The organism is Maribacter arenosus, assembly GCF_014610845.1.
Lineage (GTDB): Bacteria > Bacteroidota > Bacteroidia > Flavobacteriales > Flavobacteriaceae > Maribacter_A > Maribacter_A arenosus.
In genome coordinates this window covers 1-57,671 of the sequence record NZ_JABTCG010000003.1, presented here as the reverse complement: position 1 = coordinate 57,671, position 57,671 = coordinate 1, and the positions used below count along the sequence as shown (strand labels likewise).

Sequence of the window (57,671 nt, the reverse complement as noted above, 5' to 3'; positions counted from 1 at the left end):
ACGACAATAGGGTACCCTGAAGCCCGTATTATTCTAAGCCAATGTGCTATATATCTTGCCACTTCAGCAAAAAGCAATGCCAGCTATATGGCTATCGGCAAGGCCCAACAGGCCGTAAGGCAGACTGGGGATTTATCGGTTCCCTTACCCTTAAGAAATGCACCTACCAAGTTGATGAAGGACCTCGGCTATGGCAAGGATTATAAATATGCCCATGACTATACAGACAACTTCATCGATGAGGAATTTTTACCGGAAGAACTCAGTGGGACCAGTTTTTACAAACCTGGTAAAAACCAGCGTGAAAATGCTATTAGCGAGTTTTTAAAAAAACGTTGGAAAGGTAAATATGAACTTTAGAATTTAATATTCAATTCTTCCGTCACTAATTGCCCCCCAAAATAATATTCCAAATACCATTTTCCGTCTTTCTTGAACACCACCCCATTATCCTTTTCATATTTAACCGTAAAAACATCGGGCATTGAAGTACGATAGAGCTTTAGTTTAATTCTAGGGGTACTGTCCACCAATTGATATCCATCAGGTATTTCTTGGGCGTAAAGTATGTTCCCATCTTTTTGTATACCAGCCGACGTTTCTTTTACCACCGGCTCTGATTTTTTAATTTCGGAGGCAACAGGTTCAACACTCTTATACAATTGCTTTTCTGGAGTTGCTTCCTGTTTCACCACGGCCCGATCCGGTTTGTTCTTGGGATGCTTATTTTCTTCCATGGGTGCTATATTTTCTGTTATCGCGACTTGCCCCTTTTCAGGTGGGGAATACTGATAACCCAAAGCCTTTATTGTGGTAAAAGCCTCGGTCAATGCCTCTCTATACGCACTTTCATACCCTTTTTCCTTACTGCTTCCCATAATCGTGGTCAACACTTTTTTTGAAAAGCAATCCTTTAATTCGAGTGCTGTTTTTGTCGTAAACATCGACGACTCGTCTATCACTGAAACCAAAACCCCCAAGCATCGGTTATTCTCCAAATCCTCGGGTAAGGCATCATCATACACCGCATTAAACCCGTTCTTGGTGAACAAAAATTTAACCAAGGTACTGGTCTTATATTGATTCTCTTTTTTAAAGGCATCGAATTTCTTTGGTACGATTACATACTTATATGCATTGAGGTTTTGTTGTGAATACCCTTTGACCAAACTAAACAGAAGCAGAAATACTAAAAGTTTTTTTATTATCACGATATATCAATTCTTTCCCCAAGATATGATATTTAATCCAAATTGAAAAGACGCATACTTACTGGCTGCCAGGTTGCTATAACCGAGTAGATTATCGGCCATTAGATAGAAATTAACGGGCCCAGCTTGAAAACTTGCCCCCAGTCCAATATTGGTCAGCGTAAATTTATCGGCGGTATAAGTGGCCTTTATAGCCATGAAATTCCCGAACCTTCTCTGATAAAATGCCGTAATTGCACTTTGCGGACCTCTTGGCCTATTGATTACATAAAGCTGACCCCCAACACTATTTCGATATTTGACCACACTATGACTCGTACCCGCATTACTATAATCGCAGTCACATAGGGCGGGTCCCTGATGGGGTTCCCCAAAATTATAACGCAAAGATCCGTATAATTTTGTTGGCCTAAAGGTGATATAGCTCTTTGTAGTTTCTTCAAATGGGATAAATGACTCTATGTCATCAACCAGGTTTTGCCAAAAATCCTGGTTAGGATCCGATAAGGCATCCGGTAAGATAATTTCCATACCCTCTATCGTGGCATTGCCTTGTAACGCAAAGTTTTCGATGTCGTTTGCATGATATATGAAACCTAAATCCAATAAACTACCGGTCAAAACCGTCTGGGAATTTAGATAATACGTGAAGCCCAAATCAACACCCAGCCCCAAATTACCACCAAAAAGACCCCGCTTGATCAGTGTTCCGGGAATGGTTTCATCATCGATGGCTTTTTCAATAGCATTTCCACCAGAGGTCCTCACTAGTAAATCCGCATCAAGGGTACTGGCAAGAAGGTTGTTTTGACCTTCAGTAGTGACAAAAAAGCCCTTGTTTTGGGTCGAATTGAAATCGAATATGCTGGAATATATCTTACCCCTTGCCCCAAGGATCAAATCGCTGTTCATTTTCTTGTTTATCCCGAAATGGAAAACATTGAGCATTTCGCCCCGGGTCTTCAAATGACTCAAATCAAAACGCTCATTAAGTCTGTCTGCATTCCCTTCATAGGCCAAAATTGCGTAATCCCGGAACCAATAGCCAATAGCATCACCTTCATTATATAATCCAAAAGAATAGAAAATGCTTGGGTCCTTACCTCTAAAACCCCCATTGATCAATTCCACTTGGTAGGTTCCACTTAATTCATCCCTTATAGTCATCCCATTAATGGACCTATCACGAACCTTGTCATTAATATCAAGTCCATCATTTGCGAAAATATCATTGACCGAAATACCGCTAGACCCAGCTTGGAACGATATCCCTGATAGTGCCGGAATCCCTGCATACCAACTAAAATCGGTCTCCATACCGGGATTGACCATTAAAGCCTGGGGTATCTCACTGAAATCGTATAATAGCTGTTTGTTCTGGGCATGCATAGATAGGCCAGCCCATAAAATGGTTGCAACTATAATCTTTCTTGCTATCATTTTATGCGGACCATGAATTTACCACTACTCTTTAGGGTGACCATGGGATCGGATTGGGATGAAGTACTGGTATTATCCCCGTTATTTGTAGCAGTCACTGAAATACTTGAGGTATTTTTGATGATATTTATATTGCGGCCAGCAGGGCCATAGGCGATTTCCCTAACTATAATGCCCGTAGGTTCAGGATCAAGTTGAAACTGCTCGGTATCTAAAACCGTTCCCCCTTCATCTAAAAATTGAATTTCGATATCAAGCGGTTTGCTTGTTGTGTTTTCAACCTCATACTTCAGGACGCCTTCTAACACCCTATCGGCAAAAACGTCCTCGCTAAATGCATCAAAATTAAAATTTTGGGAATAGGTGTTCGGTCCCGTTATTTCATTGATCGTATATTCAGGAACCTCTACATACAAAACGCTTGCCTCATAGATTGGGGTTACGCTAAGATCATCGTATTGATTGAAATCTTGTTCCTCAATACAGGAAAAAAGGAATAGGGACGTAATTGAAGTCAACAGATATAGGCCTAACTTTTTCATTGCATATAACCTTATAATCGACAAAAGGATCTCATGTTATACTATGTATAACTCTACAAAAAGCTTTTTATTTCACTTAAATCGTGAATCATATGACAAAATTCGTGGTCGGGATCGTTATGAACATTAAAGTGCAGGGTCTGGAAGCCCACAGCCTTGGCCCCAAGAATATCGGCTTCTAAACTATCACCGATCATAATTGCTCTATCCGAAGTGATATTCGCCCTATGCAGGGCCAATTCGAAAATAAGAGGGTTCGGTTTTTTGACCCCGGCCATTTCAGAATTGACGATATGATCAAAATAATAACGAATATTGGCGTTCAACAGTTTCTTTTCCTGTACTTCCTGAAAACCATTGGTGATGATATGTAGTTTATATTTTGGTTTTAGGTAATCCAATACCTCTACGGCATTCGGAAATAGATGGTTATACGAGGATAGGTACTTGATGTAATCGATAGAGAGTTGATTGATCATCTCGTCGGAAACTCGATATTTCAATTCATCGAAGACGATTCTCAAACGCTGGTATCGCAATTCTGTTTTGGTGATTTTGTCTTCGCGATACATTTTCCAGAAAGCCAGATTAATGGGAATATAGATTTCAAGAAAGTCATCTAGATCCACTTCAATCCGATGCACTTTCAATATTCTTTCAAAAGTAAGCGCGGAGTTCTTTTCAAAATCCCATAGAGTATGGTCCAAATCAAAGAAAACGTCTGAAATCCTCTCGCTATACATGGTAATTCTTTATGATTGCTTCATAAGTTTCTTTCCAATCCAAAGGATGGTCGGTACCCAAAAGTTCGTTCGAAAAAACGGATATAAACTCCCCATTTACTTTTTTCACCTCTTGGTATAATGATCTTACTTTCCCTAAAATAGCATCCAAGGAGGTTTCTTCATGCAACGCATAGTCGTGAAAGGCAAAAGAATGGACCCGTATGGGCTGTTGCAGTTCCATATTGATATCGTACAAATAAAATGGAAATGACGTGCCTGCCCTAAATCCTATTTCATGGGTATAGCCCATGGTAAAATCATCGGTAAACTCCGCATCGACCAAATTTCGATAGGTTTGGGGAACATCGACCCTATTGTATCGCATTCTAGAGTATTCCACTTGCCTATTGATCACATCCGCCAAATTCTTTTTCTCTTTTCTCAATAATTCAACATCATTGAACGAACTATAAGACGCTGCCAAGGAGACTTTGCAGTAATCCGCAATCGTTTTTATCAAAAAACGGAAATTGTTATTGTTTGGGGATAAATTTTTATCATAGGTGGAATAAGAGGCTAACTGAAAAAAGAATATGCAGTTTAAATTATATTCCTTCCTTTTTTGAATTAAAAATTCGAAATTGTCATAGGGGTCCTTACTGGGATTGAACCATACCACAACCCGTTCGAACAATCGTTTTATCCTAAACTTGACCAAATCTAGCAGAAAACCGGCTAAACTACGTGTAAACCCTCGATGTGCATAACAATGCGATGAGGTCACATCTATTATTGAAATGTAACTGTAGACCGGTTTTTTTACTTTCATATCCGGGAAACGTTCCAGTAGCCTATCCAATAATTTGTTGGCCCAAATATCGACCACAGGCAGTGCCAGGAAATTATTCTGGTAGGCAATACTGTCCTTTGGGGAAAACCTACCGTGTATGTCCTTTACATGCGGAAGATATTCCTCATATCTTGAAAGCAAATAAAAACTGGCTGAGAAAATATCGTAAGGTAAGGCACTATTCTCGCTCGTCGTAAAAAAACAGGGTACCCCCTCCCAATCCATTATATTGATTTGAATATCATTTATACCAGACTCAAAAAGCAGATCATTGCTTCGCACGAAAAACTCATTTTGCAAGGGTTGTTTCGTATAGGTTATCTTCGCGCCCGAGTGTTTAATAAAGTCCTCGACTTTGGTGGTGAATGACACTTCTATTCCTAAGATCCTGGTAAATACTTGTCGCATAATGTAACTAAACCGTGGTGTTATTTTATGCGTGTATATCAGTAACATCTTTGCGTTGAAAAGTGGGTTTATAAAATAGATCGATCAGCAAAACTAAAGTAATCCTTTTGGGTAATGATCAAATGATCCAATATTTTTATATCCAAAGCAATACCAGCCTTCTGAAGTTTTTGGGTAAGCTGTTTATCGGCACTGCTGGGTTTTAACCCCCCAGAAGGATGGTTGTGCGCCAATATGAGGGCAACGGCCCCCAACTCCAGGGCTTGTTTCATGACCAAACGAACATCGACCAAGGTACCGGTAATACCCCCTTTGCTTAACTGGGAAGTATGCATAACGTTGTTCGAATTGTTCAAATATACAATCCAAAATTCCTCATGGGGCAATTCGCCCATTTTGGGCTGTAATAACTCAAAAGCATCCTTGCTACTTCCTATCTTGGTTATTTTTTGTGCCTCTTCACCCCTCCTTCTCCGACCTATTTCCAGGGCTGCGGCAATGGTTACCGCCTTGGCCTCACCAATACCTTTAAACTGCATCAATTGTTTTATAGAGAGCTTACCTAGTTCATTCAGATTATTGTTCACTGATGCCAAAATTCGCTTTGATAGTTCAACCGCACTTTCATTTCTGCTTCCAGAACCAATTAAAATGGCGATCAACTCGGCATCCGATAATATCGATTTACCCTTGCGGACCATTTTTTCCCTCGGCTTGTCATCATCTGACCAATGTTTTATGGAAAATGAGGGTGTTTTTTCTTGCATGCAATAAAGATAATCAACAATTATTTTTATTGTAAAGAACAAATCATTTTTATGATCAAAGGCAATCTTCTTATGATAAGAATTTCAAAGGATATCGGTCAGATTACATGAATGACAGCACCAGTATACTAAATGCCTGCCCTATTTTGCCTCGATCAAACCTTTTACCGCCTGTAGATCAAGCCCGCCGTAATTTCCAGAGCTCATAAGTAGCAACACTGAATTACCATAATCCTGGTCGAAAACAAAATCCTTGAATTCACTAGCTTTGGTAAATACCTTTAGATCTGTGCGTTCAAAAGCCTCCATAATCTGCTCAGGGCTTACCTCTTTTAGTTTTTTAATCTTAACAGATTCAGGCAAATAGAATACAACGGCCTCATCGGCTGCATCCAATGCCCCCTTGTATCCTTTTAAAAAATCCGCATTGAAACTGCTATAGGTATGCAATTCCAAACAGGCGAGTACCTTTCTATCCGGATATTGCTCTTTTACAGCATTGGTCGTAGCCGACACCTTACTGGGCGAATGCGCAAAATCCTTATATACAACGGCCGACTTGGTCTCCGCAATTTTCTCTAAACGTTTTGAGGCACCGGAAAAGGTAGCAATAGCCTCATAAAAATCATCTTCGTCAACACCCATATTCTGGCATATCCATTTGGCGCCCGCCAAATTACTTAGATTATGCTGTCCGAAAATGGAAATGGGCATAGGCCCTTCAGGGGTTTCCAAAAGCGTTTGCCCATCTACTACTTTATATTCCGGGGTGGTATATGGAAATTTACGAATGGTATTTTGAGAGGCTTCAACCACCTTCTTGACTTCATCATCCTCAATATTATAGGTAATGCTTCCACCTTTGACGATACTATCCACAAAAATGCGGAATTGTTCAACATAGTTGTCATACGTTGGAAAGACATTGATATGGTCCCACGCAATGCCACTCAACAATGCGATATTAGGTTTATACAAATGGAATTTCGGTCTACGATCTATAGGTGAGGAAAGATACTCATCCCCCTCAAGTACGATAAAATCATTCTCCTCGGTCAAATGAACCATTCGCTCAAATCCTTCCAATTGGGCCCCAACCATAAAATCGACGGATTTATTATGATACTTGAGAATATGAAGGATCATCGAGGTTATCGTGGTTTTGCCGTGACTGCCACCGATAACCACACGTGTTTTGTTCTTGGATTGTTCGTATAAGAACTCTGGATAGGAATATATGGTAACGCCCAGCTCTTGTGCTTTTAAAAGTTCGGGATTATCCGGCTTCGCATGCATCCCAAGGATGACGGCATCCAAACCTGTATTTATTTTCTCGGGATCCCAACCAAAAGTCTCTGGCAGAAGTCCTTTTGCGGCCAACCGGCCTTTTGAAGGTTCAAAGATAATATCGTCACTACCTGTGATGTGATATCCTTTGTGATGAAGCGCTAGGGCAAGATTGTGCATGGCACTGCCCCCAATAGCGATAAAATGTATGCGCATGAAGATTGAATTATAGGGCAAAGATAAGGATAGGAAAGTGCTCTACAAACTATTCCAAAAACCCATACTTTATTTTTATCTTAGCTTAATAAACATACGTATGGATTTTAAACTCTCCACCATTCCGCCAAAAGAGATCATGCCAGGCTACCATGGAAAGTTGGTGCATTCAGAAAATATGTCTATCGCTTTTTGGGAAGTTGAAAAAGGGGCCGCAGTTCCTGAACATTCCCATAAAAACGAACAGATTATGCAGGTGTTGGAAGGACGGTTTGAGTTTACCCTGGAAGGTAAAACGAAAATATACCAACCTGGAGATCTTGTAGTAATTGGGCCCCATAAAAAGCATAGCGGTAAGGCAATAACGCCTTGTAAATTAATGGATGTTTTTAGTCCGGCTAGGAAAGAATACAAATAAAAATGAACATTTCACTCAAAGGAAAGAATGTCCTTATAGGAGGTAGTAGCCGTGGCATCGGAAGGGCCATAGCCCAACAAATGGCCGAAAGTGGGGCCAATGTGACCCTCATGGCGCGGAACGAAGCCAAACTCAAGTCCATCTTACAGCAGATGCCAGCTCAAGATGGGCAAAAACACCGTTATCTTTTGGTCGATTTCAATGATTTTGAAGTCTATACCAACACGATTACGGCATTTTTCAAGAACCAGCATATCGATATTTTGGTGAACAATACGCAAGGCCCCAAGGCCGGTGGGGCTATGGACATGAGGATTTCAGATTATCAGGAGGCCTTCGATGTTCTTTTTAAAAGTGTGGTACTCACCACACAATTGGCATTGGAATATATGGTGAAAAATCAATGGGGCAGAATCATTAATGTCGCCTCCATTTCGGTAAAGGAACCGCTATCCTATTTGGCCCTTTCCAATTCAATCCGTGCGGCTTTGGTCACTTGGGCCAAAACTTTGGCCACGGATGTTGCATCAGATCATATAACCGTGAATAGCATACTAACAGGATATTTTGACACGGAACGCATCAAAGACCTCAATGCCACAAAAGCCCAACAATTGGGTATCCCCATTGAGGAGGTCAGAAGCAATATGGAGCAACAGGTACCCATGAATAGAATTGGCAACCCCAAGGAATATGCTTTTTTGGCCACCTTCTTGGCTTCGGAACAAGCTTCCTACATCACAGGAACCCAAATTCCTATTGATGGCGGATTGTTGAAGTCGTTATAGTATGTTATTATTCCCTTGAAATAATGGGTTAATCCGATAATTAAAACTTACGTTCAATACGTACAGTCGTACGGATAAATACAGAACCCCAGGGATAACTCATTCAACCAGCCCATTCCCTCATTTATTATTGCCATTGGTATAGGATTTGCACACTTTTGTTTATTAATTTTATGTATATGAAGAATCTCTTTCTCCTGATAACCGTAATCCTATTTTCCCAAATGGCACATTCCCAAAAAAATGATGAATCGTATGAAGTGTTATGGAAAAGTGTGCAGCAATTTGAAAAAGAAGCCCTCACGAAATCTGCGATGGCTGTGGTAGAAAAAATATCCAAACAAGCGAAAAAGGAAAACAATTCCGGTCAAATTGTAAAGTCGCTCCTTTATATTTCAAAGTATGCCATGACTTTGGAAGAGGATGCCCAATTGCAGATTATCAATGAATTCAAAGAAGAGATAGGGAAGGCTAAATCACCAACAAAAAATGTATTGGAGGGTTATTTGGCGAATCTATATTGGCAATATTTCCAGCAAAACCGGTATCAATTTTACAATAGGACCAAAACGGAGACGAAAATCGATTCGGTAGACTTTCGTACTTGGGACTTGACCACACTCTTTGAGGAAATCAACGTACACTTTGAAAATTCGTTGGCAAATCCGAAAGCGTTACAACAAATTAAGGTCGATACGTTCAAGGAAATTCTGGTTGACCAAAAAGGTTCTGAAAAGTACCGTCCCACCCTATTCGATATTTTGGCGCATTCGGCATTGGATTTTTATAAAACCCAAGAAACGAACATAACACGGCCAGCCGAAAAATTTGAAATCGATAATCCCGAATTATTGTGCGAATCCCATGGTTTCATAAAACAAAAGGTAGACACCACGGACAAAACCTCATTACAATCCAAAGCCTTACTGGTATACCAGGAATTATTACGTTTACACACTAGCAACGACAATCCCGAGGCCATGGTAGCTGTTGATATGGAAAGACTGGGATTTATATATGAAAATGCCATTTTTCCCAACAAGGGTCAACTTTATTTAGAAGTGTTACAAAATTCAGTAGCAAGCACGGCGCCACACGAAACGTCGGCTCTATACCGCTATGAAATCGCTTCGTTATTCCACCAATGGGGTAACGGATTTAACCCTAAAACCAACACAGAACACCAATGGAAACATAAAGAAGCCGTCGCACTTTGCGATTCGATAGTCCAAGAATACCCCAAAAGCAAGGCCGCTGATAAAAGTAGGGATCTTAAAGCTACCATTTTGGCAAAAGACCTTCAACTCACGGCAGAACGGTTCATTCCCATTAATCGACTGTCACGTCTCCTGGTAAATTATAAAAACCACAACGATCTGCTGCTCTCAGCATATAATATTACCCACCAGGATTTAGAAAAATTGAACAAACTTTATCCAGAACCTAAGAAGCTCGCTTACATCAAGAATTTGAGTGTATCCAAATCTTGGGAGGCTACCTTAAAGAATGAAGGTGATTACCAAAGTCACAGTACTGAAATCCTATTGCCTGAATTGGATAACGGCTTGTATCTCGTTTTGGCCACTCCGAAAGAGAAAAGCAGTTCATTCGCCTATACCGATATACAAGTCACCAATTTAGCCCTTGTAGAAACCCGTTCGTCATCGGAGCATGTTTTTCAGGTTATCGACAGAAATAATGGGCAGCCCAAGAAAGGGGCAAAACTGGTATTATCGTACCAGGAAAATTATGACCGTGCTTTCTTGACAAAGATGTTTACTACGGATGATTTGGGCCAAGTTAAAATCCCATTACCCAGCAAACGATGGACGAGTGTCAAGACTACAGTTACGGCCGGTGATGATACAGCCTATTTCGGTGATTACTATATCAACCAAAAAGCGAATTCAAGAATACTACACGAAGTTAATTACAATGCATTCTTATTCACGGACCGTAGCATATACCGACCTGGACAACCCCTGTATTTCAAGGGTATCGCCATTGGCCGGCAAAATGGCATTTCAAGTGTACAAGCAAATACCAAAATTACCGTCACCCTTCGTGATGCCAATTATCAGGAAGTGACCCAACAGGATTTTCTAACGAATGAATTTGGTTCCTTTACCGGGGAATTTATTATACCCAATAATGGCCTTACCGGAAATTATGCCTTACAGGTAAGTTCAAGTGAAATACAGATCAATGGAAATGCCGATTTCTCGGTAGAGGAATACAAGCGCCCTAAATTTAAAACCTCGTTTGACCCTATAACGGAGACCTATCAAGTCAATGATAGAATAACAGTTTATGGAAAGGCCACGGCCTATGCCGGAAGCACGATCAGCGATGCCAAAGTTACCTACCGTGTACAACGAATAGTGAATTACCCAATATGGTATTATTGGTACCGTCCCATTTTTAATTCAACTCCACAAGAAATAATCCATGGTGAGACAATTACAGATGCTTCGGGCGCCTATAAAATCTATTTTAAGGCCATTCCCGATAAAACTGCTGACAGGGAGGGGTTACCTATTTTCAATTATGAGGTAACCGCCGATGTTACAGACATCAATGGGGAAACCCACAGCACAAGTACGATGGTGCGCGTTGGTTACCATGCCATGACGGCCAATATTGTGGTCAATGAAACCCTGGATAAAGACAAGAAAGAAAATAGCATTACCATCAATACCCAAAACCTAAATGGGCAATTTGTACCTGCCTTGGGAACGTTGAAAATTTATAAATTAATCGCCCCCGTCAATGTTTTAAGAAGTCGCCCTTGGGAAGCCCCAGACTATTCCGGATTTACGAAAGAAGAATTCCAAAAACTGTTTCCACATGATGCGTTTAGCAATGAACATGACCGTAGACAATGGAAAAACGGAACATTGGTTTTAGAAAAGCCTTTTGATACGGGTACCTCTACGAAAATAACGCTAGGCAATAGTCAAAAATGGGCTTCGGGAACCTATCGTGTAGAGCTGGAATCCAAGGACAAATTTGGGCAAGTTGTTTCAGATGTGGCCTTTACCACGTTTTACAGTGAAAATGACAAAACCCTTGCCGATAACCAGCTATTCAGCGTCAAAACCGACAAGGAGCATTATTCTATTGGTGATACAGCGGAAATCACACTGTTTTCAAATGCCAAAAATCTGGGTGTGACCATCACTATTGAAAAAGATCGGAAAATCTTGGATGCACAATTGATTCACTTGAACAAGGATTCCAAAACCATAACGGTCCCTATTACCACGGATGACCTTGGTGGATTTTCAATCAACTACAGTTTTGCGGCCTATAATTCCTTTGTTTCAAATGCGTTACCCATCGTGGTCCCTTATCCGAAAACGGATTTGGATATTGAAACCTTGACCTTTCGGGACAAACTGAAACCCGGTACCGATGAAACTTGGAGCTTTAAAATCAAAGGGCCAAAAGGTGAAAAAGTAACTGCTGAAATATTGGCCAGTATGTACGATGCATCCTTGGATGCTTTTAGAGGACATTATTGGAACTTTCACCCCATTTATAATCCAACCTATTATTCCAGCTACCAGAGTAATGCCCATCAAAGTTTTGGGAATACCACCTTCATGGTATACAATGAAAATACGTATCAGAACCATTATAAGCCCCAGTACTATGATAGCTTCAATTGGTTCGGCTTGCATTTTGGATATGGCTACGGTCTTTACCGGGAAAGAAGAATGATGAAAACTGCAGCTTCTATGCCCGTCATGGCAATTATGGAGGACAGTGCCAGTATGGATGGAGCAGTCGAAGCAGAATATGATGTGGTCGGAAATGCCTCGGGTATTGAAATAGCGGATGAATCCAAACAAGAAAATAAGGAAGAGGATCTGGGTGATGTCCAAATTCGCAAAAACCTTCAGGAAACCGCTTTTTTCTTCCCACAATTACAAACGGATAAAGAGGGGAATGTCTCCTTTAGTTTTACAACCCCGGAAGCCCTGACCCAGTGGAAATTGCAACTCTTGGCGCATACCAAAACCTTACAATATGCCATAAGCACCATGGAGACAGTGACCCAAAAAGAATTGATGGTCATTCCCAATGTACCAAGATTTTTGCGTGAAGGAGACGAAATTATGATAAGCACCAAAATCGCCAATCTTACCGATGCGGCGCTTTCAGGAATTGCACAAATAGAATTGACCGAAGTATTTACCGGAAAATCGATGACCGATTATTTAATAGTCCATGATAAGAAAGAACAACAAGATCGCAAAACAACATCTATTCAACAAGCTTTCAAAGTTGACTCCCTTGGCAATACCCAAGTCACTTGGCGGTTGAAAATCCCTTCCGAGGTGCAAGCCCTCCAATATAAAATTATAGCCAAGGCAGGGGACCATAGCGATGGGGAACAAAATGTATTGCCCGTCTTGACCAATCGTATGTTGGTCACCGAAACCTTACCTATGTGGGTTCTTGGCAATGAAACCAAGACCTTTGTTTTAGACAAGCTGAAGGATAATACCTCCGGGACTCTAAAGCATCATAAGCTTTCTTTGGAGATTACTTCGAATCCGGCATGGTATGCTGTACAAGCCTTACCCTATCTCATGGAATATCCCTATGATTGTAATGAGCAACTATTTTCAAGGTATTATGCCAACTCCTTAGCAAGTTATATTGCCAATAGCACGCCTAAAATCCGGGAAGTATTTGACCAATGGGCGAATTCAGATGCTTTATTGAGCAATTTGGAAAAGAACCAGGAATTGAAATCGCTTTTGATCCAAGAAACCCCATGGCTTCGTGACGCGCAATCCGAATCCGCACAGAAAAAACGGATCGCCCTATTGTTCGACCTTAATAAAATGAGGAATGAACAGGCCAATGCGCTGCACAAACTCGAACAAAACCAAATGTCAACCGGGGCTTGGGCCTGGTTTAAGGGAGGTAGGGAAAACCGGTTCATTACCCAACATATCATTATCGGACTTGGGCATTTGAAGAAACTTTCTGTTACCCCGAACATAGACGATAAGTCTAGCGATATGATTACAAAGGCTGTTCATTATTTAGACCGTGAATTTGTGAAGGAGTATGAGCAAATGAAAAAGTATGCGGCCAACATCAATGATGACCATCTAAGCTATACGCAGTTGCACTATTTGTATATGCGTAGTTTCTTTGATGACATCAAAACCACGAAGGAGGTCGATAAAATTAGGGAGTATTACCAGGGGCAGGCCAAAAAATATTGGACAAAAAGAAGTCTGTACGCCAAAGGACTGTTAGCCCTGGTTTTATATCGAATGGATGACGCTGTAAGCGCTAATAAAGTTTTGCGTTCCCTGAAGGAAAACAGCATCAATTCCGAGGAATTGGGCATGTATTGGAAAGAGAATACCCCTTCTTGGCATTGGCACCAAGCGCCTATTGAAACCCAGGCCTTATTGATAGAAGCCTTCTCTGAAATCGGGAATGACCTTAAGGCCATTGACAATATGAAGATTTGGTTGTTAAAAAACAAACAGACCAATCAGTGGAAAACCACCAAATCCACTACCGAGGCGGTATATGCATTATTGTTACAAGGTGGCGATTGGCTTTCAGTCACAGAAGCCGTGGACGTTATGGTAGGTGGTGAAAATATTGCGTCCTCTAAAATGGACAATGTGAAGGTGGAAGCAGGTACCGGCTACTACAAAACATCTTGGAACCCAAAGGAAATCGTTCCCAAAATGGCCGAAGTAAAACTTACCAAGAAGGGGGATGGTATTTCTTGGGGTTCTATGTATTGGCAGTATTTTGAGGATTTGGATAAAATCACCTCCGCGGAAACCCCACTGCAACTAAAGAAAAAGTTATTCTTGAGACGGTATACCCCAACGGGGGAGGAAATCACGGTCATTTCCGATACCACCCAAGTAAAGGTGGGTGATTTGGTCCGTGTCCGTATTGAGCTCAAGGCAGATCGCGCCATGGAGTTTGTGCATATGAAAGATATGCGGGCCGCTGGTCTTGAACCTATAAATGTACTATCGCAGTACAAATGGCAAGATGGTTTGGGCTATTATGAGAGTACCAAGGATGCCAGTACCAATTTCTTTTTCGATTATTTGCCTAAAGGTGTGTTTGTATTTGAATATGACCTTCGCGTAAATAATGCTGGGGATTTCAGCAATGGCATTACTACGATCCAAAGCATGTATGCCCCAGAATTCAGTAGCCATAGCGAGGGTGTTCGATTGAGTGTGGAATAAGAAATATCTCTATAAGAACTGAAATTAATATAATTCCAATTGACCTAAGAAGCCTATTTTTTATGTTAAGGTAGCAACCACCAAACCAATGTGTTATGTAGGTAAAAGTCTTTATGGTTTTACGGATACTTATTAGCCTATTCATCTTGGTCTTTGGGGTCAATAAAATTTTTTCATTTTGTTCCCATGGACAATAAATAGCACATTGCGTTAAGCCGCCATCGGCTATATGGTAAGATTGGGTAATACTAAAACGGACTCTTTGATGGGCCTAGTCGAGGTTTTGGGAGGATTATTTTTCCTATTCAACAAAAATGTTATGCGTTGACGGCCATGATTTTGAAGGGTGTCTTGATCAACAAGTTCCTTTTTCATGCGACCTTGGAACCTGCAACTATACCGGGTTTGAATCCACTAGTCTTAAAATAGTGATGTTAATTGGCGACAAGAACAAGTACAAGGATTTGCTTAAGGGATAAATTGAAGAATCTGTTTTTCGACGCGGTTTCAACTATTAATGGAGCTGTATTCTTTATTTTCTCGTTTTAGGCGGATATTTTGACAATACCTTCGCTACAATCTCTTGTAGCTTCCTTTCCCGTTCTACGGGGGTTGCCTTTTCATTGAAACTGCTTTTACTCGTGGCCTGCCAAAACAATTGCTCTTTCTGGCTGTCTACAAAATCAAAGATAATTTCCCGTTGTACTTTGGCTTGTCCCACCGGAATTCCGACAGAGACTCCCCCACCGACATTTCTTCCGGCACCCCCTACCCCAAGACCGACCGTATTGTTCCTTGGCGTTTCATAAAATCGACTCTGTATGTTGATAAGAAAATCAGGCTCTTCAGAAAGCCTTAATCCCTTACTTTGCATTGCTATATCCAACACATTGAAAAATCGTTTTTCTTCCAATTCACTCATACCGGTTTCCATATCGTTATAGTAGTTATAAGTAGCGTAATTGGAAAAATCGGTTTCCTTCTCATAATCGGTATGCACACGAACAACATGACATGAGGTAAAAAATAGAATAATAACGAAGTAGCCAATATATTTCATGGCATAGTTTTATATAAATTTAAAGAAAAAATGGCCTTATAATGGAGAAAAACCTTATTATTCGATTAACTGTTCAGCATGTCCCAAAGCCTATCTTTAAGTTCTTGGATACCCAATTGGGAAACCGAGGATATGAACATATATGGTACATCTGAAAAATCCTTGTCCAATTCAATTTTCATTTCATCCATCAATTCCTTATCGAGCATATCGCTTTTTGAGATGGCAACCAAGCGAGCCTTGTCTAAAAGTTCTGGATTGTAACGGCGAAGCTCATCCAAAAGAATTTCATATTCCTTACTAATGTCATTACTGTCTGCAGGAATTAAGAATAAAAGCATGGCATTGCGCTCAATATGTCTCAGGAAATAATGCCCAAGGCCTTTCCCTTCTGCGGCACCTTCAATAATCCCTGGGATATCTGCCATGACAAAACTCTGAAAATCACGTTGTTTCACGATACCCAAGTTGGGTTTTAACGTGGTAAACTCATAATCAGCTATTTTGGGCTTTGCTGACGTAATAGCGGCCAATAAGGTAGATTTACCTGCATTGGGAAACCCCACCAAACCAACATCGGCCAAGACCTTCAACTCTAAAATAACATCGATTTCTTGGCCTTTAACCCCGGGCTGGGCATAACGGGGAGTTCGGTTGGTTGCGGTTTTAAAATGCCAATTGCCCCGACCTCCCATGCCGCCTTCCAATAATATTTTCTCTTCACCATCTTCGGTGATCTCGAAGAGGACCTCATTGGTTTCACTATTTTTGAAAACGGTGCCCAAAGGCACATCCATATAAACATCTTCGCCATCGGCACCTGAACTTCTGTTCTTGCTTCCATGACCTGCGTGGCCAGCTTTAAAATGCCTTTTAAACTTAAAGCCAACCAAGGTCCATAGGTTTTTGTTGCCACGAACAATAACATGTCCACCACGGCCACCATCCCCTCCATCAGGACCCCCTTTGGTAATATATTTTTCCCGATGCAAATGTGCGGAACCCTTACCCCCATTACCAGAGCTGGCATGGATTTTAACATAATCAACAAAGTTGCCTTCGGTCATTTTTTAATCAATTAATCATTACAACAATATGTGCTGAAGACGTTTCGGTAAGGTAAATAGCCCCACTTATGAAATTCAAAAGTCCTTGGCTATATGAAGAAACATTTATGGTGTTTTCTATAACTCCTCGATAACCTTGGCCAAACGACGGGTAATGTCCTCTATGGCCCCAATACCGTTGACACTATGGTATTTGCCCTGGGCCTCGTAATAGGCTTGTAAGGGAGCCGTTTTTTGGTTGTATTCCTCAAAACGATTCCTGATTTTGGATTCATCCTGATCATCTGTCCTTCCGCTAACTTTTCCACGCTCCAACAGACGTTGGATTAAAACCTCGTCATTGGCATCAAGTGCTAGCGTCGCATTGATTCTCATTTCCTTGGTCTTCAAAAATTCATCCAATGCCTTGGCTTGTGCCACTGTCCTGGGGAATCCATCAAAAATAAATCCACTGGCTTCCGGATGATTTTCGACCTCATCTTGAAGCATTTTAATTGTCACCTCATCAGGAACTAGATCGCCCTTATCCATATATGATTTGGCCAAATTTCCCAATTCCGTACCGTTTTTTATGTTGTAGCGAAAAACATCCCCGGTTGAAATATGCTTTAAATTATATTGGTCTTTAAGAAACTCGGCTTGGGTACCTTTTCCGGCACCTGGTTTGCCGAAAAGAACTAGATTGATCATATGCTTTTGATTTAATTGGTATACTTCCCTGAGGTTACGACCCAACTCATTATAATCAAGTCCGTATCCGACAATAAATCTATCTGGGATTTCTATACCAATATAGTCTATGGTATATTCTCCATTATATACTTCGGATTTGTAAAACAAACTTGCAATTTTATACTCCTTAACATTGGTCTTGTTGAAGATATGTACCAATTCCTTGAGTGTACGGCCAGAATCAATGATATCCTCAAGAATGATCACACTTCTGCCCTCGATATTATCAGGTGGATCCAATAAGGTCTCCACAATTCCCGTTGAGGTCAAGCCCTGGTACGAACTCAATTTTATAAAAGACACCTCACAAGGATAGGGATATGCCTTTAAAAAATCGGCGACGAACATGAATGCCCCGTTTAGAACACCGACGAAAATAGGGGTCTTGTCCTTATAATCAATCGCAATTCTTTCTGCTAACGATTTGACAGCAGTAAGAATCCGCTCCTCACTGAGATAGGGTTTAAAATATTTATCGTGAAGTTTTATCAATGGACATTTACTTTATAAGATGGCAAAGATACCATTTTGATTTCTCTTTTTGAATCACAACCCTTGAGTTTTAAGAATTCGATGTATTTTTGTTTCTGTTATCCGTAAAACATTAACCCAAACCACATCAATTGAACCATGGATTATTTTTCTTCTGACTTTACATTGGGGATTTTAGGTGGTGGTCAATTGGGCAAGATGATGTTGTATGAAACCCGAAAATTCGATATTCATACCAAGGTTATGGACGCCTCCAAGGATGCGCCTTGCAAAATTGGCTGTGACGAATTTGTAATCGGTGACCTATTGGATTTTGATGCCGTTTACAATTTCGGGAAAAAAGTGGATGTACTCACCATTGAGATCGAGAATGTAAACATCGTTGCCCTCGAGAAGCTGGAAGATGAAGGAATCAAGGTTTATCCACCGACTGCTGCGTTGCGGATCATTCAAAACAAGGCGAAACAGAAATTGTTTTATGTCGACCATAATATCCCTACTGCCCCATTTTCACGCTTTGCCTATGCTAGTGAGATTAAGGAAAGTATTGAGCATGGGAGTTTGGATTTTCCGTTTGTTTGGAAAATCGCACAGTTCGGATATGATGGCCAGGGAGTGAAAATAATCCGGAATATGAAGGATTTGCAAGGATTACCTCCTGGGGAATGTATCACTGAGAAATTGATTCCGTTTAAAAATGAACTCGCCGTTATCGTCGCCCGAAATGTAAAGGGTGAGATTACTACCTATCCGGTGGTGGAGATGGAGTTCCATCCTGAAGCGAACCAAGTGGAATATGTCATTTGTCCTGCCCGTATTGAGGATAAAGTTGCGAACAAAGCCCGGGAAATTGCCTTAGAAGTCTCAAAGCAAATAAAACATGTGGGTTTATTGGCTGTCGAAATGTTCCAGACAAAAGAAAACGAAATCCTGGTCAATGAAGTGGCTCCAAGACCCCATAATAGTGGTCATTACAGTATTGAAGCAAGCTATACCAATCAGTTTGAACAGCACATTCGGGCCATATTGGATTTACCTTTGGGAAATACCAATAGTAAAGTTGCCGGGATTATGGTCAATTTAGTGGGAGCAGAGGGGCATACAGGGGATGTAGTCTACAAAAACATCGAGGAAATATTTAAGATGGATGGTGTAACTCCACATATTTATGGAAAAAGACAAACAAGACCTTTTCGTAAAATGGGCCATGTAACCATTGTGAACGAAGATATTAATGAAGCCAGGAGGATTGCCCAACAAGTAAAGGAGACCATCAAGGTAATAAGTAAATAAAAGCATATGAGCAAAGTAGCCGTAGTCATGGGAAGCACAAGCGACCTACCCGTAATGCAAGAGGCGATTGATATTTTAAAGGGTTTTGACATTGAGGTTGAAGTCGACATTGTATCTGCCCACCGTACCCCTGAAAAGCTTTTTGATTTTAGTAAAAATGCCCATAAGAATGGTATAACGGTCATTATCGCAGGAGCAGGTGGGGCGGCCCATCTTCCTGGCATGGTAGCCTCAATGTCTCCCTTGCCAGTCATTGGTGTTCCTGTGAAAAGCAGCAATTCTATCGATGGATGGGATTCCGTCTTATCGATACTTCAAATGCCAGGAGGTGTACCCGTCGCCACTGTAGCCCTAAACGGTGCTAAAAACGCAGGTATTCTGGCGGCCCAGATTATCGGAAGTTCAGATACGTGTGTTCTGGACAAAATAATCCTTTATAAGGAAGGCCTTAAGCAAAAAGTCATTGAAGGAGCAAAAAAATTAGAAAAAAGTGATGGGTTATGAAGCCGGGGATATCTACTATTTTATAACTTAAAATACTGAATCCTTATGTTGAATCCCATACTTTCCATTGATTTAAACCAGTAAGATTTTTATGAACAACCCTCTTTTAACCCCATTCGATACCGCTCCCTTTTCAAAAATAAAGAACGAACATTTTAAGCCTGCCTTTCTAAAGGCTATTGAAGATGCTCGTTCAGAAATTGAGGCGATATCAAAAAATACAGCTGCACCGACCTTTGAAAATACGATTGAGGCCTTAGAATTCGCAGGACAGCAATTAGATCGGATTTCAAGTGTATTTTTTAATTTGAATTCCGCTGAAACCAACGAGGAAATACAGAAAATAGCCCAGGAAATCTCTCCCCTACTTTCAGAATTCAGTAACGACATTACCCTGAACGAAGACCTTTTCAAAAGAATAAAGGCCGTTTATGAACAGAGAGGGCAGCTCGAATTAACCATAGAGCAAGACACTTTATTAGATAAAAAATACAAAAGTTTCAGTAGAAATGGCGCCAATTTGCCCGAGGACAAAAAGAAACGATTACGCGAGATCGATACTGAACTCTCAAAACTTAAATTAAAATTTGGGGAAAACGTTTTGGCAGAGACCAATGCCTTTGAAATGCCCATCGACGATGAAGAACAGTTAGCGGGTCTTCCGGAAGGGGAAAAGGAGGCAGCCGCGCAATTGGCCAAATCAAAAGGCAAGGAAGGTTGGATGGTTACCTTGGACTATCCCAGCTATATTCCGTTTATGAAATATGCCAAGAATAGGGAATTGCGAAAAAAACTTTCGTTGGCCTTTGGCCGTAAGGGGTTTCATAATGATAAATTCGATAATCAGGAAAACGTACTGAAAATTGCCAACCTAAGGCATGAAAGAGCAGTGCTATTGGGATACAAAACCCATGCCCATTTTGTATTGGAAGAGCGCATGGCGGAAACCCCTGAAAAGGTACATGCCTTTTTGAACGAACTCCTTGAAAAAGCCAAGCCTGCGGCTGAAAGGGAATTTAAACAGTTGGAGGATTTCGCCAAGGATTTGGATGATATAGATCAACTACAGAAATGGGACGCCTCTTACTATTCCGAAAAGTTGAAACAAAAGCTTTACGATCTTGATGATGAAAAGCTAAAACCCTATTTTAAATTGGAGAATGTCATATCAGGGGTTTTCAAGGTAGCTGAAAAATTGTTCGGACTCCGATTTGAGGAGGTCTTTGATATCGATACCTACCACGAAGAAGTGAAGACCTATCATGTAACCGACGATAAGGGCAATTATATTTCCCTTTTTTATGCCGATTTCCATCCCAGGGAAGGTAAACGCGGTGGCGCTTGGATGACGTCATATAAACCCCAGTATGTGAAGAATGGTGTGCCTGTACGCCCACATATCTCCAACGTGTGTAATTTTACCCGTTCAACACCTTCAAAACCTTCCTTATTGACCTTTAATGAGGTTACCACCCTTTTCCATGAATTTGGGCACGGACTGCATGGTATGCTTGCGAATACCACTTATCCCAGCCTTTCGGGCACCTCGGTCTATTGGGACTTTGTTGAACTCCCAAGTCAGATTATGGAAAATTGGTGTTATGAGAAAGAGGCCCTGGAACTTTTTGCCACACATTACAAAACTGGGGAAATCATTCCAATGGAGCTGGTACATAAAATAAAAGATTCAGCCACCTTCCAAGAAGGTATGGCCACCTTACGCCAATTGAGTTTCGGCCTTTTAGACATGGCATGGCATGGAGCCGACCCATCCAGTATCAAAGATGTCAAGAGCCATGAAACCAAAGCGTTTAAAGGCACGCAACTATTTCCGGATACTGCTGAAACTTGTATGAGTACGGCCTTTTCCCATATCTTTCAAGGTGGGTATTCGTCGGGTTATTACAGTTATAAGTGGGCAGAAGTGTTGGATGCCGATGCCTTTGCCTATTTCAAGGTAAAAGGGATTTTCAACAAGGAGGTCGCCAACAAATTCAAACAGCATATACTCTCAAAAGGAGGTACTGAAAAACCCATGGTCTTATACAAGCGTTTCAGGGGTGCGGAACCTAAAATTGAGGCGCTTTTGGAACGGGCCGGACTGCTATAATTTCTTTTTTTGTTGCGCTAGATTTTAGAGTGAACATTTTGCATTGGATTGAAAAGGGAGCATTGAAGCATCGGTTTTCCCCTATTCCTTAGCTGACATATACGCAATATAACCGCCTCTTAGGTTATACACATTCTTATACCCCAATGAATCTAAATACCTGGTCGCATCGCTACTGCGCTTACCACTCCGGCAATACACATAAATGGTTTTATCCTTATCTATTTTTTGAATGTCGGACTTAAAACTATCCCCCAACCAGTTAATATTCAAGGAATTTTCCAAGTGACCGGCATTGTATTCCTTTGGGGTTCTAACATCTACCAATACAACCGTATCCAACTCAGCTTTGGAAACTTCCGTAATATGCCTTTCCTTTATTTGCGAACAGCCCAAGTTAATCAATAACGTTACTGCCATCAGTACCACTAGTCTCATAATAGGATCTCTTTATTCAAAAATAAGCATAATCGTTAAATTTAAATTACTTTTGATAGGAGTATAAAATACATGGCAGAACACCAATTACATCCCGAAACCTGGGTAGATCAATATGCAGATTATCTTTTCAACTATGCAGTTGCCCGTATCAGCGATGCTGAAATCGCGAAAGATCTTGTGCAGGAAACCTTTTTCGCAGGATTAAAATCCGCTGCTAATTATAAAGGCACCGCCGCGGAACGCACATGGCTTATCGCTATTCTTAAACGAAAAGTAATTGACCACTATAGAAAAATCAATTCGAATAAAGGCAAGGCCGAGGTTCGTATGAACTATAGTAGCCATACCGACGCCGATGGTGATTGGCTCGAAGAGCAGATTGCCGATCCACTAAGTACACATGAAAATAGTAGTATAGAAAATGAGGAATTAGGACTGGCGATACAGGAATGTATTTCGAAATTACCAAAGAAACAATCCTTGGTCTTTAAAATGAAAACCATTCAAGGGATGGAAACAGAGGATATTTGTAAAGAACTTGGAATTAACCCGTCTAATCTTTGGGTAATGATCCATAGGGCCAGAACCGCTTTGATGGATTGCCTGAACAAAAATTGGTTTTAACTATGATTTCGTGCGAAAAAGCAGCCATAATCTGCAATAAGAAACAATACAATGAGGCCACTTTCTACGAAAAGTTACAACTGATTTTTCATCTTCTCATTTGTAAGACCTGTGCCAAATTTTCAAAAGAGAACGCTAAACTTACTTCCCTCTGCAAAAAGGCTCCCTTATGCTGCTTACCTGAAAAAGAAAAAGTGGAAATGAAAAAGGAATTACAGGAAAAGATTTAAAATCCGAAAGTCATTAACCAAATCAACACTCCCCACACAATAGGAATGGCCTCTACCCAAAAAGAGGAGAAATACTTCGTTTGATTACGTCTGGTAACGAACATAAGTCCGCCCAAGACCAAACAAAGAATTCCTTTGGCAACAAGTTCCAATTCGGTAAGGTCATCTTTAAGGAAAGTGAGAAGGAAGAATAAAAGGACCAAAAAAGCGCCCAATAACTTGGTTCGCATTACCCCAATACGCTGTGGAATGGTCTTTAAGTCGGGCTTGTCATAGACTAGGTCCCGAATCTCAAATGGGACCATCAATACCAATACTACCAGAATACGCTGTACAACTTCAATCCAAATGTCCCAAACGAAAACACGTTCCGCTTCAACTAATGGCAAAACAACCGTTACCCCGGACCAAACCAAGGCCACAAAAAAGATCTTAAGCAAACCGAGACTTCTTAAATTCCTGGCCTGTGGTAAAACCGGAAAGGCATAGAAACCCGTTAACACCATTAAAATGAAAAGAATCAGCCAAGTATCGAAACTTAAAAACCAAGCATGATAGCACGTTAGGACAAAACAAATAAAACTAAAAAGTTGGATGCTCTTATGATATTTGTTGCTGACCAAAATATATTTCCCGGCCTCAACACCATATTTAATGAAGTTATAATTGATAATAGTCCCAAAAAAAACAAAATATGCGAGGTGGTTGCCTAATTCAATATCAAAAAAAATCGCTGTACTAATTAAGAAGGATACCACCGCCAACGCCACATGTATACTGGCATCCAAGTAAAAATTGAACAGGCGCTTCATGGAGTTCATCCGTTAAAAATAACCAAACTGTTTATAACCATAGGTTTTCGTTAAAAACTTTAATCATCAACCGCAGGAAACTGGTCTATTTTAAGCGATTAAATTCCTAAGTTTGCCCATCAAAAGATTGTAGATATGAGAACGGATTTGTTTGCCTTACGCCATATTGGTATCCACGAAGATGACCTTCAACATATGCTCAAAACCGTCAAGGCCGAGAGTCTAGATCAGATCATCGCAGAAACCATTCCTTCGGACATACGATTGGCACATCCCCTTCAATTATCAAAGGCCCTGAGCGAACATGAATTTCTATCGCATCTTAAAACGCTCTCCAGAAAAAACAAGCTTTTTAAGACCTATATCGGTTTAGGATATCACGATTGTATTACCCCTTCGGTCATCCAAAGGAATATTTTGGAAAATCCGGGGTGGTACACGGCATATACCCCATACCAAGCAGAAATCGCACAAGGTCGTCTAGAAGCCCTTCTAAACTTTCAGACCGTAATTTCAGACTTAACTGGTATGGAGTTGGCAAATGCCTCTTTATTGGATGAAAGTACAGCCGCCGCGGAAGCGATGTCCATGCTTTTTGACGTTCGAACCAGATCCCAAAAGAATAATAGTGCGATAAAATTCTTTGTATCCCAAGAAGTATTGCCACAAACCTTGTCTTTATTACAAACCCGATCTAAACCTCTTGGGATTGAATTGGTGGTTGGTGATCATGAAGAATTTGGGTTCGATGAAGATTTTTATGGCGCTTTACTTCAATATCCTGGAAAATACGGTCAGGTTTATGACTATACCTCTTTCGTTACCAAGGCCAAGGAGCATGAAATCAAGGTCGCTGTTGCTGCCGACCTTTTAAGCTTGGTACTATTGACCCCTCCTGGTGAATTCGGTGTCGATGTCGTCGTGGGCACCAGTCAGCGATTTGGAATCCCCTTAGGGTATGGCGGGCCCCATGCGGCCTTTTTTGCTACGAAAGAGGAGTTCAAAAGAAATATACCCGGACGAATTATCGGGGTGACCAGGGATGCCGACGGACAACCTGCTTTACGGATGGCATTACAGACCCGGGAACAACATATAAAACGTGATAAAGCTACCTCCAACATCTGTACCGCTCAGGTACTTTTGGCCGTTATGGCGGGCATGTACGCCGTTTATCATGGCCCGAAAGGATTAAAGTATATTGCCGAAAAAATTCATCATAAAGCAAGAATCGTAAGCCAGCGTATTAAAAGGCTAGGGTTTGAACAATTGAACACATCTTTTTTCGATACCCTAAAAATCAATGTTCCCGACACGGATAGGCTGCGGGAAATATCAGAACAGCATGGCATAAATTTTAATTATATAGACAAGAATACCTTATCCATATCAATAAACGAGGCTACCCATGATGAGGATATCAAACCTATACTCTCTTGCTTCCTGCAGTTGAAGGCCCAAAAGGAGGAGAACCTTCTTTCGGAACCGATCAAAGATGTCATCCCTAAGACACTTTTACGAAAAACCCCTTTTCTTGAATATGAAGTATTCAATTCATACCGTTCAGAGACAGAATTGATGCGCTACATCAAGAAATTAGAACGAAAGGATCTCTCCTTGAACCATTCCATGATATCTTTGGGTTCCTGCACCATGAAATTAAATGCCGCCAGTGAGATGTTACCCCTTAGTTGGGCAGAATGGGGCAATTTGCATCCATTCGTACCCTTAGACCAAGCCGAAGGTTACCAGGAAGTCCTTCGAGAATTGGAAAAGGACCTGACAACGATTACGGGCTTTGCCGGTACTTCGCTCCAACCCAATTCCGGGGCCCAAGGGGAATATGCTGGACTTATGGTCATTCGGGCCTATCATGAATCACGAAACGAGGGACATCGAAACATTTGTCTTATCCCATCTTCGGCCCATGGCACAAATCCGGCCTCAGCCGTAATGGCAGGCATGAAAGTGGTAGTCACCAAAACCGATGATAAAGGCAATATCGACCTGGCCGATCTAGAGGAAAAAGCCAAATTGCATTCCGGGAACTTGGCTGCTCTGATGGTTACCTATCCTTCTACCCATGGTGTATTTGAATCATCCATAAAATATATCACCAAGTTGATCCATGACCATGGAGGACAAGTGTATATGGATGGCGCTAATATGAACGCACAGGTAGGCTTAACAAACCCCGCTACCATCGGGGCAGACGTTTGCCATCTAAACTTACATAAAACCTTTGCCATACCTCATGGTGGTGGCGGTCCTGGTGTTGGCCCCATATGTGTTGCAGAACAATTGTTGCCCTTCCTGCCTGGAAACCCATTGATAAAAACAGGGGGTAGCCATGCTATATCCGCTATTTCGGCGGCACCTTGGGGCAGTTCACTAGTTTGTTTGATCTCGTATGGGTATATTAAAATGCTTGGGGAACAAGGGTTGGTCAACAGTACAAAAGTGGCCATACTTAATGCCAATTATATCAAAGAACGCTTAAGTGGAAAGTACGAAGTGTTGTATACAGGTGAATATGGCCGTGCGGCACATGAGATGATCATCGACTGCCGTCCGTTCAAACAAAATGGTATCGAGGTTACCGACATTGCCAAACGCCTTATGGACTATGGGTTTCATGCCCCAACGGTTTCATTTCCAGTAGCTGGAACAGTAATGATAGAACCTACAGAAAGTGAAAGTCTAGCCGAACTGGACCGTTTTTGTGACGCCATGAATGCTATTCGTGATGAAATTGCGAAGGCGGCCGAAAATCCGATCAACAATCCACTTAAAAACGCACCCCATACCCTGAAAATGCTTACCAATGACGAATGGGATTTTCCCTATAGTAGACAGCAGGCAGCTTTTCCTTTACCGTTTGTATCGGACAATAAATTTTGGCCAACGGTAAGAAGGGTCGATGATGCCTATGGAGATCGTAATCTTATCTGTAGTTGCGCCCCTATGGAAGCCTATCTTGAATCGGAATAACTTTATAATCCCCTATAAACAAAAGCCTTTTAGATATTCTAATAGGCTTTTGTAATTGCATTCGAGAGGTATAAATATTCTTGGACATCGTATTGTTATCCGTTTAATTGACACAAAATATTCTTGGATGTCTTAATTTTGCAAAAATATTTACCACAAATGAGTATAGCTATTACCGGAACGGGGTCATTTCGACCTTCCATTATCATTGAAAATTCCTATTTTAATAAAAACACTTTCTTGAATAGTGATGGAACTCCAATCGATGCACCCAATGAAACTATAATAGAAAAATTCAAATCGATAACCGGAATAAGTGAAAGGCGCTACGCCAAAAAAGAGTTCAACACTTCTGATTTGGGGTACCTTGCGGCGGTAAAAGCTATTGAAAATGCCGGTATTGACAAAGAAACATTGGATTATATCATATTTGCCCATAATTTCGGTGATGTATCACAAGGGAAAATACAAGGTGACACCCTCCCCAGTCTCGCGACTCGTGTAAAACATAGATTGGACATCAAAAACCCAAAATGTGTGGCTTATGATATGCTTTTCGGTTGTCCTGGATGGATTGAAGGGGTTATACAAGCCAACGCTTTCATTAAGGCGGGAATGGCAAAAAGATGTTTGGTTATTGGCGCTGAAACGCTTTCAAGGGTCGTTGATGAATATGACCGTGACACAATGCTCTACTCAGACGGTGCAGGTGCTGCAATTATAGAGGAGACTGAAGGCAAGGGACAACTTCTTAGCCACGAAACAGCTACCTATGCCAATGACGAGGCCTTTTATCTGTTTTTTGGGGAATCATATAACAAGGACATTAAAGAAGATAGACGTTACATTAAAATGTACGGTAGAAAAATTTATGAGTTTGCCATATCCCATGTACCACAAGCCATGAAAGAATGCTTGGATAAAACAGGAAGGGATATATCCGAGGTCAAAAAAATATTCATACATCAAGCCAACGAAAAAATGGATGAAGCCATTGTAAAACGGTTCTATAGATTATACAAACTAAAAACCCCCAAGGGCATAATGCCGATGACCATCGGTAGATTGGGTAACAGTTCCGTTGCCACAATACCCACCCTATATGATAAGTTGCAAAAAGGTAATATTGAAGGCCACAGCATACAAAAAGGCGATGTGGTGTTATTTGCCAGTGTAGGTGCCGGCATGAACATCAATGCCATTGTATACGAAGTTTAAATAGTTTGTATACATCTTGAATAAAGAATTGCAGAGGTATATGTTTATGCCTCTGCATATTTTTTTAACTTCGTACCAACAACATAATAATCAACCGAATCTTGGCTATTTCACAATACTGTCCATTTTAGATGTACGAAAAAACTTTTCCCAATAAACGATTTGCGAAAACCCTGTCTTTTTTAGAAAGACACATTTCCAAGGATCAATCCATTTTAGATCTCGGAATTGAAAATCCGTTTTCCAAGATTATGAAGGAGAAGGGGTATTCGGTTACCAATACAAAAGGAGAAGATCTGGATTTGGATTTTACTACGGTCATCGAAAGCAAAGCAGAGGTCGTTACGGCTTTTGAAATTTTTGAACACTTGGTTGCCCCTTTCAACGTATTACGTGAAATAAAGGCAAAACATCTTGTGGCCAGCATCCCCTTGCGGTTATGGTTCTCATCAGCCTACCAAAGCAAAACAGACCCTTGGGACCGTCATTATCATGAGTTCGAGGACTGGCAATTCGATTGGCTTTTAGAAAAGGCAGGTTGGAAAATCGTAGATAGGAACAAATGGACCAATCCTGTTAAAAAGCTAGGTCTTCGCCCATTATTAAGAAGCTTTACCCCTAGATACTACATCGTATATGCTGAGAGAATAGCCGAAGTAGGCTCTTAAAACCAGTAATTTGGACTACTACATCATCATACCCGCACATAACGAAGAAGCTTTTTTGTCAGATACGCTACATTCCGTATCCGTACAAACACTTTTGCCTAAGAAAGTGATCATTGTCAATGATAATTCAAATGATGGCACTGAAAATATTATTGATGAATTCAGTAAGAATTTCAGATTTTTCGAAAAATTGAACATAAGCTCGTCAAAAGAACATCTGCCCGGTAGTAAGGTGATCAACGCTTTTCGTAAAGGTTTGGAACTTTTGGATAACGAGTATGATTTTATCGTGAAATTGGATGCCGACGTCATACTCCCTTCCCATTATTTTGAAACAATAGCCACGGTCTTTAAAGAAAATCCCAAAGTCGGCCTTGCCGGAGGTTTTGTCTATGAACTCAATTCAAATGGAACGTGGGAGCTCAACCACCCCATGAATAAAAAGCATGTTAGAGGGGCATTTAAAGCCTACACAAAAGCTTGCTTTAAGAGTATCGGAGGTCTCAAAAATGCCATGGGTTGGGATACGGTAGATGAATTGCTCGCACAATACCATGGTTATGACATCAGAACCATGGAAGATTTAAAAGTCAAGCATTTGCGCCCCACCGGGAAAGCCTATAATGCCAAGGCCAGACTAATGCAAGGGGAAGCCATGTACGGAATGGACTATGGTTTTTACTTAACGTTTGTGGCATCGCTAAAAATGGCATGGAAACAAAAAAGCATAAAAACCCTGTATCATAATTTAATGGGCTTTTTTAAGGCAGGTAGAAACAAAATGCAAAAATTGGTGACGGTGGATGAGGGAAAGTTCATCCGTAAACACAGATGGCAAGGGATAAGAAATAAGCTTATAGGTTGAAATAAAAAAACCATCCTGACGCTATCGCCAGGATGGTTTTTTATAGTTCTAAATAAGCTCTTAGAAACCTAATTCTTTTTTCACTTCTGCTAGAAGATCTTTTCCTTTGGCCACAATGAGTCCACCACCTGGTTGTGCGTCAATAACATAATCAAAACCCTGTGCTGCAGCTACCTTCTCAATGGCAGCCTTAGCCTTCTCCGAGATTGGCGCAAATAATTCGGCTTGCTTTTTTTGAAGTTCTTGTTGGGCATTTTGCTGTGCCTCACCGATGTTTTTCTCGAATACTTGTAATTCCTGGGCCCTTTTCTGATTTTCTTCTTCAGATTTTGAGGCCGATTCATTGGAATACTGGGTGTATTTATTCTTTAATTCCGTCATGGAACTCTCTATATCGGCTCTATAGGTTTCCTGTAATTTTTTCAACTCTGCCTCTGCTGATTTCATTTCAGGCATTTGGGATAAAAGTTGTGTTACATCTATATGGGCCACTTTACTTTGTGCTTGTACAAAACTTGTCGCTGCTACGAACAAAACCAAGGCAACTACTATTTTCTTTAATTCTTTCATGATTTTTAATTATAATATTTGAGTGTTAATTTAAGTTATTGATTCCAAATTTATACTTTATATCGTATGAAGTAAACTGTTCATACGGTTCTTAAAAAGGATTATATTGCACTGGTACTTCTTTGAAGACCGATTAATTTATACTATCCTTTTCAATTTCATTCTTTCTTTCCTCTAATTTTTCTTTCTTCTTGGCCTCCCTTTCCTCCAAGAGCTTCTTTCTTCTTTCGTCATAGGCCTTTTTACGTTCTTCCCTGAGCTTTAATTGTTCGGCCCTTTTCTCATCCGCGGTCTTCACCCTTGCCTCTTCGGCCTGTTTCGCCAGGTTTAATCGCTCTTTTAACGCCTCGCTCATCTCCTCCTCCTCATCTGGGGTTTCTCCCTCAAATTCGGCCAATCTGTTCTTGTCGGCCGCCTCTTTCTTGGGTTTACTTACTTTTCTTGTCCTCGAAATACCACGTAACACCAACTCACTGATATCATGTCTTTTTTCGGAGTACAACATTACAACATCCGCAGATTTATCAAAAATAAAATCATACTTTTTATTTGCACCTATTTTTTGTACTTCATTGAATACCTGATCCTGTATTGGCTGAATCAACTGCCTTTTTTGCATTACCAAGTCTCCTTGGGGTCCAAAACGGTCTTGTTGGTACTCTATCATCTCTTTTTCAAGGATTTGTATCTCCTCTTCCCGCTCGGCGATCAACTCATTGGTCAAAAGCACCTTTTCCGCCATTAAATCTTTTTTCATTTGCTCTACCGCACTTTGCTTTTGTTCGATTTCAACTTTCCACTTTTGGACTTTATTTTCCAATTGGGCGCTGGCATCGCGATATTCATCGACATTTTCCAAGATGTATTCCATATCTACATAAGCGATTCGGACACCTCGCTGCGCGAAAGTGTGGAACATGCATAGCAAAAAGGATACAATTAAAAGAACTTTTGTTTTTGGTTTCATTGTGATTCCGTTTTAATACATAGAAAATATCGTGCCAAAAATACTAAAACTTTTAAAATGAATAGATTAGCCTATGCCACGATTCTTAAATTAAAACTGTTGACCGATGATGAAGTGTGTTTGCCATCCACTGGGCCCTGTTGTACTTGTGCCGTAGTCCTGATCGAAACCATAGCCAAAATCAATTCCCAATAGTCCAAATGCCGGCATAAAAATCCTAAGCCCCACTCCGGCCGATCGTTTTATTTGAAACGGATTAAATTCCTGAAAATTGTTGAAACCATTACCTCCTTCTAAAAAAGCCAGGCCATAAATCGATGCGGAAGGTTTCAAGGTCAAAGGATATCGTAGCTCCATAGAGAATTTATTGTATAATAGAGCACCATCAACTGAACCGGTTAAAGGGTCTCGTGGTGTTAATGCTTGGTTGTCGTACCCACGTAACTGAACCACATCCCTACCGTCTAAAGTAAAGTTACCCATACCATCTCCACCGACATAGAAGCGTTCAAAAGGCACATCGCCGACAGCACTGTTATAACTGCCCAGGAACCCTAATTCGGCATTGGTCCTAAGTACTAAATCCCCAACGAGGGTGGTATACCAATCGCCTTTGAACTTCACTTTATAATATTCCAACCATCTGAAGCGCTCTTGGTCTACTTCTTCCAACTGTGTTGCCTCTGCAGCAGTCAAGCCCACTGTAGATCTTTTTATAGTGAGATCCTCACTTTCCTCTTTTAAGCCTCTGTAATCCTTATCATTAAAAAGGGAATAGGGCGGCGTAAATTTCCCGGTAATCTCAAAATTGGAACCTCCCCTAGGGAAGATCCTACCCCCAGCGGTGGCGTTTCTGGAAATACCCAGCGTATAGGTAAAGGAATTGGCATTGCCATTTCCGAAATTGAACAAGCCCAGATTATAATTATTGAATTCATATAGCTGGTACCCCAGCGAATGGGAAATCACAAAGAAATCATCGGGCCATTGCACCTTTTTCGCCAAACCAGCAGAAATCCCAGTGATGGAGAATCCTTCGTCCTTATTCACTTCGATTCTACCCGAGTTTGAGTATGAGGCCCGAAATTGTTGGGTCTTTGACAATGATAAATTAAAACGAACCGGTTTTTTACCACCTAACCAAGGTTCCGAAAAGTTCAAGCTATACACCCGATAGGTTCTACTGGCCTGCAAACGAACAGCAAAGCTTTGACCATCTCCCATAGGTACAGGTTTATAGGCTTCCCCATTTAAAATATTCTTTAACGAAAAATTGCTGAATGAAAGGCCCAACGTACCAATGAAGCCACCGCCACCGTAGCCCCCTTGCAGTTCTATCTGGCTAGATCCAGATTCAACAAGACTATAGTCCAAATCGACCGTACCTTCATTAGGTTTTGGATTTACGATATCTGGCTTGATCTGTTCAGCATCAAAGAAACCGAGTTGTCCTAATTCACGGATAGTTCTAATAATATCCGACTTATTATATTTTTGTCCAGGTCGTGTTCTCAGTTCCCTGAAAATGACATGATCATTGGTACGGTCATTACCGTTTACAGTGACATGGTCCAAAAAGGTCTCCTTGCCTTCGATAATACGTATCTCAAAATTGATGGTATCGTTTTCAGCGGATACTTCTACGGGATTAATGCTTGAAAATAGGTAGCCATTATTCTGGTATAAGCTAGTTACGTCATTGGCATCGGGCTTGGTATCATCGGCGATTCGCTCGCGCAACAAGACACCATTATAGGTAGACCCTTTTCTAATACCCAATACCCTACTTAATGCCTGATCGGAATAAACACTGTTGCCGACAAAATCTATATCCCCGAAATAATACTTATTACCCTCCTCGACCTTGATCTTTATTTTAATGTTGTTCTCATTGACATTCACAACGGTATCGGAAATAATCCTAGCATCCCTGTACCCATTCTCGGCATATTTGTCGACCAAGAGGGACAAATCGTTCTCATAGTCGTCCTTAATGAATTTAGACTTTTTCCAAAAACGTCCCAATTTCTTTTTCTTGGTCTTTTTTAGGGCTTTACGTAATTTTTTTGCCGGTAATTTTTCATTTCCTTCGAAAACAATATCCTTTATTTTAACCTTATCCCCTTTGTCCAAATTCACGATCATACTTCGGGCATTGGTTTCACTGGTATCATTAACGGTAATAATATTCACCTTGGCGTTCAGGTATCCTTTTTTCTTGAACTTATTCTGAATGTAATTCTTGCTATTGGCGATAAGGCTTTCTGTGATTTTCTTTCCTTTCTTTAGGTCCGTATCCTTTAAAATTTCGTTTACCTTTCTCTCTTTTACGCCATTCATTTTTATCTTTGACAGGGTAGGACGCTCAATGATATTCAACTCAAGAAAAACATTGTCTCCCTGTATATCGGTTATATAGAAATCGATAGCGGTAAATAGCTCTAAACCCCAAAGTTTATTAATGATTTCACTGATCTGCTCCCCAGGTAACGTTATGGGTTGTCCCACCCTTAACCCCGTGTAGGTCTTTACCGTCTGCTCATTGTAACTTTGTAGTCCGGTCACCTCAAGTCCGGCTAGGACATATTTTTTACCATCTTCATAAGAAACATCTTGTGCTGAGGTAATGGTGACAATAAAAAGTAAAAAGAAGGTAAATAATGGTTCAAGGGACATGAACCTTTTCATATCTCTAGATGAGTTGTTCGCTAGTTTTTCCAAATCTTCGTTCTCTGTTCTGGTAATTTATAATGGCTCCTACCAAATGATGTTCCTTAAAATCGGGCCAAAATACATCGATAAAATATAGTTCAGCATAGGCAATTTGCCATAATAAAAAATTGCTTATCCGGTGTTCTCCACTAGTTCGGATGAGCAAATCAACATCTGGTAAATTGTGCGTGTAAAGATGGTTATTTATAATGGTTTCATCAATACTTTCGGGAGAAATTATATTATTTTTAACTTTGACAGCAATCTGCCTAACGGCGTTCAACATTTCGTCCCTAGCGCCATAACTCAGAGCCAAAGTCAAGGTCATGCCCGTATTTCCCTTGGTTTTTTCCATGACCTCCAAAAGTTCCTCATAGGCTCTTCTTGGCAAGGCTTTAATGTCCCCTATGGTATTAAGGCGTACATTGTTTTTGTTAAACGTATTAAGTTCTTTTTTGAGAGAAGAAACCAAAAGCTTCATCAACGTATCAATCTCGAATTGAGGTCGGTTCCAGTTTTCTGTGGAGAAAGTGTATAAGGTGAGAAAATCAATACCGATTTTCACAGAGCTTTCAACGGTTCTCCTCACCGTGGTGACACCTTTCTCATGGCCAAAAACCCTAAGCCTGCCCTTTTCCTTGGCCCATCGACCATTACCATCCATAATAATGGCAATATGCCTAGGTAATCTTTGATTGTCGATGTCTTCAATAGTATTCATGATGTATTACTCAAAACAATCGGAACATGGTTTTCTTCCAAAAGTATAGGTTAAGGTAACCCCGGAGAAAACGTACCAATCGTCACTAAAAATATTCCCAAAATCAACATCCAATTGTTGATTAACATTTGATTTTTCAGGATTACTGGCATCCAGATTGTCGGTGAAGGTATATCTTGCGCCTATTTCTGCCCCAATAATCAAAAATTGATTCAATCTTCTTTTAACTCCTACCACCATGGGAATGGCAAAGGACCCATCTTTTTGATCAAGACTGATTTGCTGACCTGCATCTATATAGTCGTAATCATATCTAAAATAGGTGACTCCAGTATAAAGATAGGGCGTAAAAGCAGGACCCAACTTATGTAAGTTATACTCAACAAAGTTAAACTCCAAACCCGCCGAAGCCTCAAAAATGGAATTGTTCACCACATAACCCCTTTGTTTTCTGGAGGCCATGCTCGATTTTGAATCATCAGCTGTAAATTTACCATAAATTACACTAGCACGCCAAGCATATCGCTTACTTTTATTCCATTTGAACAATCCCCCATATGCGATATCGGAAGGAAGAATGAAGTTTGTTCTTCCAACATCGCCAATATTATTGGCCCCGCCTGCAAATACCCCTATTTCGTAGGTTTGTGCACGTAATGATACACAAAGCAAAACAAGAATTGAAAAAAAATAATTCTTCATAAATTCTACAAAGTTTGCAAATTAAATCCTAAATATTCGATTTCACATAGGATTACATCCATGTTCCCACATGATAAACAACATTTGCGGACAAATATTGTTTTTCTAGGGTTCAATTGCGCCTATCCTCGCCCCATAACAATTTATTACGCAGTGTTTTTAAAAAACTCTCAGAAGTATATTCTATCATATTTATGGTAAAGCTTGCCTTTTTCACTTCGATGGATATACCGTTTTCCAGGGTTGCGATCCTGGAATCCAATGAAACCAGATGATGGTCTTCCCTACCTGAGACCTTTAACCGTATTATGGTATCATCGGAAATCACCAAAGGCCTTGCGTTGAGATTATGTGGTGCTATGGGCGTAAGCACCAAGGATTTTGCGGTAGGAACGATCACCGGTCCTCCACAGCTTAAAGAATAGCCTGTGGAACCAGTAGGAGTGGAAATGATCAAGCCGTCTGCCCAATATGATGTTAAATACTCGCCATTTAAATGGGTTTCCACTGTAATCATCGAAGTTGTATCCTTTCGGCTTACGGTAATCTCGTTCAAGGCAAAGTTCAATGGTCCTATTTCCTTTGCCTGTGGACCGGCATTTACCTCAACCAAACTTCTCTCTACAATGGTATAGGCCCCTTGAACGAATTCCCTGACCACCTTCCGCACATCTTCTTTTTTAAAAGTCGATAGAAAACCCAACCGTCCAGTATTCACACCAACAATAGGGATGCCCAAGTTCCTAACATAGGTAGTGGCCCTTAATATTGTGCCATCGCCACCAAAACTGACGAACATATCAAAAGAACTATCCAGACCATTTGATTCATTGAAAGAACCGCATTTAGCTGTATTCAGTTTTTGGGATAGATAGGATTTAAAATACTCCTCAATGGCAATAGTGGCAGATTCCTTTTCGAGCTCATCGAGTAGCTCCGCAACATAGTCTAGCGCATTATCCTGATATGTTTGTCCGTAAATGGCAACTTTCATACGTTATATACTTTTAATTATCCGATAATAAGTTAATTAAAAATTGAAGGCGTAAGTATGCCTGCCTTTACCGGCAGGTAGCCGCTACGGTCTCCCATTGAATATTTCAAAAAATTTCTAACTGTACCAATCGCTTCGCTTGTGCCCAAGCTTGGAAGATTTGCATAAAAAATACATTTATCTCGGTTGGTAAGAAAAATATCGATTTTGCACATGCCCTTTTAATACCTCATCAAACATTAAGATATTTATCTAAATAGTCTGACCTTTGCTTTAGGTCATCGATGAACTGGTCGTCTATATTGCCAAATATGATGTTATAGTTGTAGCGTCTAAAAGTCTGTACCACCTCGTTCATATTAATATTACTTATTTTGATCGTGATCTGGACCAATTCATTTTTCATTTCAGAGATAAAACCACCCAAGAATTTACTGTTATTACTCTCGACGATCTGCACAATTTCACTAAAGGAGTAATCCTTAATGCCTTTGGCCACCACTAAGATCCCACCTGGTTCTGTAAAAAACGGGGTTTCAATAAATACGCTAACAATATCGGTAATTTCATAATATCCCAAAACCTCATCTTCCTTATTCAGTACTGGCACTAAATTGGCCTCATTCCGCGCAAAGGTTTCCAAGACATCTAGCCAACTGGTTTCTTGCCGAACAAAAAAGGACTCAAGGGTATATCTAAAATCCTCTATTTTCTTATCCACATTAAAACTCTCCAGATCATTTTCATTGATTACCCCAAGAAACTTTTTCCCTTGTACAATAGCTGCATGGGAATAGGTATTCTCCATAAAAAATTGAACCAGTACCTCTAAAGGTTCATTGACCTCAAAGATAGGAATAGTCGTAATTATGTGTGTCTGAATCTGCATAGCTTAAAATAAAACGCAAAATACTAATTAAATATATCAAAAGGTATGCCTATTTTGTATTTTTGCTGTAAATGGACATGATATCTTCCTATGACGAAGCTTAGTGTAAACGTCAACAAAATAGCGACTTTAAGAAATTCAAGGGGTGGTAACGTACCAAATCTTTTAAGGGTAGCCAAGGATATTGAATTATTTGGTGCCCAAGGAATAACAGTTCATCCTAGGCCTGATGAAAGGCATATCCGATATCAGGATGCGAGGGATTTGAAAAAGTTGGTTACCACCGAATATAATATTGAAGGTAATCCCATCGAAAAATTCATGGATTTGGTTCTCGAGATACAACCGACACAAGTAACCCTTGTGCCGGATGCCGTAGATGCCATTACTTCCAATGCAGGATGGGACACTATTGCAAACAGGACCTTCTTAAGAGAGGTGATCTCTACCTTTAAACAAAACGATATTAGAACGTCTATTTTCGTGGATCCGGATTCAAAAATGGTGGAGGGAGCGGCAGAAACGGGTACCGATCGTATTGAACTCTATACCGAAAGCTATGCCAAAGCTTTTGCCCAGGGTAACCTGAAAGGCATTGATCCATTTATCAAGGCTGCCCAAATAGCTACCCAATTAGGCCTAGGTTTAAATGCAGGCCATGATTTAAGTTTGGAGAACATTAAATATTTTAAGGAGAACATTCCCAATGTACTGGAGGTATCTATCGGGCATGCCTTAATCTGTGAGTCGCTTTACTTTGGATTGGAAAATGTCATCAATATGTACTTGAACAAACTAAAATGAGCCCAAGCTTACACTCGAACATACTTGGAAGCGGTATGCCCCTTTTAATTTTACATGGCTTTTTGGGAATGTCTGACAATTGGAAGACCTTAGGCGCCCAGTATGCACAAGAGGGGTTGGAAGTGCATTTGATCGATCAACGAAATCATGGCAAGAGCTTTCATTCCGAAGATTTCAATTATGATATTCTTGCAGAAGACCTCAGACACTATATTGAAGAACACCAGTTGGTAGACAATATCATTTTAGGCCATTCAATGGGCGGTAAGGTCGCTATGCAATTTGCCTTTACGTATCCTGATCTAATGTCTAAAATGATAGTGGCAGATATTGCTCCCAAATACTACCCTCCACATCACCAACATATTATAGATGGATTGAACATATTGGATTTTGACAAAATTAAATCGAGGGGGCAAGCCGACACCGAATTAAGCAAATACATTGCTGATTTTGGAATTAGACAATTTTTGATGAAAAACCTATATTGGGAGCAAAAAGGAAAACTAGGCTTTCGGTTTAACTTAAAGGTATTGGGCAACAAAATGGGGGAAATCGGTGATGAAATCAGCCCATCGGATATTTATGAAGGGCCTAGCCTATTTATTAAAGGCGATAAATCAGAATATATAAACGAATCGGATGTAGACATCATAAAAAGACACTTCCCTTCGGCCATAATAGAGACTATTAATAATGCAGGCCACTGGCTACATGCCGAAAATCCCGTTCAATTTTTCACTAAAACGATGGATTTCATAAAGTCTTAGTAAAATCATCGATTTATTATACGCACATAATTTTTTTGCCCATAGATTGCAAAGGTCATAATAATAATCATATTTGGAATTATCGTAATTAAACGTACTATCCCAAACAACGTACTGAAAATGTTTCGCTAAATACTTGCTATAAGTGGCCTTTTAATAATATGGGGGGCTCTAGCCAAAAGTTTTCATTTAATTGCTCCAGGTTATAGAAGCCTAGCCGGTGTTCCTTTGCGGCAGGCCAATCCTTTTTATGCCCGATTTGCTTTTTCTCCAACCTCAACGACAATTGGTGATGCACTTACAGCAGGGGTTCTTTGATTTATTTATGGCATTACCTACCCTATGGAGGAAAAAGGGGTACTTACACCCTCTGAACAACAGGCGGTGGCCACTGCACATGCAGCTTACAATTAAACCATTGAAGCAAAGGCCAACGAATATGTTCTGGCATTTGTAGATGCAAATGCTTTTTTGTTTACTATTGCTTCAACAGGTTTTCCTCTACCTGATGGGAGTACAGTTACAGCTAAATATGGTAGTGATTGTGGATTCTCTCTCGATAACGTACATCCATCCCCTAGAGGTTATGCGTTATTGGCCCTTCTTTTTATTGAAACTATAAACTAAAAATACGGTTCAAATTTACCCGGTGTACGTCCTATGGATTATACGGGCCTTTATATCAATTAATAGAAAATATTTTATACTTTTAAAGGTGTCAGGATGTCCTGACACCTTTGTAAATTTATAAACATTCTTATATGAAACTTATATTACGAATTCTCTTAAGTGCCATTGCCGTGGTCATACTCTCAAAAATATTACCAGGCGTTGGTGTAGATACGTACATGACGGCCATTATAGTGGCGATCGTACTGAGTTTATTGAATTTTATCGTAAAACCAATCCTCGTCATATTGACCTTGCCAGTAACCATTTTGACCTTGGGACTTTTTCTTTTGATCATCAATGCCATCATCATTTTATTGGCCGATAGTCTTATTACAGGATTTTCGGTTGAAAACATTTGGTGGGCGCTCTTATTCAGCCTTCTGCTTTCCTTTTTGCAATCCATACTTTTTTCCATATTGAAAGAAGACTAATTCGGCCTTTTTATGGTTTGAAATCCAGTGACTTAAAAACTTGCTAGGATATTTAAATTGTACTACTTTTGCATCCCAATTTATTTATGCAAAATTAGATACGCAAATGAATATCACAAAAGAGCAGATTGACGATTTAAATGCCGTTGTAAAGGTTGCCATTACCAAGGAAGACTATCAGGACAAGGTTAATAGTATTTTAAATGACTATAGAAAACAGGCAAATATCCCTGGTTTCAGAAAAGGCCATGTACCCATGGGTCTTATCAAAAAACAATATGGCAAAGCCGTATTGGTCGATGAGGTCAACAAATTACTTCAAGACAACCTGAACAAATATCTTACCGAGGAAAAATTGGATGTCCTAGGAAATCCATTACCTAAACAACAGGACAATTTTGACTGGGAAAACGAGCAATTGGATTTTGAATTTGAACTTGGCCTTGCTCCCACATTCGAAGTACCCCTGAAGACCAAAAAAGCATTGACCCATTATAAAATCGTTGCGGACAAAAAAATGGTCGACGAACAAGTCTTGCGTATTCAAAAGCAATATGGCAAGTTGGTAAGTAAAAAAGAAATCGGGAAAGGTTTTGAGGTTCTCGGTACCTGTAAGAACGAAGCTGAGGAAATCGAAAACAAAACCACCTTGGAACTTGACCGGATAAAAAGTAAAAAGGCCCTGAATGCCCTATTGGGCAAAAAAGTGGGTGATGTCGTTACCTTTAGTACAAAGGGACTTTTTAAGGAAGATTACCTGCTGTCGAGTGTTTTAGGTATTTCCCAGGAAAAAGCAACAGACTTGAATATTGAGGTATCGTTCACCATAGAAGAAATCAATGAAAGGGAACCTGCAAAATTGGACCAGGAATTGTTCGACAAACTGTTCGGCAAAGATGCTATTAAATCTGCCCAGGAATTGAAAGATAGGATAAAGGAAGATTCAGAAAAGCAATTTGAACAGCAATCCGATCAAAAATTATTGAATGACATAACAGAATATTTTATTGAGAATACAAAATTTGAGTTGCCTGCCGAATTCTTGACGAAATGGATCCAAATGACCGGTGAGAAGCCACTTTCCGAAGAACAGGCGAATAAGGAGTTTGAGAAATCCGAAAAAGGACTACGGTACCAATTGATTGAAGGTAAAATCATAAAAGACCATAATATTCAAATACAATTTGAAGAGCTTAAGGAATTTGCCAAAGGATTCATCAAATCACAAATGGCGCAGTTCGGGCAATTAAATCCACAGGAGGAGGAATTGGATAATATTGCAGCCCGCGTATTGGGCAACCAAGATGAGGTCAAAAGACTTTCGGAACAATTGATGAGCCAAAAATTGCTTACCCTATATAAGGAAAAGGTAAATTTAAAAACCAAGGAAGTTACTTACGAAAACTTTGTTAAAGAAGTTTACGGATAAAATTTGGGCATAAAAGCAACTTCCTTTGCTAAAAATGTCTCATTAAAAATAAGTATATTTACGGTGCCGAAGCGTTGATTTTCGGCACCTTTTTTATCTAAAATATTGAATACAAACTACATGGATTACGGAAAAGAATTCAAGAATTACGCAATAAACCATCAGGGGATAAGCAGCATGTATTATGATAAGATCATGAGCAGTATGTATCCCATGAACATGACCCCCAATATTATTGAGGAAAGGCAATTGAATGCCATAGCCATGGATGTGTTCTCCCGTTTAATGATGGACAGGATAATTTTCCTCGGAACCGGGATCAATGACCAAGTAGCCAATATTGTACAGGCGCAATTGTTGTTCCTGGAGAGTGCGGATGCTTCCAAGGATATCCAAATATATATTAATTCCCCGGGCGGCAGTGTATATGCCGGATTGGGTATTTATGACACGATGCAATTCATAAAACCCGATGTTGCCACCATCTGTACAGGCATGGCGGCTTCGATGGGTGCTGTTTTGTTATGCGCAGGGGAAAAAGGAAAGCGCAGTGGCTTAACCCATTCCCGAGTGATGATCCACCAGCCTATGGGCGGAGCACAGGGACAGGCAAGTGATATTGAAATTACGGCAAGGGAAATCCTTAAGCTCAAAGATGAACTCTATGAAATCATCTCGAAGCATTCGGGTCAGCCTGTGGATAAAGTAATGGAAGATAGCGATAGGGATTATTGGATGAAAGCCGAAGAAGCCATGAAATATGGTATGATCGATGAAATTCTTGTAAGGGATAAGGACTAAAATCGACGAATTTACAATACTTATTGCCATTGATACCAATGGTGATAAACCAAAATCCCAATTTTTTCGTTATCCTAGATAGATATTAAATGATATGGCAAAGGAAAATTTAGAATGTTCTTTTTGTGGAAGGAAAAAGCCAGAGACCAATCTTTTGATTGCAGGGTTAGACGCACATATATGTGACCGATGTATAGAACAGGCCTATGGTATAGTCGCTGAGGAATCAAATCAATCAAAGAACAATGATTTGTCCTCGGAATTGATCTTAAAAAAACCTTTGGATATCAAAGAATTCCTCGACACATTCATTATAGGTCAAGAACGTACAAAAAAAGTAATGTCGGTGGCAGTGTACAATCACTATAAAAGATTGTTACAACCCCATAGTAAGGAAGATGACATTGAAATTCAGAAGAGCAATATTATCATGGTCGGCCAAACCGGTACGGGTAAGACCTTGATGGCCAAAACCATTGCCAAAATGCTCAATGTGCCTTTAGCCATAGTTGATGCCACTGTTCTTACCGAGGCAGGATATGTTGGTGAGGATGTTGAAAGTATCCTAACCCGTTTGTTGCAGGCTGCTGACTATAATCTTGAAAAAGCGGAGCGAGGTATTGTTTTTATTGATGAAATAGATAAAATTGCACGAAAGAGCGATAATCCTTCCATCACTAGGGATGTTTCCGGTGAAGGCGTACAACAAGGCTTACTAAAATTGTTGGAAGGCACTATGGTGAATGTACCCCCTAAAGGAGGTCGTAAACATCCCGATCAAAAATTCATCGAGGTAAATACAGAGAATATTCTTTTTATCGCTGGAGGTGCCTTCGATGGTATTGAACGTATCATAACAAAACGATTGAACATGCAGGCCGTGGGTTATAGCGCCTCAAAGGCCGACGACCACGTTGATGAAGATAATATTCTGCAATACATAATACCTAGGGATTTAAAGGAATTTGGACTTATTCCTGAAATAATAGGAAGATTGCCGGTATTGACGCACATGAATCCCTTAGATGAGGAAACGCTGAGAGCCATTCTAACAGAGCCTAAAAACGCGATCATAAAGCAATATGAAAAGTTATTTGCTATGGATGGTATTACGTTTACGATAACCGAACAGGCCTTGGATTATATTGTAAAGAAAGCGATTGAATATAAACTTGGGGCAAGAGGGCTCCGTTCTTTGTGCGAGGCTATATTCACCGATGCCATGTTCGAAATGCCCAGTACGGATGAGACCGAATTCAAGGTGTCTAAACCCTATGCTGAGAATAAATTATCTTACGAGACCATTAAGAAACTAAAAGCGGTTTCCTAATAGGGATCACCTTAGCTTTCGTTTTGATTTTGTTGGTTACCAAGGATAAAAGGTCTTGGGCTATTTTTTTGATGTTTGTATCGTACGTATAAAGATCATGCCCAAACCCTTTAATTATTTCATGCTCTTCTTCGATTTGATCAAACCATTTCTTTGGTGGTAAATTGGCATCCAACTCTCCATATACCATTTTGGTTGGGATACCCAATTTATTATTTTCATAGCCAACAGGAGTGGTAGAGACCATATATAGCGATTTCATCGGAAGCCCTTGCAAGTTGGCTTGCCATGCAATCGTTCCTCCAATACCAAACCCAACGTAGTGACATGGTTCTTTTTCATTTAGCATCAATTGCGCTATCGCCTTATCCACACCACCATTTAAAAATGCATCCTTTAACCGCTCCCCGGAATTATCCACAAGGTCAATATTTGCCAATTGCTGGCTGTCGTAATAGGTTACATCAAAATACTGCTGAAGATACACCAAGTATGAGGTCGCCCAAATACCTTTCTTCGCCCCCCACATATCGGATATTACAATAAGTCTTTCCGCCATGATAGTCGAAATATTCGTTAAAATTTAGTTTGAAATACCAAATTCAACCTTTAATCCCAATAACCATCATTTATTTGTTTATCTGAAGTAATTCTTCGATATAGTCCCTCTTGTTGGACAATCTGGGTATTTTATGCTGCCCCCCCAATTTATCTTTGGATTTCAACCAATCGTAGAACAAATTCTCCCTAGCCGCATGAACTTTGGGCATCTTCAATGTTATATTATTATACCGTTTTGCCTCATAATCCGAATTGAGCGATTTTAAGGCATTGTCCAATACCTCGGTAAAATAATTTAAATCTTGTGGCGATTTTCTGAATTCGATGATCCATTCATGCGCCCCTTTTTCCCTACCTGACATAAAAATCGGTGCAACGGTATAATCCTTTATCTCAGCCCCGGTTTTTATACATATACGCCTTAGGGCCTCCTCGGCGTTTTCAATGATCAATTCCTCACCAAAAACATTGATATGATGTTTGGTCCTGCCTGTTACCCGCACACGATATGGATTTGTAGAGGTAAATCTGACAGTATCCCCTATTTTATAGCGCCATAAGCCTGAATTGGTAGTTATTATAATGGCATAATTTATGCCCACCTCCACATTCCAAAGGGGAATAGCAATTTGCCCTGGCGTATTATAGGTATCCATAGGAATGAATTCATAGAAAATACCATAGTCGAGCATTAATAAAAGATCGTCGGCATTATTTCTATCCTGAATGGCAAAAAAGCCTTCAGAGGCATTGTAAATCTCATAATATTTAAAACTCTTTCGAGGAAGTAAATTTTGGTACTGTTCTTTATAGGGTACAAAACTGACCCCCCCGTGAAAATACACCTCTAGGTTTTCCCAAATCTGGAACAAATGATCCTTTCCCGTTTCTTGGAGCACATTGTTCAAAAGTACGAGCATCCAAGAGGGTACACCGGCCAAACTCGTCACATTCTCTTGGGTACTTTCATGAATAATAGCCTTTAGTTTGCTTTCCCATTCGCTCATAAGCGACACCTTGTTGCTTGGCGTGCTACTGAATTCTGCCCATAGTGGCATATTATCGATTAGAATGGCCGAAAGATCACCAAAAAAAGAATCATTATCCTTGTAAAGTTCCTTACTACCTCCCAATCGCAGACTTTTTCCTGTGAAGAGTTGTGAGTTCTCATTATTGTTCAAATACAGGCACAGAAGGTCCTTGCCCGATTTATAATGGCAATCTTCCAAAGCCTCGGCACTTACAGGAATGAACTTACTTTTAGCATTCGTGGTTCCGCTACTTTTTGCAAACCATTTGATCGTTGTAGGCCAAAACACATTCTGCTCCCCCTTGCGGGTACGTTCTATCATAGGTTCGATCTCCTCATAAGATACAATAGGTACGCGTTCCCTAAAGGTTTCATAGTTGGCAATTGACTCAAAATCATATTTTTTGCCAATTTCGGTATCCTCTGCAATTTCCAACAGTTGATGCAATACCTCTTCCTGCACTTCTTCTGGGTACTTCAGAAAAAGTTCTATCTGATGATAGCGTTTTTTAAGCAACCAGCTTGCGATTGAATTAAATAAAGGTATGGGCATTTTAGGTATCTTTGACTAGCTAAAAATAGCTTTTATAGTTATCATTTTCAAATAGATTACCGAATAAGAATTTCTAATATGCACTACAAGGGAGTATTACGAAAAATGCAAACGGAATTGGGACGCCCCATTCAATATTATATGCTTTTTGAAGACAATTACTTAAATGTAAACCAAGTCCTAAACAAGGAAATCACATTAAATTTTATAAAATTCCAATGCCTAAATTGTGGTAAAGACCTCCCGATATTCAGGCAAGGATTTTGCAAATCATGCTTTTTTGAGACCCCATCGGCTGGGGATTGGATTATGCGCCCCGAATTGAGTACTGCGCATCTAGGAAAAGAAGACCGTGATCTGGACTATGAAAAAAAGGTACAATTGCAGCCCCATATCGTGTACTTGGCCAATTCGAGCAACATTAAGGTTGGGGTTACCCGTAAGTCACAGGTGCCAACAAGATGGATAGATCAAGGCGCCCATGAAGCTATTGAAATTGTTGAAGTTCCCAACAGGTATTTAGCCGGAATAACCGAAGTTGCCTTAAAAGATCATATTGGCGATAAAACCAACTGGCGTAAAATGCTCACCAATGATGTTGATGACGAGGATCTAGTTTCTTGGCGCAATAAGTTGAAAGCCTATATTCCTGCAGAGGCGAACGAATATTTTATTGAGCATAACCAAGAAACCCACTTGGAGTTTCCCGTACTCGAATATCCGAAAAAAGTCAAAAGTTTAAATTTGACCAAAACCCCTAATTACAAAGGCGTTTTAATGGGTATAAAGGGGCAATACCTGATGTTTCAAGACAATACGGTATTCAACGTACGAGGCAGCGAAGGCTATTATGTTTCCTTAGGAATTAATTGATAGAATCGTTTTTAGTTTTAGCGGTATCCTTTTTCTTTTTCCCACCTAACAATCCACCAAGAATATTTTTGGTCGCTTCCTTAACCGGGTCTTTTGTTGCGGTAACCGACGTATCATTTTTTTGCGCTACGGAATCCTTGGGCTTTTTAGTACCTCCCAATATTCCGCCCAAAATTTCTTTGGCCCCATCCTTTACAGGGTCCGCTTTTTTAGTGGAATCTTTTTGACTCGTATTTCCGCTAAGAATGCCTCCTATTAAATCCTTCGCCTTATCGGTTCCCTTGTTTATGAGTTTTTGTTTTTCTATCTCTATTAATTTGGTGGTCAGGCTTTTAACCCCCGACGTGAAATCGGTGGTCACGGTCGGGCTATCATACATGCCCCCGATACTCGCCGTGACGGGAATGGTGAGATTTTCCAAAGTCTTATCGTCGATTTTCGCGATTAGGGCATTTACTTCCTTACCCAAATATTTTGAGGGAACTTCCAGGGTTGCGGTATAGTTCATTTTTTTATCAAAGGTGTGGCTTCCGGCTATATTTACGGCCATGTCTTGGTATCTGATGCTGAAGGGTTTTACTTTAACCACCCCGTTCTCGAAGGAAAGCGCTGTTTTCAATCCTTTAAGATCTATTTTGTCGAGTTTTAAGAAGTCGAGTTTGGTGGTCAGGGCCGATAGTATTTTGGCCTGATCCGGAATATTTACGGCTTCCAGTAGCTCTGCAAGTACATTCCCGGATACCGTATTCAGATTGGGTGTAAAATCGTCGGTAAGGTTACCGGATATCGAGATGGTGGAGTTCAATTTTCCCTGCAAAGCACTGGCTACTGGTGCCAATACCTGAAACAGTTCCAGGCTTTTGAACGTCTCGCTGATCTGTAGTTGGTCCAAGCCCAATTTCATAGCAAAGGTCGGGGTTTCGTGCTTGGTAGAGACCTCGCCATCAAACGCGACTTTGCCATTGAACAATGAAGAGGTCATATTGCTCAGGGTCGCTTTTTCGTCCTTAATCCGCAGATTGCCCTTAACATCTTTCAAAACAAGATTATCGTAAAGTACCGTATTGGCGGAAGCCTCAATATTGGCATCCAAAAATGAGGGAATCTTTATTTTTTCTTCCGTGGTAGTTGCAGGAGTCGACCTGGTTTCATCATTCGCTGTGCCAACCGGCTCTTGGACCATAAAATCATTGAGGGAAAAGGTGTTGGATTTTAAGTTGAAGTTCCCTTCTACATTTTCGTTATTGAACATAAACCCTAGAAGGTTGTCAATGGTTCCGGTGACATCAAAATCGGTCTTGCCCGTTATTCCCTGCATTTTGTTCAAGGTCACTGTTTTCGGATTGAACATCAATGCGGTGGTCGAAATTTTTACCGGATTCGGAATCTCGCTCGAATTGTATTCAAAATCCTTTAGATCCAGTTTACCCGAAGTATTGGTGTTTTCGTATTGCTTTTTCTCGATGGATGCCATATCGAAGGCCGTGGTCACATCCGCATTCAATAAGCCTTTTAAATTTAAATCCGCTGGCACAGGATAGGCCTTTGAAATATTGGCCAAATCCATACGGCCGTCCAAATGGGCTTTGACCTTGGTGTTGCCCATAAGTTCGGTGATCTTGGCCACCATGTTGAACTTGTCCTGATCGATCATAAAGGATGCTTTACGGATATCGACATACGTATCTTCGGTAATTCCGGTAGTGTTTTCAATTTCAACATCCATATACACATTACTGACCGATTTCGGCAAATCAGGATATTTAAAGGAGGCATTCTCGGAATTGATCTTAATATTGAACTTGGGAATATGGGTATCATCTACAATACCGTGGAACTTACCTTCTACTATAAAATTTCCTGAAGTTTTTACGTTTTCTATGTTCTTCGAATATTCCTCGGGAATAACCGCTAGGAAATTCTTGAAATCTGAAGAGGGGGTCTTAAAGCTGATATCGACTTCCTGGTCATTTTCGTTCAACTTCACATATCCATCAAATACCAGGGGAAGCTGGTTGACCATAGCCTCATTCTTCAAAAAAGAATATTTATTCTCTTGTAGATCGACCCCAATCAGGGCATCGAGCTTTACTTTGTTCTTGTTCAGGTATTTTGTACTATCCATTGATAAAGAAACCAAGGCTTCCGTGGTGGTTTCAAATTCAGATTTGGATAAAGAAAGGTCCCCTGTGCCCTTATGTACAATTTCATCGACAACCAATCTAATGTTACTCTCCAAATCATCATAGACTATTCTAGATGCATTGATTTCATAGGACTGTAAATCAAAAGTGAAGCCCTCAGATGAAGATGCATTTGATGGAGCCCCTTCGGCTGACTTCCCAATATCATAAGACGCATTGCCTTCAACATCGTACTTGATATTCAATTGGGCACCATCTACGATCAAGGATTTTATTGCAATTGCTTCCCCCGCATTTTTAAAGAGTTCCCCAATACCCATTTTCAAGGCAACCAGATTGGAGGCAAACAGAGTATCGCCCTCAAAAGGGGTTTTGTTAATTAAGGAAACTCCTCTCAGCTCGACCTCTGCACTAGGGAAACTTCGGATAAGACTCAGTTTGGCCTCTGAGAAATCCATGGTGGCATTAACGTTGTTGTTTACATTATTTTTGAGAATATCACCTATTTTGGCCTCCAAAATAAAGGGGATGGCAATGAGTATTCCTACGATTAACAATAAAACCGCAACTACTATTTTCAATATTTTCTTTTTCATTTTACTATAGCTTTTTATCTAAGATATTAACTCCGGGAAAGGTGGAATATTTTATGCTTCCAAATTTATTTCCTCCCCTATTTTCAATCCAAATCGCTTTCTAAGTAGATATACGAAGAAATAGAGGAAAGGGGTGTCGAGGAACGCGATTAAAACCTTAAAAAGGAAACCGCTTATGATCAAACCATAGAACATACTCCAAGGCAACACCTTGAACAGGCATAAAAGGCCGACTACCGTAAAGGTATCGATGAATTGGGATAAAAAAGTTGAAAAATTATTCCGTAACCATAAGTGTCTGCCTTTGGTCATGCGTTTCCAAAAGTGATATATGGCAATATCCACATATTGGGCAAATAAATAGGCCAGCATCGATGCCAATACCGCAATTGGGGATAGCGCAAAAACCTTACTGAAGATCTCATTGTCAACCGGGGAGTTTTCAATAGCCGGAACGTAGTTGGCCACAAATATGATACCCATGGAGAAAAACGAGGCGAAGATTCCGGCGGTAACGATCTGATTCGCCTTTTTCTTTCCGAAAATCTCAGATATAAGATCCGTAATCAAAAAGGTTATGGGATAGGGTAAAATACCTACAGAGACTTCAAAAAGGTTGGCCCCAAAAACGCTTACCTCGCCAAATGGATTCCAATAAAAGAATTTTTGGAAAATCAAGTTCGAAACCACCAAGGAGGTAATGAACATGGCACCCAGATACAGATAAACCTTATAAGCCAGTCTTTTATCTTTCTGGTTCATCGTTTATTTTATATCCAATTTAAAGGGCATCCTAGCTTGAATCCCCTTTTGCTCCATTACCGATTTAAATTGTTTTATGATTTCGTAGGAATCCTGTCCTATTTCCTCTTTGATTAAATTCTGTCCTATTTTTGATTTTGCACTGCTCATATCTTCCATGAACCGTTCAAATCCGGATTTGTACTTCGGATATTTTCTAATCCCGTAGGTTTCTATTTCAGCTAATCCGGCCGCAGCCTTAATGGCATCATCCAATGTTCCCAGCTCATCGACCAATCCTAATCTTTGGGCATCAACCCCGCTCCAAACGCGCCCTTGAGCCATACTGTCGGCCTGAGCCACGGTAATATTACGCCCTTGTGCCACACGTTCCAAGAAGGTTTCATAAACCACCTCAATACCTTCTTGCACCACATTCCTAAAATCGTCGGTCATGGGTTCGAACACTGAGTAATCCACTGAATTTGCATTGGTACCGACTTGTTCCGCATTTATACCAATATCGGTGGCCAATCCGTTGATATTCGGAATTGTGCCGAATACCCCGATCGAACCTGTTATGGTCGTTGGCTCCGCAAAAATCTTATTTGCCCCTGCGGCTATATAATAGCCCCCTGAAGCAGCAACATTTCCCATTGAAACCACCACAGGTTTCTTTTCCTTGGCCAGTTCAACCTCGCGCCAAATAATGTCCGAGGTTAAGGCACTTCCCCCGGGCGAATCCACACGCAGTACAATCGCCTTTACGTTATCATCATCAACTGCCTTCTTCAGGGCCTTTGTAATAATCCCTTGACCGATTATATCCGGACCTCCTTCCCCATATAAAATCTCTCCCTGTGCATAAACGACCGCTATTTTATTGTCCCCTTTATGTATGGTCTTTTTATTGGATCGTCTGGTATAGTCATCCAATGATACATAGTTGATTTCCTTTTTGGCATCCATGGACAAGGCAGATCTGAGTTTGCCTTCATATTCATCAAAGAACAATAGGTCATCTACCAATCCAGAAGCCTTGGCGTATTTCGGCAACCTACCTCCCAAAGTATCGGCAATGATATTTATATTCGCCTCACTTATATTTCTTCCTTCAGCGATATCGGTAACCATGGTGTTCCATAACGAAGTTATCAATTCCTTTATCTGGGTCCTGTTGGCATCACTCATTTCATTCGCTAAAAATGGCTCAACGGCACTTTTATATTTACCATGACGGATCACCTCCATCTTTACTCCTGTTTTCTCTTGCAAATCCTTGTAAAACAAGACTTCGGAAGAAAGGCCCTTAAAATCCATTCCACCAACCGGATTCAAGAAGATGGAGTCCGCTACGCTTGCCAAATAATAATCTTTTTGCAAATAGAAGTCGGCATAGGTATATATGAATTTTCCACTTTGTTTAAAATCTTCCAGCGCTTTCCGAATCGCTTGGGTCTGGGCAAGTCCGGCTAAGATGAAATTGCTATTGATGCTTATACCTTTAATATCAGGATCTGTCTTGGCTACTGCAATGGCGTGTAGAATTTCGTCCAATCCCTGGGCTTTTCCAAAAATACTCGCAAAAGGATCGGCTTCATTATTTCCGACATAATCATTAATAGGATGTTGCAGTTGCAGTTCCAAGATGGTATTTGCCTTAATGACCACCCCATCCTCGGCACCCGCGATCAAGCTTATAAAAAGCATGAACATAACCACCATAATCCCAAAAGCGATCAAACTACCCAGTATGGCCGCTAATAGATTTCTCAAAAAATTCATTCTTATCGTATTATAATTACGGGCCAAAGATAACCAAAGTGAAATTGTTTTGTTTACTTTGTTTTAATATTATGAACGAACTTAAAAAGGCATATATTTCTATCGGCAGTAATCTTGGCAATCGGCTGCAGAACCTGCAAAATGCCTTATTTCGATTGGATGCCCAAGTAGGAAAAATAACCGCTATTTCAAAAGTTTATGAAAGTGAAGCCTGGGGATTCGAAGCGAACGATTTTCTTAATGCCTGTGTTACCCTCGAGACCTATTTGACCCCTGAGGAGGTCTTGTTAAAAATCCTTTCCATTGAAAAAATGTTAGGTAGGGAACGCTTCTTGGAAAAGGGATATGAATCAAGGATCATAGATATTGATATCATTTATTATGGGAACGAAGTTGTGCAAACGGATAGGTTGACTGTTCCCCATCCGAAGTTGCAGGACCGAAAGTTTGTTCTAATGCCACTAGCGGAGATTGCACCACAGTTTTATCACCCCATCTTGAAAAAAGACACACGTAACCTGTTACAGGAATGTAGGGACAAAGGTCTTGTTCGAAAAACCCAACATAAACTCTATACATCGAAAAAAGAGCTATTCTCCAATTTGAGTTTTATGGCCATCGAAGGCAATATTGGGGCCGGGAAGACCACTTTGGCCCAAAAAATCGCCGAGGATTTCAATGGAAAGCTGGTCTTGGAACGTTTTGCCGACAATCCTTTCTTGCCGAAATTTTACGAGGACCAAGGACGATATGCTTTTCCTTTAGAAATGTCATTTTTAGCGGATAGATATCAACAATTTACCGATGATACCTCGCAGTTCGACCTTTTTAAGAATTTTATGGTCAGTGATTATGATATTTACAAATCATTGATATTTGCCCAGGTTACCTTACAAAAAGACGAGTTCAACCTCTACCGTAAACTTTTTAAACTCATGTACCGGGAAGTGCAAAAACCAAGACTTTATGTGTACCTATACCAATCTACGGACAGGTTGCTAAAAAATATTAAAAAACGTGGCAGGGCCTATGAACAAAGCATTGAAGCTGCCTACTTGGATAAAATAAACAAGGGTTATTTTGAATTCTTTAAAAGTTATCCTGAACAGAATACCTTGGTCATCGATGTTGGCGATTTGGATTTTGTCGAAAATCCAACGGACTACAATACCATAATTGACAAGATTCAGGATTTTGCCCTTGAATTAACATTTTAAGAAATTTTTCACATATTACTTGTGTAGAACCTAAGGTTTTCCTTAATTAGCACTTGCTTAAGAGCAACTAACTAACTCAAACTATATAGCGAAAGACCCTGATGATTGCATCAGGGTTTTTTATTTATTGATCTTGGACCATAAGTCCCAAATGACAATTCCTACGCTCACCGATATGTTCAGCGAATGCTTGGTGCCATATTGCGGAATCTCCAATACTTGATCACTAGCGTTCACTACCTCTTGGGAAACCCCTTTTACCTCATTCCCGAAAACAAGAGCGTATTTTACCTTTTTTTCAACGTCGAATTGATCTAGCTGTGTTGCATTTTCAGCCTGTTCAATAGACACAACTTTAAAACCCGAAATTTTTAACTCTTCCACGAGTTCCAAAGTGTCTTTTCTATATTCCCAACTTACACTATCGGTGGCTCCCAAGGCCGTTTTTCGAATATCTTTATGTGGGGGTGTCGCCGTTATACCACAGAGGTATATTTTCTCGATCAAAAAAGCATCGGCCGTTCTGAAAACAGAACCAATATTGTTCAAACTTCGAATATTATCCAGGATTATGATCAATGGGGTTTTTTCTGCCGCTTTAAAGCCATCAACACCCAAACGGTGCAATTCCTCATTTTTTAATTTGCGCATCTTTTTTTATTAAACCTGTATAAAACCAAATAATCCAGAAAAGGATAAACTTTTTCAAACATATTAACAATGGTGCGTATTACACGTCAAAATTGGTATTTTCGTCTTATTGAGAACAATGCAAAAATAAGTTATTCCTATCGCTTTGAAAAAGACGGAAAAAACAAAAAAGGTCACCCCTTTAATGAAACAATACAACACCATCAAGACTAAATATCCTGATGCGTTGCTCCTATTCCGGGTTGGTGATTTTTATGAAACCTTTGGCGAAGATGCTATAAAGGCATCAAAAATACTCGGCATTATTCTCACCCATCGTAACAATGGTGGGGATCGTACAGAGCTTGCCGGTTTTCCGCACCACTCATTAAATACGTATCTCCCTAAATTGGTCAAAGCGGGCCAAAGGGTTGCCATATGTGACCAGTTGGAGGATCCCAAACTTACAAAGAGCATAGTAAAGCGTGGGGTAACTGAGCTAGTGACACCAGGGGTTGCCTTGAATGATGACATTCTCAATGCGAAGACCAATAATTTCCTATGTGCGGTTCACTTTGGCAGAAAATTATTGGGGGTTTCATTTTTGGATATTTCAACCGGGGAATTCTTAGTTGCCGAAGGCAATGAGGAACAAATCGACAAATTGCTTCAGAATCTTAGTCCGAACGAGATTTTAGTCTCCAAGGCGAATAAAAAGGAATTCACTGAATTATTTGGCACCCAATACCACACATTTTTTACGGAAGATTGGTTGTTTCAGGACGATTATGCCCTCGAAACGCTAACCAAACATTTTAAGACCAACTCCTTAAAAGGTTTTGGGGTAGACCAGCTGACCCATGGGATCATTGCTTCAGGGGTGGTTCTCCATTATTTATCGGAAACCCAACATCGCCAATTGCAGCATATCAATACCATTAAGCGTATTGCCGAGGAAGAATATATTTGGATGGACCGGTTCACCATCAAAAATCTAGAACTTTATCATTCCTCGAACAGTAATGCCGTAACCCTATTGGATGTAATTGACCATACTATTTCCCCTATGGGTGGCAGAATGTTGAAACGCTGGTTGGCGCTTCCTTTAAAAAACATTGAAAAAATACGTCGAAGACACCAGGTCATTTCCCACTTGAAAGTTGATGGAACCTTATTGCAAAAACTGCAAACTGGTATTAAACAAATGGGGGATTTGGAGCGGTTGATCTCTAAAGTGGCTACCGGTAAAATACATCCGAAAGAGGTCATTCAGCTTAAAAATTCCCTTGAAGCTGCAATACCGATCAAACAACTTACCACCCAAAGTTCAAATGAGGCTTTAAAACTGATAGGGGACCAACTGCATTCCTGTGATTTGCTAAGGGCCAAAATCAAGGAAATGGTCAATGAAGAGGCTCCGGTGAATGTACTTAAAGGCAATACTATTGCCCAAGGGTATTCCGAGGAATTGGATGAACTTCGTGGTTTGGCTTTTTCAGGCAAGGAATATCTGGACAAAATGTTGGAAAGGGAAACCGAATTAACCGGTATAAGTTCGTTGAAAATTGCCTCGAACAACGTATTCGGCTATTATATCGAAGTTCGTAATACCCATAAAGACAAAGTGCCAGACACTTGGATACGTAAACAGACCTTGGTCAATGCCGAACGCTATATCACAGAAGAACTAAAGGAATACGAGGCCAAAATACTTGGTGCTGAAGAACGTATACAGCTTCTTGAACAACAGTTATTCGCCCAGTTAGTGGTCTGGATGCAAGAATATATCGTACCTGTTCAGAACAATGCACGACAAATCGCTATTCTTGATTGTCTTTGCGGATTTACACAACTGGCCATAAGCAACCATTACAATGAACCACAGCTCAATGATTCTACCGAGCTTGAAATCATAGGGGGGCGCCACCCGGTCATCGAAAAACAATTGCCCTTAGGGGAGGCTTATATCGCCAATGACCTGGTGCTCAATCGTGAAAACCAACAAATCATTATGATCACGGGACCCAACATGAGTGGTAAATCGGCCATTTTACGACAAACGGCCTTGATTGTTTTGCTAGCCCAAATGGGAAGTTTTGTGCCTGCCGAATCCGCTAAAATAGGCTATGTGGATAAGATTTTCACTCGCGTGGGGGCAAGTGACAATATTTCTATGGGTGAATCGACGTTCATGGTAGAAATGAATGAAACGGCCTCGATATTGAATAACCTATCGGAAAGAAGCCTTATACTTTTGGATGAGATAGGACGAGGTACAAGTACTTATGACGGCATTTCGATTGCTTGGGCCATCTCGGAATATCTTCATGAACATCCTGCACGGGCGAAAACCCTTTTTGCCACCCACTATCACGAACTTAATGAAATGGCATCGACCTTTGAGCGGATTAAGAATTATAATGTTTCCGTCAAGGAACTAAAAAACAAGGTGCTATTCTTGCGTAAGCTAACCCCTGGTGGCAGTGAGCATAGTTTCGGTATACACGTAGCCAAAATGGCCGGTATGCCCCAGCAAGTGATCCAAAAGGCCAATAAGATTTTGAAGAAATTGGAGAAATCACATTCCAGTGAAGAATTAACAGATAAGCTACATGCTGTACAAGATGAAATGCAACTCAGTTTCTTTAATTTGGATGACCCCTTATTGGAACAGATAAAAGAGGAAATCACCACTTTGGACATCAATACCCTCACCCCGGTAGAAGCCTTAATGAAGCTGAACGAGATCAAGCGATTGCTTACCAAAAACAAGAAGGCTTCCTCTTAAACGAACAAGGATTTGAAAAAATTACAGGTTTAAATTTTTCAATCGAAATTTCTTTGCCTTTTATAGAATTGTATTAAATTTGCGTCCGCATCAGTGATATTGTGTAGTTCTTTTAAAACGCGAAAATAGCTCAGTTGGTAGAGCGCCACCTTGCCAAGGTGGAGGTCGCGGGTTCGAATCCCGTTTTTCGCTCGAAACGCTGCTCGTCAGCGTTTTTTTTTGAGTCCGGCTCGAGTGGTGGAATTGGTAGACACGTTGGACTTAAAATCCAATGGCCATTAGGCCGTGCGGGTTCAAGTCCCGCCTCGAGTACAAAGGGAAAGCCAAGATTTATAATCTTGGCTTTTTTCTTTCAGGTACAACATAGGTACAACAAAATCCAATTTATGGAATTAACCATATATTTTAATTTATTTTGGACTGTTTTGGATTCTTTATCATATAATCCTGCCAAATGACCAGTACATATTTTTCTTTACCATTCTCTTTTCTTGTCAAAAAGCCATATTCATATACGAATAGATAAACATCATCCTTTTGGTTCTTCCAGTAGTGTGTGAAGAAATTTGGGTCGAAACCCAGTTTCAATAACATTTCTGCCCTTACGGTTACCTTGCCTCCTTTATTATATTCTTTCAATATCTTTCTATTGAGCTTTAATTGATTATCAACTTTGTTGTAAAACCGCTCAGGTCGCTCTTTTTCCTTTTGGTATTGGAAAGAGCTTTTACATTGGGGGTCACAGAATTTCTTGTCCGTTCTACCTTCCAATTCCTTACCGCAATGAAGGCATTTCTTATATAATCTCATCTATTTATAGCTTATTGGTTCATTATACGTATCCTATTCGTATAAGGTACGGTTAAATTATTTTGTTTTTTGATATTTACAAAAATCAAATCATGTTCAAGGGCAGAAACATTACTTTAAAGCATTTGCTGATCGGAGGCGAAA

The 57,671-nt window shown here is 40.3% G+C and carries 48 protein-coding genes and 2 tRNA genes (1 of these 50 running past the window's edge); 24 read left to right on the top strand and 26 right to left on the bottom strand.

Going from position 1 to position 57,671, the window contains the following annotated elements:
- Positions 1-360: the end of a replication-associated recombination protein A gene (locus HPE63_RS08305; protein WP_188313814.1), read on the top strand. It extends 918 nt beyond the left edge of the window; 360 of the gene's 1,278 nt are visible here — the last part of the coding sequence; the start codon falls outside the window, past its left edge; the stop codon is at positions 358-360.
- Here the strand turns inward: HPE63_RS08305 and HPE63_RS08300 are convergent.
- The 7 genes from HPE63_RS08300 to HPE63_RS08270 all read right to left on the bottom strand — a co-directional run bounded on the left by HPE63_RS08300 (position 357) and on the right by HPE63_RS08270 (position 7,446).
- Positions 357-1,211 (bottom strand): hypothetical protein, encoded by an 855-nt coding sequence (locus tag HPE63_RS08300; protein ID WP_188313813.1) that lies wholly within the window; start codon positions 1,209-1,211, stop codon positions 357-359. The genes HPE63_RS08305 and HPE63_RS08300 overlap by 4 nt on opposite strands.
- A gap of 6 nt (positions 1,212-1,217) precedes the next feature.
- Positions 1,218-2,651, bottom strand: a complete 1,434-nt coding sequence (locus HPE63_RS08295; RefSeq protein WP_188313812.1) for a DUF5723 family protein — start codon at positions 2,649-2,651, stop codon at positions 1,218-1,220.
- Positions 2,648-3,193 carry a hypothetical protein gene (locus HPE63_RS08290; protein ID WP_188313811.1) on the bottom strand — a complete coding sequence of 182 codons (546 nt, stop codon included), beginning with the start codon at positions 3,191-3,193 and terminating at the stop codon, positions 2,648-2,650. Before HPE63_RS08290 ends, HPE63_RS08295 begins: the two co-directional genes overlap by 4 nt.
- Before the next feature lie 53 nt (positions 3,194-3,246).
- Positions 3,247-3,936, bottom strand: a complete 690-nt coding sequence (locus HPE63_RS08285; protein WP_188313810.1) for a YjjG family noncanonical pyrimidine nucleotidase — start codon at positions 3,934-3,936, stop codon at positions 3,247-3,249.
- Entirely contained in the window at positions 3,929-5,176 is a 1,248-nt protein-coding gene (locus HPE63_RS08280) for a polysaccharide deacetylase family protein (RefSeq protein WP_223198096.1), read from the bottom strand. The genes HPE63_RS08285 and HPE63_RS08280 overlap by 8 nt, the downstream gene beginning before the upstream one ends.
- Before the next feature lie 68 nt (positions 5,177-5,244).
- Positions 5,245-5,943, bottom strand: a complete 699-nt coding sequence (gene radC / locus HPE63_RS08275) for a RadC family protein (RefSeq protein ID WP_188313808.1) — start codon at positions 5,941-5,943, stop codon at positions 5,245-5,247.
- Positions 5,944-6,084: 141 nt separating this feature from the next.
- The gene (locus tag HPE63_RS08270) at positions 6,085-7,446 is read right to left on the bottom strand and encodes a UDP-N-acetylmuramate--L-alanine ligase (protein ID WP_188313807.1); all 1,362 of its coding nucleotides are present in this window, start codon (positions 7,444-7,446) and stop codon (positions 6,085-6,087) included.
- A 100-nt stretch (positions 7,447-7,546) separates the two neighbouring features.
- Between HPE63_RS08270 and HPE63_RS08265 the strand changes: the two genes are divergently transcribed.
- The 3 genes from HPE63_RS08265 to HPE63_RS08255 all read left to right on the top strand — a co-directional run bounded on the left by HPE63_RS08265 (position 7,547) and on the right by HPE63_RS08255 (position 14,900).
- Positions 7,547-7,864, top strand: a complete 318-nt coding sequence (locus HPE63_RS08265) for a cupin domain-containing protein (RefSeq protein ID WP_188313806.1) — start codon at positions 7,547-7,549, stop codon at positions 7,862-7,864.
- A gap of 2 nt (positions 7,865-7,866) precedes the next feature.
- Positions 7,867-8,652 carry an SDR family oxidoreductase gene (locus HPE63_RS08260; protein ID WP_188313805.1) on the top strand — a complete coding sequence of 262 codons (786 nt, stop codon included), beginning with the start codon at positions 7,867-7,869 and terminating at the stop codon, positions 8,650-8,652.
- Between the two features lie 179 nt (positions 8,653-8,831).
- Entirely contained in the window at positions 8,832-14,900 is a 6,069-nt protein-coding gene (locus HPE63_RS08255; protein WP_188313804.1) for an alpha-2-macroglobulin family protein, read from the top strand.
- Positions 14,901-15,432: 532 nt separating this feature from the next.
- Here HPE63_RS08255 and HPE63_RS08250 read toward each other — a convergent pair.
- From HPE63_RS08250 to HPE63_RS08240, 3 genes are all read right to left on the bottom strand, one after another.
- Positions 15,433-15,960, bottom strand: a complete 528-nt coding sequence (locus HPE63_RS08250) for a DUF4136 domain-containing protein (RefSeq protein ID WP_188313803.1) — start codon at positions 15,958-15,960, stop codon at positions 15,433-15,435.
- Between the two features lie 65 nt (positions 15,961-16,025).
- Positions 16,026-17,027, bottom strand: a complete 1,002-nt coding sequence (obgE, locus tag HPE63_RS08245) for a GTPase ObgE (RefSeq protein WP_188313802.1) — start codon at positions 17,025-17,027, stop codon at positions 16,026-16,028.
- A gap of 117 nt (positions 17,028-17,144) precedes the next feature.
- Positions 17,145-18,251: an adenylate kinase gene (locus tag HPE63_RS08240; RefSeq protein ID WP_188313801.1), complete on the bottom strand. Its 1,107-nt coding sequence runs from the start codon at positions 18,249-18,251 to the stop codon at positions 17,145-17,147.
- Between the two features lie 138 nt (positions 18,252-18,389).
- Between HPE63_RS08240 and HPE63_RS08235 the strand changes: the two genes are divergently transcribed.
- The 3 genes from HPE63_RS08235 (at position 18,390) to HPE63_RS08225 (ending at position 22,158) form a co-directional block, all read left to right on the top strand.
- A complete protein-coding gene (locus HPE63_RS08235) occupies positions 18,390-19,544 on the top strand; it encodes a 5-(carboxyamino)imidazole ribonucleotide synthase (protein WP_188313800.1) in 1,155 nt (384 codons plus the stop codon).
- 6 nt (positions 19,545-19,550) lie between these two features.
- On the top strand, positions 19,551-20,048 hold the full coding sequence (gene purE, locus HPE63_RS08230; RefSeq protein WP_188313799.1) for a 5-(carboxyamino)imidazole ribonucleotide mutase: 498 nt from the start codon (positions 19,551-19,553) through the stop codon (positions 20,046-20,048).
- Between the two features lie 91 nt (positions 20,049-20,139).
- Complete coding sequence (locus HPE63_RS08225) at positions 20,140-22,158, top strand: M3 family metallopeptidase (protein WP_188313798.1); 2,019 nt, start codon at positions 20,140-20,142, stop codon at positions 22,156-22,158.
- Between the two features lie 81 nt (positions 22,159-22,239).
- On the opposite strand, the gene HPE63_RS08220 is transcribed toward HPE63_RS08225, so the two are convergent.
- Positions 22,240-22,596 (bottom strand): rhodanese-like domain-containing protein, encoded by a 357-nt coding sequence (locus HPE63_RS08220; protein ID WP_188313797.1) that lies wholly within the window; start codon positions 22,594-22,596, stop codon positions 22,240-22,242.
- A gap of 72 nt (positions 22,597-22,668) precedes the next feature.
- Here HPE63_RS08220 and HPE63_RS08215 point away from each other — a divergent pair, with 72 nt between their 5' ends.
- Together HPE63_RS08215 and HPE63_RS08210 are read left to right on the top strand one after the other, a co-directional pair.
- Positions 22,669-23,223, top strand: coding sequence for a sigma-70 family RNA polymerase sigma factor (locus tag HPE63_RS08215; RefSeq protein WP_188313796.1), 555 nt, complete (start codon positions 22,669-22,671; stop codon positions 23,221-23,223).
- 2 nt (positions 23,224-23,225) lie between these two features.
- A complete protein-coding gene (locus HPE63_RS08210) occupies positions 23,226-23,453 on the top strand; it encodes a hypothetical protein (protein WP_188313795.1) in 228 nt (75 codons plus the stop codon).
- Here HPE63_RS08210 and HPE63_RS08205 read toward each other — a convergent pair.
- Complete coding sequence (locus tag HPE63_RS08205) at positions 23,450-24,265, bottom strand: hypothetical protein (protein WP_223198095.1); 816 nt, start codon at positions 24,263-24,265, stop codon at positions 23,450-23,452. The genes HPE63_RS08210 and HPE63_RS08205 overlap by 4 nt on opposite strands.
- Positions 24,266-24,400: 135 nt before the next feature.
- Here HPE63_RS08205 and gcvP point away from each other — a divergent pair, with 135 nt between their 5' ends.
- The 4 genes from gcvP to HPE63_RS08185 all read left to right on the top strand — a co-directional run bounded on the left by gcvP (position 24,401) and on the right by HPE63_RS08185 (position 30,007).
- Positions 24,401-27,256 carry an aminomethyl-transferring glycine dehydrogenase gene (gcvP, locus tag HPE63_RS08200; RefSeq protein ID WP_188313793.1) on the top strand — a complete coding sequence of 952 codons (2,856 nt, stop codon included), beginning with the start codon at positions 24,401-24,403 and terminating at the stop codon, positions 27,254-27,256.
- A gap of 159 nt (positions 27,257-27,415) precedes the next feature.
- The gene (locus HPE63_RS08195; protein WP_188313792.1) at positions 27,416-28,474 is read left to right on the top strand and encodes a 3-oxoacyl-ACP synthase III family protein; all 1,059 of its coding nucleotides are present in this window, start codon (positions 27,416-27,418) and stop codon (positions 28,472-28,474) included.
- Positions 28,475-28,605: 131 nt separating this feature from the next.
- Positions 28,606-29,142 carry a methyltransferase domain-containing protein gene (locus HPE63_RS08190; RefSeq protein WP_188313791.1) on the top strand — a complete coding sequence of 179 codons (537 nt, stop codon included), beginning with the start codon at positions 28,606-28,608 and terminating at the stop codon, positions 29,140-29,142.
- 10 nt (positions 29,143-29,152) lie between these two features.
- Positions 29,153-30,007: a glycosyltransferase family 2 protein gene (locus HPE63_RS08185; protein WP_188313790.1), complete on the top strand. Its 855-nt coding sequence runs from the start codon at positions 29,153-29,155 to the stop codon at positions 30,005-30,007.
- Positions 30,008-30,067: 60 nt separating this feature from the next.
- Here HPE63_RS08185 and HPE63_RS08180 read toward each other — a convergent pair whose 3' ends face one another.
- The 7 genes from HPE63_RS08180 to HPE63_RS08150 form a co-directional block, all read right to left on the bottom strand.
- Positions 30,068-30,577, bottom strand: a complete 510-nt coding sequence (locus tag HPE63_RS08180) for an OmpH family outer membrane protein (protein ID WP_188313789.1) — start codon at positions 30,575-30,577, stop codon at positions 30,068-30,070.
- Between the two features lie 133 nt (positions 30,578-30,710).
- Positions 30,711-31,544: an OmpH family outer membrane protein gene (locus HPE63_RS08175; RefSeq protein WP_188313788.1), complete on the bottom strand. Its 834-nt coding sequence runs from the start codon at positions 31,542-31,544 to the stop codon at positions 30,711-30,713.
- Positions 31,545-31,634: 90 nt separating this feature from the next.
- The gene (locus HPE63_RS08170) at positions 31,635-34,232 is read right to left on the bottom strand and encodes a BamA/OMP85 family outer membrane protein (RefSeq protein WP_188313787.1); all 2,598 of its coding nucleotides are present in this window, start codon (positions 34,230-34,232) and stop codon (positions 31,635-31,637) included.
- 4 nt (positions 34,233-34,236) lie between these two features.
- Positions 34,237-34,977 carry an isoprenyl transferase gene (locus HPE63_RS08165; protein ID WP_188313786.1) on the bottom strand — a complete coding sequence of 247 codons (741 nt, stop codon included), beginning with the start codon at positions 34,975-34,977 and terminating at the stop codon, positions 34,237-34,239.
- Positions 34,978-34,983: 6 nt separating this feature from the next.
- The gene (gene porG / locus HPE63_RS08160; RefSeq protein WP_188313785.1) at positions 34,984-35,679 is read right to left on the bottom strand and encodes a type IX secretion system protein PorG; all 696 of its coding nucleotides are present in this window, start codon (positions 35,677-35,679) and stop codon (positions 34,984-34,986) included.
- Between the two features lie 112 nt (positions 35,680-35,791).
- Positions 35,792-36,673, bottom strand: a complete 882-nt coding sequence (locus tag HPE63_RS08155; protein WP_188313784.1) for an NAD kinase — start codon at positions 36,671-36,673, stop codon at positions 35,792-35,794.
- Between the two features lie 232 nt (positions 36,674-36,905).
- On the bottom strand, positions 36,906-37,562 hold the full coding sequence (locus HPE63_RS08150) for a CBS domain-containing protein (RefSeq protein ID WP_188313783.1): 657 nt from the start codon (positions 37,560-37,562) through the stop codon (positions 36,906-36,908).
- 90 nt (positions 37,563-37,652) lie between these two features.
- Here HPE63_RS08150 and HPE63_RS08145 point away from each other — a divergent pair, with 90 nt between their 5' ends.
- The 6 genes from HPE63_RS08145 (at position 37,653) to clpX (ending at position 43,799) form a co-directional block, all read left to right on the top strand.
- Complete coding sequence (locus HPE63_RS08145) at positions 37,653-38,366, top strand: pyridoxine 5'-phosphate synthase (RefSeq protein ID WP_188313782.1); 714 nt, start codon at positions 37,653-37,655, stop codon at positions 38,364-38,366.
- Positions 38,363-39,136, top strand: a complete 774-nt coding sequence (locus HPE63_RS08140; RefSeq protein ID WP_188313781.1) for an alpha/beta fold hydrolase — start codon at positions 38,363-38,365, stop codon at positions 39,134-39,136. The genes HPE63_RS08145 and HPE63_RS08140 overlap by 4 nt, the downstream gene beginning before the upstream one ends.
- 761 nt (positions 39,137-39,897) lie before the next feature.
- On the top strand, positions 39,898-40,239 hold the full coding sequence (locus tag HPE63_RS08135) for a phage holin family protein (RefSeq protein WP_188313780.1): 342 nt from the start codon (positions 39,898-39,900) through the stop codon (positions 40,237-40,239).
- 106 nt (positions 40,240-40,345) lie between these two features.
- Complete coding sequence (gene tig / locus HPE63_RS08130; protein WP_188313779.1) at positions 40,346-41,668, top strand: trigger factor; 1,323 nt, start codon at positions 40,346-40,348, stop codon at positions 41,666-41,668.
- A gap of 120 nt (positions 41,669-41,788) precedes the next feature.
- Positions 41,789-42,469, top strand: a complete 681-nt coding sequence (gene clpP / locus HPE63_RS08125; protein WP_188313778.1) for an ATP-dependent Clp endopeptidase proteolytic subunit ClpP — start codon at positions 41,789-41,791, stop codon at positions 42,467-42,469.
- 94 nt (positions 42,470-42,563) lie between these two features.
- A complete protein-coding gene (gene clpX / locus HPE63_RS08120; RefSeq protein ID WP_188313777.1) occupies positions 42,564-43,799 on the top strand; it encodes an ATP-dependent Clp protease ATP-binding subunit ClpX in 1,236 nt (411 codons plus the stop codon).
- Here the strand turns inward: clpX and HPE63_RS08115 are convergent.
- Together HPE63_RS08115 and HPE63_RS08110 are read right to left on the bottom strand one after the other, a co-directional pair.
- Positions 43,774-44,358 carry a hypothetical protein gene (locus tag HPE63_RS08115; protein WP_188313776.1) on the bottom strand — a complete coding sequence of 195 codons (585 nt, stop codon included), beginning with the start codon at positions 44,356-44,358 and terminating at the stop codon, positions 43,774-43,776. The two genes, clpX and HPE63_RS08115, sit on opposite strands and share 26 nt — an antisense overlap.
- Before the next feature lie 70 nt (positions 44,359-44,428).
- Positions 44,429-45,943 carry a GH3 auxin-responsive promoter family protein gene (locus HPE63_RS08110; RefSeq protein WP_188313775.1) on the bottom strand — a complete coding sequence of 505 codons (1,515 nt, stop codon included), beginning with the start codon at positions 45,941-45,943 and terminating at the stop codon, positions 44,429-44,431.
- Between the two features lie 78 nt (positions 45,944-46,021).
- On the opposite strand from HPE63_RS08110, the gene HPE63_RS08105 reads away from it, so the two are divergent.
- Positions 46,022-46,816, top strand: a complete 795-nt coding sequence (locus HPE63_RS08105) for a DUF2797 domain-containing protein (protein WP_188313774.1) — start codon at positions 46,022-46,024, stop codon at positions 46,814-46,816.
- Here HPE63_RS08105 and HPE63_RS08100 read toward each other — a convergent pair.
- From HPE63_RS08100 to sppA, 3 genes are read right to left on the bottom strand one after another with little or no spacing between them, the layout of a single operon-like run.
- The gene (locus HPE63_RS08100; RefSeq protein WP_188313773.1) at positions 46,809-49,556 is read right to left on the bottom strand and encodes an AsmA-like C-terminal region-containing protein; all 2,748 of its coding nucleotides are present in this window, start codon (positions 49,554-49,556) and stop codon (positions 46,809-46,811) included. The genes HPE63_RS08105 and HPE63_RS08100 overlap by 8 nt on opposite strands.
- Positions 49,557-49,607: 51 nt before the next feature.
- Positions 49,608-50,318, bottom strand: a complete 711-nt coding sequence (locus tag HPE63_RS08095; RefSeq protein ID WP_188313772.1) for a queuosine precursor transporter — start codon at positions 50,316-50,318, stop codon at positions 49,608-49,610.
- Between the two features lie 3 nt (positions 50,319-50,321).
- Positions 50,322-52,082: a signal peptide peptidase SppA gene (gene sppA / locus HPE63_RS08090; RefSeq protein ID WP_188313771.1), complete on the bottom strand. Its 1,761-nt coding sequence runs from the start codon at positions 52,080-52,082 to the stop codon at positions 50,322-50,324.
- Positions 52,083-52,153: 71 nt separating this feature from the next.
- On the opposite strand from sppA, the gene folK reads away from it, so the two are divergent.
- Positions 52,154-53,299: a 2-amino-4-hydroxy-6-hydroxymethyldihydropteridine diphosphokinase gene (gene folK / locus HPE63_RS08085; RefSeq protein ID WP_188313770.1), complete on the top strand. Its 1,146-nt coding sequence runs from the start codon at positions 52,154-52,156 to the stop codon at positions 53,297-53,299.
- 120 nt (positions 53,300-53,419) lie between these two features.
- On the opposite strand, the gene HPE63_RS08080 is transcribed toward folK, so the two are convergent.
- Positions 53,420-53,950, bottom strand: a complete 531-nt coding sequence (locus tag HPE63_RS08080; protein WP_188313769.1) for an RNA methyltransferase — start codon at positions 53,948-53,950, stop codon at positions 53,420-53,422.
- 184 nt (positions 53,951-54,134) lie between these two features.
- On the opposite strand from HPE63_RS08080, the gene mutS reads away from it, so the two are divergent.
- The 3 genes from mutS to HPE63_RS08065 all read left to right on the top strand — a co-directional run bounded on the left by mutS (position 54,135) and on the right by HPE63_RS08065 (position 57,029).
- Positions 54,135-56,717 carry a DNA mismatch repair protein MutS gene (mutS, locus tag HPE63_RS08075; RefSeq protein ID WP_188313768.1) on the top strand — a complete coding sequence of 861 codons (2,583 nt, stop codon included), beginning with the start codon at positions 54,135-54,137 and terminating at the stop codon, positions 56,715-56,717.
- Between the two features lie 119 nt (positions 56,718-56,836).
- Positions 56,837-56,909, top strand: a tRNA-Gly gene (locus HPE63_RS08070).
- Positions 56,910-56,945: 36 nt separating this feature from the next.
- Positions 56,946-57,029, top strand: a tRNA-Leu gene (locus HPE63_RS08065).
- Between the two features lie 93 nt (positions 57,030-57,122).
- On the opposite strand, the gene HPE63_RS08060 is transcribed toward HPE63_RS08065, so the two are convergent.
- Positions 57,123-57,527 (bottom strand): type 1 periplasmic-binding domain-containing protein, encoded by a 405-nt coding sequence (locus tag HPE63_RS08060; RefSeq protein ID WP_188313767.1) that lies wholly within the window; start codon positions 57,525-57,527, stop codon positions 57,123-57,125.
- Positions 57,528-57,671: the final 144 nt, after the last annotated feature.

Coding starts and splice junctions, on each gene's coding strand:
- HPE63_RS08295 (WP_188313812.1), bottom strand. CDS start 2,651: ATGATAGCAAGAAAGATTATAGTTGCAACCATTTTATGGGCTGGCCTA.
- HPE63_RS08290 (WP_188313811.1), bottom strand. CDS start 3,193: ATGAAAAAGTTAGGCCTATATCTGTTGACTTCAATTACGTCCCTATTC.
- HPE63_RS08285 (WP_188313810.1), bottom strand. CDS start 3,936: ATGTATAGCGAGAGGATTTCAGACGTTTTCTTTGATTTGGACCATACT.
- HPE63_RS08280 (WP_223198096.1), bottom strand. CDS start 5,176: ATGCGACAAGTATTTACCAGGATCTTAGGAATAGAAGTGTCATTCACC.
- radC (WP_188313808.1), bottom strand. CDS start 5,943: ATGCAAGAAAAAACACCCTCATTTTCCATAAAACATTGGTCAGATGAT.
- HPE63_RS08270 (WP_188313807.1), bottom strand. CDS start 7,446: ATGCGCATACATTTTATCGCTATTGGGGGCAGTGCCATGCACAATCTT.
- HPE63_RS08265 (WP_188313806.1), top strand. CDS start 7,547: ATGGATTTTAAACTCTCCACCATTCCGCCAAAAGAGATCATGCCAGGC.
- HPE63_RS08260 (WP_188313805.1), top strand. CDS start 7,867: ATGAACATTTCACTCAAAGGAAAGAATGTCCTTATAGGAGGTAGTAGC.
- HPE63_RS08255 (WP_188313804.1), top strand. CDS start 8,832: ATGAAGAATCTCTTTCTCCTGATAACCGTAATCCTATTTTCCCAAATG.
- HPE63_RS08250 (WP_188313803.1), bottom strand. CDS start 15,960: ATGAAATATATTGGCTACTTCGTTATTATTCTATTTTTTACCTCATGT.
- obgE (WP_188313802.1), bottom strand. CDS start 17,027: ATGACCGAAGGCAACTTTGTTGATTATGTTAAAATCCATGCCAGCTCT.
- HPE63_RS08235 (WP_188313800.1), top strand. CDS start 18,390: ATGGATTATTTTTCTTCTGACTTTACATTGGGGATTTTAGGTGGTGGT.
- purE (WP_188313799.1), top strand. CDS start 19,551: ATGAGCAAAGTAGCCGTAGTCATGGGAAGCACAAGCGACCTACCCGTA.
- HPE63_RS08225 (WP_188313798.1), top strand. CDS start 20,140: ATGAACAACCCTCTTTTAACCCCATTCGATACCGCTCCCTTTTCAAAA.
- HPE63_RS08220 (WP_188313797.1), bottom strand. CDS start 22,596: ATGAGACTAGTGGTACTGATGGCAGTAACGTTATTGATTAACTTGGGC.
- HPE63_RS08215 (WP_188313796.1), top strand. CDS start 22,669: ATGGCAGAACACCAATTACATCCCGAAACCTGGGTAGATCAATATGCA.
- HPE63_RS08210 (WP_188313795.1), top strand. CDS start 23,226: ATGATTTCGTGCGAAAAAGCAGCCATAATCTGCAATAAGAAACAATAC.
- HPE63_RS08205 (WP_223198095.1), bottom strand. CDS start 24,265: ATGAAGCGCCTGTTCAATTTTTACTTGGATGCCAGTATACATGTGGCG.
- gcvP (WP_188313793.1), top strand. CDS start 24,401: ATGAGAACGGATTTGTTTGCCTTACGCCATATTGGTATCCACGAAGAT.
- HPE63_RS08195 (WP_188313792.1), top strand. CDS start 27,416: ATGAGTATAGCTATTACCGGAACGGGGTCATTTCGACCTTCCATTATC.
- HPE63_RS08190 (WP_188313791.1), top strand. CDS start 28,606: ATGTACGAAAAAACTTTTCCCAATAAACGATTTGCGAAAACCCTGTCT.
- HPE63_RS08180 (WP_188313789.1), bottom strand. CDS start 30,577: ATGAAAGAATTAAAGAAAATAGTAGTTGCCTTGGTTTTGTTCGTAGCA.
- HPE63_RS08175 (WP_188313788.1), bottom strand. CDS start 31,544: ATGAAACCAAAAACAAAAGTTCTTTTAATTGTATCCTTTTTGCTATGC.
- HPE63_RS08170 (WP_188313787.1), bottom strand. CDS start 34,232: ATGAAAAGGTTCATGTCCCTTGAACCATTATTTACCTTCTTTTTACTT.
- HPE63_RS08165 (WP_188313786.1), bottom strand. CDS start 34,977: ATGAATACTATTGAAGACATCGACAATCAAAGATTACCTAGGCATATT.
- porG (WP_188313785.1), bottom strand. CDS start 35,679: ATGAAGAATTATTTTTTTTCAATTCTTGTTTTGCTTTGTGTATCATTA.
- HPE63_RS08155 (WP_188313784.1), bottom strand. CDS start 36,673: ATGAAAGTTGCCATTTACGGACAAACATATCAGGATAATGCGCTAGAC.
- HPE63_RS08150 (WP_188313783.1), bottom strand. CDS start 37,562: ATGCAGATTCAGACACACATAATTACGACTATTCCTATCTTTGAGGTC.
- HPE63_RS08145 (WP_188313782.1), top strand. CDS start 37,653: ATGACGAAGCTTAGTGTAAACGTCAACAAAATAGCGACTTTAAGAAAT.
- HPE63_RS08140 (WP_188313781.1), top strand. CDS start 38,363: ATGAGCCCAAGCTTACACTCGAACATACTTGGAAGCGGTATGCCCCTT.
- HPE63_RS08135 (WP_188313780.1), top strand. CDS start 39,898: ATGAAACTTATATTACGAATTCTCTTAAGTGCCATTGCCGTGGTCATA.
- tig (WP_188313779.1), top strand. CDS start 40,346: ATGAATATCACAAAAGAGCAGATTGACGATTTAAATGCCGTTGTAAAG.
- clpP (WP_188313778.1), top strand. CDS start 41,789: ATGGATTACGGAAAAGAATTCAAGAATTACGCAATAAACCATCAGGGG.
- clpX (WP_188313777.1), top strand. CDS start 42,564: ATGGCAAAGGAAAATTTAGAATGTTCTTTTTGTGGAAGGAAAAAGCCA.
- HPE63_RS08115 (WP_188313776.1), bottom strand. CDS start 44,358: ATGGCGGAAAGACTTATTGTAATATCCGATATGTGGGGGGCGAAGAAA.
- HPE63_RS08110 (WP_188313775.1), bottom strand. CDS start 45,943: ATGCCCATACCTTTATTTAATTCAATCGCAAGCTGGTTGCTTAAAAAA.
- HPE63_RS08105 (WP_188313774.1), top strand. CDS start 46,022: ATGCACTACAAGGGAGTATTACGAAAAATGCAAACGGAATTGGGACGC.
- HPE63_RS08100 (WP_188313773.1), bottom strand. CDS start 49,556: ATGAAAAAGAAAATATTGAAAATAGTAGTTGCGGTTTTATTGTTAATC.
- HPE63_RS08095 (WP_188313772.1), bottom strand. CDS start 50,318: ATGAACCAGAAAGATAAAAGACTGGCTTATAAGGTTTATCTGTATCTG.
- sppA (WP_188313771.1), bottom strand. CDS start 52,082: ATGAATTTTTTGAGAAATCTATTAGCGGCCATACTGGGTAGTTTGATC.
- folK (WP_188313770.1), top strand. CDS start 52,154: ATGAACGAACTTAAAAAGGCATATATTTCTATCGGCAGTAATCTTGGC.
- HPE63_RS08080 (WP_188313769.1), bottom strand. CDS start 53,950: ATGCGCAAATTAAAAAATGAGGAATTGCACCGTTTGGGTGTTGATGGC.
- mutS (WP_188313768.1), top strand. CDS start 54,135: ATGAAACAATACAACACCATCAAGACTAAATATCCTGATGCGTTGCTC.
- HPE63_RS08060 (WP_188313767.1), bottom strand. CDS start 57,527: ATGAGATTATATAAGAAATGCCTTCATTGCGGTAAGGAATTGGAAGGT.